Annotated in this window: 48 protein-coding genes and 7 pseudogenes; 25 read left to right on the forward strand and 30 right to left on the reverse strand. The window is 72.2% G+C overall.

Annotated features, from left to right (window positions below; translation table 11 throughout):
- Window positions 1-140 precede the first annotated feature (140 nt).
- The gene (locus ACY1JF_RS17175) at window positions 141-1154 is read left to right on the forward strand and encodes an aldo/keto reductase (protein ID WP_462706000.1); all 1014 of its coding nucleotides are present in this window, start codon (window positions 141-143) and stop codon (window positions 1152-1154) included.
- 23 nt (window positions 1155-1177) lie between these two features.
- On the opposite strand, the gene ACY1JF_RS17180 is transcribed toward ACY1JF_RS17175, so the two are convergent.
- The 6 genes from ACY1JF_RS17180 to ACY1JF_RS17205 are packed head-to-tail and all read right to left on the reverse strand — an operon-like array spanning window position 1178 to window position 4869.
- Window positions 1178-2266 (reverse strand): HoxN/HupN/NixA family nickel/cobalt transporter, encoded by a 1089-nt coding sequence (locus ACY1JF_RS17180; RefSeq protein WP_462706001.1) that lies wholly within the window; start codon window positions 2264-2266, stop codon window positions 1178-1180.
- On the reverse strand, window positions 2253-2678 hold the full coding sequence (locus tag ACY1JF_RS17185; RefSeq protein WP_462706003.1) for a hypothetical protein: 426 nt from the start codon (window positions 2676-2678) through the stop codon (window positions 2253-2255). Before ACY1JF_RS17185 ends, ACY1JF_RS17180 begins: the two co-directional genes overlap by 14 nt.
- Window positions 2679-2682: 4 nt before the next feature.
- Entirely contained in the window at window positions 2683-3549 is an 867-nt protein-coding gene (locus tag ACY1JF_RS17190) for an aquaporin (protein WP_462706004.1), read from the reverse strand.
- Entirely contained in the window at window positions 3546-4220 is a 675-nt protein-coding gene (gene nthA / locus ACY1JF_RS17195; RefSeq protein ID WP_462706005.1) for a nitrile hydratase subunit alpha, read from the reverse strand. The genes ACY1JF_RS17190 and nthA overlap by 4 nt, the downstream gene beginning before the upstream one ends.
- A gap of 5 nt (window positions 4221-4225) precedes the next feature.
- Window positions 4226-4537, reverse strand: a complete 312-nt coding sequence (locus ACY1JF_RS17200; protein WP_462706006.1) for an SH3-like domain-containing protein — start codon at window positions 4535-4537, stop codon at window positions 4226-4228.
- Window positions 4534-4869, reverse strand: coding sequence for a nitrile hydratase (locus ACY1JF_RS17205; RefSeq protein WP_361750269.1), 336 nt, complete (start codon window positions 4867-4869; stop codon window positions 4534-4536). The genes ACY1JF_RS17200 and ACY1JF_RS17205 overlap by 4 nt, the downstream gene beginning before the upstream one ends.
- Before the next feature lie 291 nt (window positions 4870-5160).
- Here ACY1JF_RS17205 and ACY1JF_RS17210 point away from each other — a divergent pair, with 291 nt between their 5' ends.
- Entirely contained in the window at window positions 5161-5481 is a 321-nt protein-coding gene (locus ACY1JF_RS17210) for a MoaF-related domain-containing protein (RefSeq protein ID WP_462706007.1), read from the forward strand.
- 49 nt (window positions 5482-5530) lie between these two features.
- Window positions 5531-6548 (forward strand): annotated as a pseudogene (locus tag ACY1JF_RS17215) (alcohol dehydrogenase catalytic domain-containing protein).
- Window positions 6549-6655: 107 nt separating this feature from the next.
- Here ACY1JF_RS17215 and ACY1JF_RS17220 read toward each other — a convergent pair.
- The 4 genes from ACY1JF_RS17220 to ACY1JF_RS17235 form a co-directional block, all read right to left on the reverse strand.
- Window positions 6656-7849: an L-dopachrome tautomerase-related protein gene (locus tag ACY1JF_RS17220; protein WP_462706008.1), complete on the reverse strand. Its 1194-nt coding sequence runs from the start codon at window positions 7847-7849 to the stop codon at window positions 6656-6658.
- Window positions 7850-8013: 164 nt separating this feature from the next.
- Window positions 8014-8325: a putative quinol monooxygenase gene (locus tag ACY1JF_RS17225; protein WP_462706009.1), complete on the reverse strand. Its 312-nt coding sequence runs from the start codon at window positions 8323-8325 to the stop codon at window positions 8014-8016.
- A 47-nt stretch (window positions 8326-8372) separates the two neighbouring features.
- On the reverse strand, window positions 8373-9122 hold the full coding sequence (locus ACY1JF_RS17230) for an SDR family oxidoreductase (protein WP_462706010.1): 750 nt from the start codon (window positions 9120-9122) through the stop codon (window positions 8373-8375).
- Between the two features lie 172 nt (window positions 9123-9294).
- Window positions 9295-10230: an NAD(P)-dependent oxidoreductase gene (locus ACY1JF_RS17235; protein ID WP_462706011.1), complete on the reverse strand. Its 936-nt coding sequence runs from the start codon at window positions 10228-10230 to the stop codon at window positions 9295-9297.
- A 283-nt stretch (window positions 10231-10513) separates the two neighbouring features.
- Here ACY1JF_RS17235 and ACY1JF_RS17240 point away from each other — a divergent pair, with 283 nt between their 5' ends.
- Window positions 10514-11350 carry an alpha/beta fold hydrolase gene (locus ACY1JF_RS17240; protein ID WP_462706012.1) on the forward strand — a complete coding sequence of 279 codons (837 nt, stop codon included), beginning with the start codon at window positions 10514-10516 and terminating at the stop codon, window positions 11348-11350.
- Between the two features lie 109 nt (window positions 11351-11459).
- Here the strand turns inward: ACY1JF_RS17240 and ACY1JF_RS17245 are convergent.
- Window positions 11460-12383 (reverse strand): annotated as a pseudogene (locus ACY1JF_RS17245) (DsbA family protein); the annotation flags it as partial.
- 653 nt (window positions 12384-13036) lie between these two features.
- Between ACY1JF_RS17245 and ACY1JF_RS17250 the strand changes: the two are divergent.
- The gene (locus tag ACY1JF_RS17250) at window positions 13037-13516 is read left to right on the forward strand and encodes an SsgA family sporulation/cell division regulator (RefSeq protein ID WP_462706013.1); all 480 of its coding nucleotides are present in this window, start codon (window positions 13037-13039) and stop codon (window positions 13514-13516) included.
- Here ACY1JF_RS17250 and ACY1JF_RS17255 read toward each other — a convergent pair whose 3' ends face one another.
- Window positions 13517-13888 carry a hypothetical protein gene (locus tag ACY1JF_RS17255; RefSeq protein WP_462706014.1) on the reverse strand — a complete coding sequence of 124 codons (372 nt, stop codon included), beginning with the start codon at window positions 13886-13888 and terminating at the stop codon, window positions 13517-13519.
- Window positions 13889-14505: 617 nt separating this feature from the next.
- On the opposite strand from ACY1JF_RS17255, the gene ACY1JF_RS17260 reads away from it, so the two are divergent.
- Together ACY1JF_RS17260 and ACY1JF_RS17265 are read left to right on the forward strand one after the other, a co-directional pair.
- A complete protein-coding gene (locus ACY1JF_RS17260; RefSeq protein WP_462706015.1) occupies window positions 14506-15117 on the forward strand; it encodes a cysteine hydrolase family protein in 612 nt (203 codons plus the stop codon).
- Between the two features lie 87 nt (window positions 15118-15204).
- Complete coding sequence (locus tag ACY1JF_RS17265) at window positions 15205-16890, forward strand: FAD-dependent oxidoreductase (protein ID WP_462706016.1); 1686 nt, start codon at window positions 15205-15207, stop codon at window positions 16888-16890.
- A gap of 4 nt (window positions 16891-16894) precedes the next feature.
- Here ACY1JF_RS17265 and ACY1JF_RS17270 read toward each other — a convergent pair whose 3' ends face one another.
- Window positions 16895-17071 (reverse strand): hypothetical protein, encoded by a 177-nt coding sequence (locus tag ACY1JF_RS17270; RefSeq protein WP_462706017.1) that lies wholly within the window; start codon window positions 17069-17071, stop codon window positions 16895-16897.
- 211 nt (window positions 17072-17282) lie between these two features.
- Between ACY1JF_RS17270 and ACY1JF_RS17275 the strand changes: the two genes are divergently transcribed.
- Together ACY1JF_RS17275 and ACY1JF_RS17280 are read left to right on the forward strand one after the other, a co-directional pair.
- A complete protein-coding gene (locus ACY1JF_RS17275; RefSeq protein WP_462706018.1) occupies window positions 17283-18047 on the forward strand; it encodes an MBL fold metallo-hydrolase in 765 nt (254 codons plus the stop codon).
- Between the two features lie 165 nt (window positions 18048-18212).
- Window positions 18213-19049 (forward strand): alpha/beta fold hydrolase, encoded by an 837-nt coding sequence (locus ACY1JF_RS17280; protein ID WP_462706019.1) that lies wholly within the window; start codon window positions 18213-18215, stop codon window positions 19047-19049.
- Window positions 19050-19082: 33 nt separating this feature from the next.
- On the opposite strand, the gene ACY1JF_RS17285 is transcribed toward ACY1JF_RS17280, so the two are convergent.
- The gene (locus tag ACY1JF_RS17285) at window positions 19083-19439 is read right to left on the reverse strand and encodes a winged helix-turn-helix transcriptional regulator (protein WP_462706020.1); all 357 of its coding nucleotides are present in this window, start codon (window positions 19437-19439) and stop codon (window positions 19083-19085) included.
- A 141-nt stretch (window positions 19440-19580) separates the two neighbouring features.
- On the opposite strand from ACY1JF_RS17285, the gene ACY1JF_RS17290 reads away from it, so the two are divergent.
- Window positions 19581-20612: a zinc-binding alcohol dehydrogenase family protein gene (locus ACY1JF_RS17290; protein ID WP_437004280.1), complete on the forward strand. Its 1032-nt coding sequence runs from the start codon at window positions 19581-19583 to the stop codon at window positions 20610-20612.
- 226 nt (window positions 20613-20838) lie between these two features.
- The gene (locus ACY1JF_RS17295; RefSeq protein ID WP_462706021.1) at window positions 20839-21690 is read left to right on the forward strand and encodes an MBL fold metallo-hydrolase; all 852 of its coding nucleotides are present in this window, start codon (window positions 20839-20841) and stop codon (window positions 21688-21690) included.
- Between the two features lie 15 nt (window positions 21691-21705).
- On the opposite strand, the gene ACY1JF_RS17300 is transcribed toward ACY1JF_RS17295, so the two are convergent.
- Window positions 21706-24495: an ATP-binding protein gene (locus ACY1JF_RS17300; RefSeq protein ID WP_462706022.1), complete on the reverse strand. Its 2790-nt coding sequence runs from the start codon at window positions 24493-24495 to the stop codon at window positions 21706-21708.
- 441 nt (window positions 24496-24936) lie between these two features.
- Between ACY1JF_RS17300 and ACY1JF_RS17305 the strand changes: the two genes are divergently transcribed.
- Entirely contained in the window at window positions 24937-27807 is a 2871-nt protein-coding gene (locus ACY1JF_RS17305) for an AfsR/SARP family transcriptional regulator (protein WP_462706023.1), read from the forward strand.
- A 71-nt stretch (window positions 27808-27878) separates the two neighbouring features.
- Here ACY1JF_RS17305 and ACY1JF_RS17310 read toward each other — a convergent pair whose 3' ends face one another.
- Window positions 27879-29294, reverse strand: a complete 1416-nt coding sequence (locus tag ACY1JF_RS17310) for a sugar porter family MFS transporter (RefSeq protein ID WP_462706024.1) — start codon at window positions 29292-29294, stop codon at window positions 27879-27881.
- Between the two features lie 287 nt (window positions 29295-29581).
- Between ACY1JF_RS17310 and ACY1JF_RS17315 the strand changes: the two genes are divergently transcribed.
- From ACY1JF_RS17315 to ACY1JF_RS17325, 3 genes are all read left to right on the forward strand, one after another.
- Window positions 29582-30046: an SsgA family sporulation/cell division regulator gene (locus ACY1JF_RS17315; protein WP_462706025.1), complete on the forward strand. Its 465-nt coding sequence runs from the start codon at window positions 29582-29584 to the stop codon at window positions 30044-30046.
- Between the two features lie 304 nt (window positions 30047-30350).
- The gene (locus ACY1JF_RS17320) at window positions 30351-30833 is read left to right on the forward strand and encodes a hypothetical protein (RefSeq protein WP_462706026.1); all 483 of its coding nucleotides are present in this window, start codon (window positions 30351-30353) and stop codon (window positions 30831-30833) included.
- A 106-nt stretch (window positions 30834-30939) separates the two neighbouring features.
- Window positions 30940-31503 carry an N-acetyltransferase family protein gene (locus ACY1JF_RS17325; RefSeq protein ID WP_462706027.1) on the forward strand — a complete coding sequence of 188 codons (564 nt, stop codon included), beginning with the start codon at window positions 30940-30942 and terminating at the stop codon, window positions 31501-31503.
- Between the two features lie 19 nt (window positions 31504-31522).
- Here ACY1JF_RS17325 and ACY1JF_RS17330 read toward each other — a convergent pair whose 3' ends face one another.
- Together ACY1JF_RS17330 and ACY1JF_RS17335 are read right to left on the reverse strand one after the other, a co-directional pair.
- Entirely contained in the window at window positions 31523-34282 is a 2760-nt protein-coding gene (locus ACY1JF_RS17330) for a helix-turn-helix transcriptional regulator (protein WP_462706028.1), read from the reverse strand.
- 210 nt (window positions 34283-34492) lie between these two features.
- Window positions 34493-35068, reverse strand: coding sequence for a TetR/AcrR family transcriptional regulator (locus tag ACY1JF_RS17335; RefSeq protein WP_462706029.1), 576 nt, complete (start codon window positions 35066-35068; stop codon window positions 34493-34495).
- 144 nt (window positions 35069-35212) lie between these two features.
- Here ACY1JF_RS17335 and ACY1JF_RS17340 point away from each other — a divergent pair, with 144 nt between their 5' ends.
- From ACY1JF_RS17340 to ACY1JF_RS17355, 4 genes are all read left to right on the forward strand, one after another.
- Window positions 35213-36187, forward strand: a complete 975-nt coding sequence (locus ACY1JF_RS17340; RefSeq protein ID WP_462706030.1) for an SLAC1 family transporter — start codon at window positions 35213-35215, stop codon at window positions 36185-36187.
- A 302-nt stretch (window positions 36188-36489) separates the two neighbouring features.
- Entirely contained in the window at window positions 36490-37041 is a 552-nt protein-coding gene (locus ACY1JF_RS17345) for a hypothetical protein (protein ID WP_462706031.1), read from the forward strand.
- Between the two features lie 297 nt (window positions 37042-37338).
- Entirely contained in the window at window positions 37339-37602 is a 264-nt protein-coding gene (locus ACY1JF_RS17350) for a transposase (protein ID WP_462706032.1), read from the forward strand.
- 177 nt (window positions 37603-37779) lie between these two features.
- The gene (locus ACY1JF_RS17355) at window positions 37780-37977 is read left to right on the forward strand and encodes a hypothetical protein (RefSeq protein ID WP_462706033.1); all 198 of its coding nucleotides are present in this window, start codon (window positions 37780-37782) and stop codon (window positions 37975-37977) included.
- 323 nt (window positions 37978-38300) lie between these two features.
- Here ACY1JF_RS17355 and ppk2 read toward each other — a convergent pair whose 3' ends face one another.
- On the reverse strand, window positions 38301-39284 hold the full coding sequence (ppk2, locus tag ACY1JF_RS17360) for a polyphosphate kinase 2 (protein ID WP_462706034.1): 984 nt from the start codon (window positions 39282-39284) through the stop codon (window positions 38301-38303).
- Between the two features lie 27 nt (window positions 39285-39311).
- Window positions 39312-39557: a DUF6411 family protein gene (locus ACY1JF_RS17365; protein ID WP_462706035.1), complete on the reverse strand. Its 246-nt coding sequence runs from the start codon at window positions 39555-39557 to the stop codon at window positions 39312-39314.
- Between the two features lie 213 nt (window positions 39558-39770).
- Between ACY1JF_RS17365 and ACY1JF_RS17370 the strand changes: the two genes are divergently transcribed.
- The 3 genes and pseudogenes from ACY1JF_RS17370 to ACY1JF_RS17380 all read left to right on the forward strand — a co-directional run.
- A complete protein-coding gene (locus ACY1JF_RS17370; protein ID WP_462706036.1) occupies window positions 39771-40088 on the forward strand; it encodes a transposase in 318 nt (105 codons plus the stop codon).
- Between the two features lie 479 nt (window positions 40089-40567).
- Window positions 40568-41488, forward strand: coding sequence for an MFS transporter (locus tag ACY1JF_RS17375; RefSeq protein WP_462706037.1), 921 nt, complete (start codon window positions 40568-40570; stop codon window positions 41486-41488).
- Window positions 41437-41883: pseudogene (locus ACY1JF_RS17380) on the forward strand (alpha/beta hydrolase fold domain-containing protein); the annotation flags it as partial. The gene ACY1JF_RS17375 and the pseudogene ACY1JF_RS17380, both read left to right, overlap by 52 nt.
- A 280-nt stretch (window positions 41884-42163) precedes the next feature.
- On the opposite strand, the pseudogene ACY1JF_RS17385 reads toward ACY1JF_RS17380, so the two are convergent.
- Window positions 42164-42317 (reverse strand): annotated as a pseudogene (locus ACY1JF_RS17385) (IS256 family transposase); the annotation flags it as partial.
- Window positions 42318-42379: 62 nt separating this feature from the next.
- Between ACY1JF_RS17385 and ACY1JF_RS17390 the strand changes: the two are divergent.
- Complete coding sequence (locus ACY1JF_RS17390; RefSeq protein WP_462706038.1) at window positions 42380-42532, forward strand: hypothetical protein; 153 nt, start codon at window positions 42380-42382, stop codon at window positions 42530-42532.
- A gap of 204 nt (window positions 42533-42736) precedes the next feature.
- Here the strand turns inward: ACY1JF_RS17390 and ACY1JF_RS17395 are convergent, their stop codons facing one another.
- Window positions 42737-43639, reverse strand: a complete 903-nt coding sequence (locus tag ACY1JF_RS17395; RefSeq protein WP_462706039.1) for a DMT family transporter — start codon at window positions 43637-43639, stop codon at window positions 42737-42739.
- Window positions 43640-43896: 257 nt separating this feature from the next.
- Window positions 43897-45143 (reverse strand): annotated as a pseudogene (locus ACY1JF_RS17400) (IS110 family RNA-guided transposase).
- A gap of 854 nt (window positions 45144-45997) precedes the next feature.
- Here ACY1JF_RS17400 and ACY1JF_RS17405 point away from each other — a divergent pair.
- Window positions 45998-46651: pseudogene (locus ACY1JF_RS17405) on the forward strand (IS5 family transposase); the annotation flags it as partial.
- A 107-nt stretch (window positions 46652-46758) separates the two neighbouring features.
- On the opposite strand, the gene ACY1JF_RS17410 reads toward ACY1JF_RS17405, so the two are convergent.
- The 4 genes and pseudogenes from ACY1JF_RS17410 to ACY1JF_RS17425 form a co-directional block, all read right to left on the reverse strand.
- Entirely contained in the window at window positions 46759-48051 is a 1293-nt protein-coding gene (locus ACY1JF_RS17410) for a M20 metallopeptidase family protein (RefSeq protein ID WP_462706040.1), read from the reverse strand.
- Between the two features lie 836 nt (window positions 48052-48887).
- A pseudogene (locus ACY1JF_RS17415) lies at window positions 48888-49025 on the reverse strand (RHS repeat-associated core domain-containing protein); the annotation flags it as partial.
- A 636-nt stretch (window positions 49026-49661) separates the two neighbouring features.
- Window positions 49662-50498, reverse strand: a complete 837-nt coding sequence (locus ACY1JF_RS17420) for a prephenate dehydratase (protein ID WP_462706041.1) — start codon at window positions 50496-50498, stop codon at window positions 49662-49664.
- A 627-nt stretch (window positions 50499-51125) separates the two neighbouring features.
- On the reverse strand, window positions 51126-52094 hold the full coding sequence (locus tag ACY1JF_RS17425; protein WP_462706042.1) for an alpha/beta hydrolase: 969 nt from the start codon (window positions 52092-52094) through the stop codon (window positions 51126-51128).
- A 176-nt stretch (window positions 52095-52270) separates the two neighbouring features.
- Here ACY1JF_RS17425 and ACY1JF_RS17430 point away from each other — a divergent pair, with 176 nt between their 5' ends.
- Complete coding sequence (locus ACY1JF_RS17430) at window positions 52271-52750, forward strand: MarR family winged helix-turn-helix transcriptional regulator (RefSeq protein ID WP_462706043.1); 480 nt, start codon at window positions 52271-52273, stop codon at window positions 52748-52750.
- A gap of 254 nt (window positions 52751-53004) precedes the next feature.
- Here ACY1JF_RS17430 and rhaS read toward each other — a convergent pair whose 3' ends face one another.
- The 3 genes from rhaS to ACY1JF_RS17445 all read right to left on the reverse strand — a co-directional run bounded on the left by rhaS (window position 53005) and on the right by ACY1JF_RS17445 (window position 55851).
- The gene (rhaS, locus tag ACY1JF_RS17435) at window positions 53005-54081 is read right to left on the reverse strand and encodes a rhamnose ABC transporter substrate-binding protein (protein WP_462706044.1); all 1077 of its coding nucleotides are present in this window, start codon (window positions 54079-54081) and stop codon (window positions 53005-53007) included.
- A 287-nt stretch (window positions 54082-54368) separates the two neighbouring features.
- Window positions 54369-55415 carry an SPFH domain-containing protein gene (locus ACY1JF_RS17440; protein ID WP_462706045.1) on the reverse strand — a complete coding sequence of 349 codons (1047 nt, stop codon included), beginning with the start codon at window positions 55413-55415 and terminating at the stop codon, window positions 54369-54371.
- A 4-nt stretch (window positions 55416-55419) separates the two neighbouring features.
- Window positions 55420-55851 (reverse strand): NfeD family protein, encoded by a 432-nt coding sequence (locus ACY1JF_RS17445; RefSeq protein WP_462706046.1) that lies wholly within the window; start codon window positions 55849-55851, stop codon window positions 55420-55422.
- Between the last annotated feature and the right edge of the window lie 415 nt (window positions 55852-56266).

A 56266-nucleotide genomic window follows, 5' to 3' on the forward strand; every position in this document is an offset into this window, starting at 1 on the left:
GGATCTGCCCGCCAGGACCGTACGGCTGACCTGCTCCTTCATGCACCGCGCCTCATGCGGCTGCCCCGACCCCTCCCGGGGGCCCGGCGCCCCCCCGGGCCCCCCCCCCCCCCCCCCCCGCGGCAGACGGGAGCAACACCGTGCACACCTCACACGTCACCCTCGGCGCCGGCGGCCTGCCCGTCGGCCCCATCGGCCTCGGCTGCATGGGCATGTCCCAGTTCTACGGCCCCGCCGACCGCGCGGAGTCGATCGCCACCGTGCGACTCGCCCTCGACCTGGGCGTGAACCTCCTCGACACCGCCGACGTCTACGGTGCCGTCGGGGCGGCGGCGGACACCAACGGGTTCGGTCACAACGAGACACTGCTCGGCGAGGCGGTCCGGGGCCGCCGGGACCGGGCCGTGATCGCCACCAAGTTCGGCGCCCGGCCCTCGGACGACGGCCGGGTGGTCCACGACGGCACCCCCGCGTACGTCCGGTCGGCCTGCGAGGCCAGCCTGCGCCGGCTCGGCACCGACCACATCGACCTGTACTACTGTCACCGGCTCGACCCGGCCGTCCCGGTCGAGGAGACCGTCGGCGCCATGGCCGAACTGCTCGCGGAGGGAAAGGTCACCGCGCTCGGGCTGAGCAACGCAGGCGCCGACGAGCTGCGCCGGGCGGCCCGTACCGCACCCGTCTCCGCCCTGCAGAGCGAGTACTCCCTGTGGGAGAGGGGCGTGGAGGACGAGATCCTGCCGCTCTGCCGGGAACTGGGCATCGCGCTGGTGCCGTACAGCCCGCTCGGCCGGGCCGCGCTGACCGGCCGGGTCGGTCCCGGCACCCGCCTGGGCGGTGACGACTTCCGCAGCACCCTGCCGAAGTTCTCGCCCGGCAACCTGCCGCACAACCTGCGGCTGGTGGACGGACTGAAGCGGTTCGCCCGGGAGCGGGGGGCCACCCCGGGCCAGGTCGCCCTGGCCTGGCTGCTGGCCCAGCCGCACACCGTCGTGCCGGTCCCGGGCACGAAACGGCCGGAGTTCCTGCGGGAGAACGCCGCGGCGGCGGACCTCAGCCTGGACGCCGGCGAGGTCGCCGCGCTCGGCGCGCTGTTCGCGCCGGAGCGCGTGCGCGGCGGCCAGTACGGCGAACTGCCCGTGTCCGGGCGGTAGGTCCGCCGGGAGGGGAACGCGGCTCACGCCTCCGGGTCCGGCGACGGGGCCAGGGCCCGCCCCCCGACGGTCTTCCAGTGCAGGAAGGAACTGAGCCAGGCGGTGAGGAAGAGGGCGCCGATCAGGTAGCCGACGGTGTTGAGGTCGATGCCGGCCAGCCAGGGCAGGGCCCGGCCGAGGGCGGGGACGCCGTCGGCCAGCAGCGTCACCAGGTTCACGGCGGCGACCAGGAGGGCCGCGGCGGCCGAGAGGCCGGTGGTGGTGAGGTTGTAGTGGATGCGGCGCAGCGGGTGGACGAACGCCCACCGGTACGCGGCCGACATGAAGGCCCCGTCGAGGGTGTCGAAGAGTGTCATCCCGCAGGTGAACAGGAGCGGGAGGAGCATCAGCGCCCACCAGGGGACGCCGGAGGCGGCACCCGCGCCGGACAGGACCAGCAGGGACACCTCGGTGGCCGTGTCGAAGCCCAGGCCGAAGAGCAGGCCGAGCGGGAAGAGGTGCCAAGGACGCGTGGTCGACGCGGTCAGCCGGCGCAGCAGGCGCGAGAGCAGTCCCCGGCCGTCCAGTATCTCGTCCAGGCGGGCCTCGTCGTGCTCGCCCCGGCGCGCGGACCGGTACAGGGCCGCCATGCGGCGCAGGGCCAGCAGGTTGAGGACACCCAGCAGCAGCAGGAAGGCCGTGGAGACGGACGTACCGAGCACGCCCAGGACCTGGTGGGCGGCGGAGGAGTCGTCGGTCAGCCGGGAGGCCAGGCGGGCCCCCAGGGCGGTCAGCAGGCTGAGCAGCACGACCACCGAGGAGTGGCCCAGGGCGAACCAGAAGCCGAGGTGGGCCGAGGGCCGCCCAGCGGCCAGGAACCGGCGGGTGGTGTTGTCGATGGCCGCGATGTGGTCGGCGTCGAAGGCGTGCCGCACGCCGAGCATGTACGCCGTCAGGCCGAGGCCGGTGCCGAAGACCTGGGTGCCGACGGAGAAGCGGTGCCCGGACACGGCGCCGGCCAGCGCGACGAAGGCGGCGACGGTCACGGCGGCGATCGCGGAGAGCAGCAGGATCGTGCTCCGGTGGGCCGCGGGCGTCCGGGCGGGCCGGGTGGCCGTCTCAGTCCGTGGCACCGGACCCCCAGGGCTGGACCTGGACCGAGTAGGAGGCGCCGAGCCGCTTGGCCCGGAAGCCCAGGGCCCGCACGGTGTCCAGCAGCGCACACGTCATGAGGCCCTCGACATGGGTGACGCGCGGGTCCAGCGGGGTGTACGCCGCCTCGTGCGGGGCCCAGCTCACGAGCAGGGACCCCGGCCCGTAGTGCTCGGGGCAGGAACGGATCTCCACTCCTCCGGTCAGGGCGCCTCCGGTCGGGTTGTCGGCCTGGATGCCGAAGCCCGCGCGCAGCAGGGCGTGGACGAGGTCGGGTGCCAGGTCCACGTCGTGGAGGTCGAGGGTGGTGACGATGTGGCGCGCCTGCCGGCGCAGGATTTCGTCGGTGTGGTCGGGGACGGCCGTCGCGGGGCCGTGGTGGGTGTGGGGCATGGGATCACCGGGAGGAAGTGGGTACGCGGTGCCGCGAGCGCGGCGGGCGCAGGTGGTAGCGGTGGATGTCGGGGGCGCAGCAGACCCGGTGGGTCCAGGCCCGGCGGGCGCCGAGGAGGGCCGGTACGGAGGCGGCCACCGCGGCTCCGGCCAGGGGCGCCAGCATGTAGGCCCAGAACAGGTGGTAGTCGCCCGAGACGACGTGCGGGCCGAAGTTGCGCGCCGGGTTGAAGCTGGCCCCGGTCCGGGAGCCGGTGGACGTGATCAGCGCCGCGACGACGGCGCCGAGCACCCAGGGGGTGGAGCGCGGCCGGGGCCGGCTGGTCATGGCGGCCAGGGCCCACAGCAGGACAGCGGTGCTGAGAAGTTCACCGAGGGCCACCACGACGGGGCCGCCCCAGCCGGCGCCGGGCTGGATCAGCCCGTAGCGCACCTCGGTGACCCGCTCCCCCCAGAGCGTCCGGGCCAGCAGCACCCCGAGGACGGAACCGGTGAGCTGGAAGACGCCGTAGGCGATCAGGTCGGCGACGCCGAGGACGCCGCGCAGGGCCATGAAGAGGCTGATCGCCGGGTTGAGGTGGGCGCCGGACTCCTTGCCGGGCGGGGTGAGGGCGAACACCGCGACCGCGCCGCCCACCGAGACGCCGACGACGGCCAGGCGCGGCAGGAGCGGCCACGAGGAGAGGTGGGCGCCGTCGGCCCGCATGATGAGGGAGACCGCGGTGAGCGCGGCCAGCACGAGCCAGGCCGAGCCCAGCGCCTCCGCGAGGTACGAGGACAGCGGCCGGCCCCGGACCACCCACCGCGCGGCGGGCGGGCCGTGGGTGTCCGCCGCCGTGGGGCCGTCCGGCCGCCGGCGGAACCCGGTCACGGCAGCCTGGGCGTGGTGACGCCGATCATCGTGTCCCGGGTGACGAGGGCGGCGAGTTCCTCCTCGCTCAGCTCCTCGGTCCCGGCGGGGCGCATCGGCAGGACCAGGTAGCGCATGTTGGCGTTGCTGTCGTGGACGCGGATGGTCACGTCCTGGGGCACGTCCGTGCCGAACTCCCGCAGCAGGGCGCGCGGTTCGCGGACGGCACGGGCCCGGTAGGGGCGGCTCTTGTACCAGTCCGGGGGCAGGCCGAGCACGGGACGCGGGTAGCACGAGCAGAGGGTGCACACCACGAGGTTGTGCACCTCGGGTGTCTGCTCCAGCACGATCAGCCTGGTGCCGTCGTAGTTGTCGATGCCGAACTCCTCGATGGCGGCGGTGCCGTCGGCGAGCAGGCGTTCCTTGAAGTCGGGGTCGGTCCAGGCGCGGGCGACCAGGGCGGAGCCGAGGGCGGGCCGGTGCGCGTCGAGCGTCTCGACCATGGCGCGTACCTCGTCCGCGGTGATCAGGCCCTTGTCGACGAGGAGTTCGCGGACGGCCTGGTGCAGGACGTCGAAGTAGTCGGGTTCCTCGGCGGCCGTCTCGATGGGGGCGTGCGGGTCCGGGGCGTCCGGGGCGCCGTGCGTGTGGTCACCGTGATCGACGATGCCGGTCTCGTGGGCGTTCGTCATCGACGTCATCGTCCTTCCGTGCCGGAGCGGTCGTCGACCTGTTCCAGCCAGTGCTCGTAGATCTCCAGTTCCAGGACGTCGTCCGCCGGCCCGTCGTAGTCGGGCCAGAGCGCCGACTGCTCGATGCGGACCCGGTACAGGCGGACCTCGCCGCCCTCGTTGACGCCGTACGCCTCCCGCTCGGGGTTGAGGAAGCGGGGCAGGACGCGCTCGATCCGGCCCTCCTTGCCGCGGACGTAGACCGGGGTGCGGACATGGCCCGGAGCGTCGCGGTCGGCGATGCGGACCCTCTGGTCCGGTACGAAGCGGGTGCTCATGCGGCGGCCTCCGTGAGCCGGTCCCGGATCTCGTTCATCTTGGCGCCCAGTTCCTCCGAGGTGATGACGCCCTTCTCGATCAGCACCTTGGACGCGGAGACGGCCCACCGCTCGTAGTAGGTGAGTTCGCCGATGATCTCGGCCCCGAGGTCCTCCACTCCCCGGCGCTTCTCCTCGGTGTTGACGAGCTTGTGCGCGGCGAGGACGTTGAGCAGCGCGTGGCAGCTCTTCTCGAAGGGCGTCATCTCGTGGTCGGACGGGACGACCGGTCCGGCCGGCAGCCCGCCCAGATCGTGTGCGGGGCGCACGATCATGTCGCGTTTGGTGGCCACTGCTCCTCCTTGGCGAGGTCGCTTCTGTCGTGTTTGCCGGGAATAGCTTGCGGGCGGCGGGTGTTGCCGGGCATCCGTCAAACGACTACCGGTCCCGGGCGAGACATGTGTGAGTGGGAGAGGTGTGCCCCTGTGCCGTCTTCGGGCCGCCCGCCGTCACCTGCCCGGCGGTGTCCGGCCGGTGACGCGCACACCGGCCTGCGGGACCGTACGTCGGATGACGGATGGTCCCGCCGCCATACCGCGTGATCCTGGCGGGAACCCACTCGGGTCCTTACGGAAAGGCATGTCATGGCACAGGATCAGGTGGCCGGCCGGCACATCTTCGTCGATCTGGGACGGCTCACCCTGGAGATGCGGTTCCAGGCCGGCGGGCGGATGACCTTCACCGTCGTCGAGGGCGGGGACCTGGTACCGAACGGCCACACGGAGACCGTGGACATCACCTCCGCGGAGATCCGTCCCGAGGTGTTCCTGACCTCGTGGAAGGAGGAGTCCGGTGCCACCATCACGCACCTGGAGGACTTCGAACGCGGCCGGGTCCACTCACGCATCACCCTGCCGGACGGCACCCCGCTCGCCCTGACCGGAACCATCGCGGTCCTGGGCTGAGGGCCGTACCGCAGTCTCCCCCGTCGTCAACCAGCAGGAGGTTCCTGTCATGTCGTCTGTCCGCGCGGTCCTGGTGGACCAGCCGGCCGGTGCCCTGCGCATCGGCCGGCGCGACCTCCCCGACCCCGGTCCCTTCGACGTACGGGTCACCGTCGAGGCGTGCGGGGTGTGCCACACCGATTCACTGATGGTCGAGGGGCTGGTGCCCGGCCTGGCCCACCCGGTGACCCCGGGCCACGAGATAGCCGGCCGGATCGACGCCGTCGGCACGTACGCGACCGGCTGGCAGGTCGGTGACCGGGTCGCCGTCGGCTGGTTCGGCGGGCACTGCGGTCACTGCGTGCCCTGCCGCCGGGGCGACTTCATCCACTGCACCGAGCTCAAGGTCCCCGGCTGGGCCTACCCGGGTGGCTACGGCGACGCCCTGAACGTCCCCGCCAACGCCCTGGCCCGGATTCCGGACGGGATGAGCGCGGTGGACGCGGCTCCGCCGGCCTGCGCGGGGGTGACCACCTTCAACGCCCTGCGCCGCTCGGGCGCGGGACCGGGCGACCTGGTGGCGATCCCCGGGCTGGGCGGACTGGGGCATCTGGGCGTGCAGTTCGCGGTCCGGATGGGCTTCGAGACGGTGGTCATCGCGCGCGGCGCGGAGAAGCGGGCGCTCGCCGAGGAACTGGGCGCGCACCACTACATCGACTCCACGGCCCAGGAGATGAGCCCCGCCCTGCAGGCGCTCGGCGGCGCGCGCGGTGCTCGCCACGGCGGGCAACTCGGAGACGATGTCGGCGGCCGTCGACGGTCTGGGGCCGGACGGTGAACTGGTCGTCCTGGGCGTCGGCCCGGAGCCGATGCGGATCGGCCCGTTGCAGCTGATCGACCTGTCGAAGCGGATCTCCGGCCTGCCCAGCGGCACCGCGGCCGACATCGAGGACACCCTGCGGTTCGCCGCGCTGACCGGGGTCAGGCCGCATGTCGAGGAGATGCCGCTGGAACGGGCGGCCGAGGCGTACGCGCGCATGATGGACAACCGGGCCCGTTTCCGCATGGTGCTCACCACCGGCGCCTGAGCACGGGACACACACGACCGGCGGTCGTACCGGGCACCTGGGGTGCCGGTACGGCCGCCGGTCGTCGTGCTGCCGGGTCTCCGTGCCGTCGGGGCAGCGGCGGGCGGTCAGCGGCGGGCGGGTCCGCTGCCGATGGGGAAGCGGTACAGCGCGTACGGCTTGACCCGCAGGTCCACGCCGCCGTTGTAGGCGGCCTGGCGGTTGAGCTGGTTGGCGACGACGTAGAGGTGCCGGTCGTAGCCGACGGACAGGGTGTCGGGCCACACCAGGCGATCGTCACGGATCAGGGTGCGGTAGGTGCCGTCGAGTTCCCGGCGGACGATGGCGTTGTTCTCCAGGTCCCCGCCGTAGACGCGGCCGGCCCGGTCGGTCTCCAGACCGTCGGACATGCCCTTGGCTCCCAGATCGCGGACGGGGACGGCAAACGCGCCGTGGTCCGGCCGCGCGCGGATCAGGTCCCTGGTCCGCACCGCGTACAGGCGGCGGCTGGAGAGCGGGCAGTAGTACAGCCACTCGCCGTCGGGGCTGAGCGCGATGCCGTCCGCGCCGATGTTGACGGGCGTGGCCGGTGTGGTGGCGTCCGGGCTGTTCGTCAGCGGGCGGCCCTCGACCACGGGGACGAACCCGGGCACCGGCCGGGTGGACGGCGCGTCGTCCAGGCACCGCCAGGAGGTGCCGCTCGCCAGGTGGACGACGATCAGGCCGTTGGGGCCGTCCGGGGTGGCGTCGGTGAGGTAGGCGTAGCCACGGCTCAGGTCGAAGCGGACGTCGTTGATGAAGCTGCGCGGACCGGCGACGGAGCGGGGCAGCAGGATGGTGCGGACCACCCGGTCGGTGGCGAGGTCGATGGCGACCAGCTTCGGTCCGCCGTAGGGTGCGTCGGCCCACTCGATGCGGCCGGTGTCCACGACCCACAGCCGTTCGGCGGCGTCGACGACCACGCTCTGCACGCCGAGGAAGTGCCGCGCGGGGCGCGAGCTGTCCGGCCGGTTGACGGCCCGGTCGGGATAGGCGACGGCTTTGCCGTCCCGGATCTCGGCCACGGAGAACGGGACGTCGTCGCCCCAGCGCGGGAAGTTGACGAAGATCCGTCCCGAGCGGGACACCGTGACACCGGTGGGCATCGCGCCGTCGAAGGTCGCGACCGTCTCCAGCCGGGGCTGGTGGTGGCCGCCGCCCGTGCCGGGGCGGGCCGCGGCCGGCGCGGCGCCGGCCGCCAGGGCCCCTCCGACCACGAGGGACAGGCCGAGGACCGCTCTGCGGCCCATGCCGGAGTGTGGGGTGGGGGAGGGTATGGACATGGGTGACTCCAGTGTTTCTCGTCGCCCTCGTGACCGCGGAGGTCGTGAGGTGCCGGTCGGTACCGGTCCAGTGGACCGCGGGCGGCCCCGGCACGCTTCCGTCGAATGACTGAGGGCCAGGGCCCGTTGACCGCCGGGAGCCCGCGGTCCCCGGACGGAGTGGTCTACAGCTCGATCTCGGCCAGCCGCTCGATCTCGATGCCGTTCACCGTGAGGGTCGCCGCCCGTTCGGCGAAGCCCCGCAGGTGGGAGCTGGCCGAGTGGGCCCGCAGGTGTTCCTCGCTCTGCCACACCTCGTGCATGACGAGCAGGCCGGGGTCGTCCAGCCCCTCGTGCGGCACGTAGGTGAGGCAGCCGTCCTCCTGGCGGGTGGCGGACACCAGGGCGGGCAGCGCGTCCCACAACTCCTGTTCCTTGCCGGGGCGCGCCTTCATGCGGGCGACGAGGACGATGGGCCCGGTGTGACGGTCGGTCATGTGCTTCTCCTCGGATGGACAGTTCGTCGGAAGGGGCGGCCGGTGGGTCAGGCCAGGCGTCCGCCGCCGTCCACGTGCAGGACAGTGCCGGTGACGTACGGATTGTCGATGGCGAACAACACCGCGGCGACGAGGTCGTCGGGGGTGCCGACGCGGCGGGCCGGGTTGCTCGCGGCCACCGACTGGAGGAACGCCCGCTTGTCCGCGCCGAGCTTGTCCCAGGCGCCGCTGTCGACGATACCCGGGGACACGGCGTTGACCCGGAGCGGCGCGATCTCCACGGCGAGGGCCTGGACCAGGAAGGCGAGGGCGCCGTTGGTGGTGGCCATCACGGTCCGCTCGGGGGCGGGGCGCCAGGCCGCCACGCCGGAGAAGAAGGTGAGGGAGCCGCCTTCCCGGGCCTGCCCGGCCAGGTGCTTGGCGAGGAACAGGGGGCCGATCACCTTGGCCGCGAAGGCCCGCTGGACGTCCTCGGGGACGAGTTCGGACAGCGGCCCGTTGGCCGGCACGGCCGCCGTTGAGACGAAGTGGTCGAAGGCGCCCGCCTCCTCGGCCAGGTGCGCTATCGATGCCTCGTCGGTGATGTCGAAGCGGACGGTACGGGCCGTGCCCGGCAGTTCGGCGGCCGTCTTCTCCAGCTTGGCGAGGTCCGGGCCGGCGAGGACCAGGTCGGCTCCCTCGGCGGAGGCGGTCCGGGCGAGGTGGCGTCCGATCGCCGAGCCGGCCCCGACGACGACGAGACGCTGGCCGGCGCGCTTGAGGGGGGCGCCGGCGGGGGTGGTGGACGTGCTGCTCACGGGTTTCTCCTTCGACGGGACCGGCACCGGGCCGGTGTGCGGGGCGGGATCAACTCTCGCCGTGGTGGGGCGATGAGGCCAATGCTTGTTCTTGCACATATCCATAAGCTGCGCGCATGACGGAAGGTACGGGTGAGCCGTCCGGCAGGCGGGGCGCGTCGCGGTGCGGTGGTCAGCCGACGGCGACGGTGTTCAGCAGGGGTGCTCCGTCCGCGTAGCGCCGCAACTGCCTCACCAGGAAGGCCGCGGAGTCCTCCGCGAAGGCGTCGGTGAACGCGCCGACGTGCGGGGTGATCAGTGCTTCCGGCTGCCGCCACAGCGGGTGCGCGCCGGGCAGTGGCTCGGGCGCCACCACGTCCAGCGCCGCCCGCAGCCGCCCGGAGACCACCTCACGGGTCAGGGCGTCGGTGTCGACCAGTTCGCCCCTGCCGACGTTCACCAGGATCGCGCCGTCCTTGAGCGAGGCAAGCCGGTGGGCGTCGAACATGCCGCGGGTCTCCTCGGTCAGCGGCGCGCACAGCAGCACGGCGTCCGCGGCGGGCAGCAGGGACGGCAGGTCCCGCGCGGCGTGCACGGGTGCGTCACCGCCGGGCCGGGCGGAGCGGGCGACCGGGACGAGGTCGCAGCCGAAGGGTTCCAGCAGCCGCGCGACGGCGGTCCCGACGGCTCCGGCCCCCACGACGACCACGCGCTTGCCGCGCAGCGTCAGGCGGCCGGCCGGAGCCCAGGCACCTGTCCGCTGCCCGCGTACGAAGCGGGGAATCCGGCCCGCCGAGGCCAGCAGCAGGGTCACCGCCAGCTCCGCGGTCGCCTCGGCGTGCACACCGCGCCCGGTGCACAGCAGGGCTCCCGGCGGCAGCAGGTCCAGGTGCGGGGTCAGGTGGTCGTGGCCGGAGCTGAGGACCTGCAGCACCTCGAGGCGCCTGGCGCGGGAGACCATGGCGATCAGCGCCTCATGGCCGCCCGCCCCGGGGAACCCGGTGAGGAAGCGGACCTCCTCGGGCGGCGTGGGACAGGTGTCCGTGCCGTCCCAGTAGTGGCAGTCGAGCCCGTCGGGCAGCGCCGGCAGGTCCTTCGGCTCGTACGGGATCCACACCACCGGTCTCATGGGGAGACTCCTCGACAGGTCGTCGCACCCGGCTCCTGGGCATCGGCTGCGTCGGGCTCCGTCTCCCGGAGCCCGGGATACATGTTCTACGGGGACCGCCAAAGTGAAACACATGTGTCCCACCGGGTGTGCTCCTGGCCGCACCGGCCCCGACCGTCCCCGGTGAGTCACGCCGACCCGGCCCGTAAGTCGTTAGACGGATTCCCGCGCCGCCGAGCGCCGTGAAGCTGGACCCGTACTCGGCGCCGCACCCGCGGCCCGCCCACCGTGGAGGGAAAGAACCATGCCGTTCATCACCGTCGGCCGGGAGAACACCACCGACATCGAGCTGTACTACGAGGACCACGGCACCGGCCGTCCGGTCGTCCTGATCCACGGCTACCCGCTGGACGGACACTCCTGGGAGAAGCAGACCGCTGCGCTGCTGGACGCCGGTTACCGGGTCATCACGTACGACCGCCGCGGTTTCGGCCGCTCCTCGCAGCCCACCACCGGCTACGACTACGACACCTTCGCCGCCGACCTCAACACCGTCCTGGAGACCCTCGACCTCCAGGGCGTCACCCTCGTCGGCTTCTCGATGGGCACCGGCGAGGTCGGCCGCTACCTCGGCACCTACGGCTCCGCCCGCGTCGCCAAGGCCGCCTTCCTCGCCTCCCTGGAGCCCTTCCTGCTGAAGACCGACGACAACCCCGACGGCGCCGCCGGCCAGGCGTTCTTCCAGGACATCTCCGACACGGTCAAGGAAGACCGCTATGCCTACTACATCGCCTTCTACCGGGACTTCTACAACCTGGACGACAACCTCGGCACCCGGATCGGCGAGGAGGCCGTCCGCAACAGCTGGAACACGGCCGCCGCCGGTGGCTCCTACGCCGCCTCCGCCGCGCCCCTGACCTGGCCGACCGACTTCCGGGCCGACATCCCCAAGATCGACGTGCCGGCCCTGATCCTGCACGGCACCGCCGACAACATCCTGCCCATCGACTCGACCGCCCGCCCCTTCCACAAGGCCCTCCCGCACGCCGACTACGTCGAGATCGACGGCGCCCCGCACGGCCTGCTGTGGACCCACGCCGCCGAGGTCAACGAGGCGCTCCTCGCGTTCCTCGCCAAGTGATCCGGCGCCGGCGGCCTTTCCCGGGAGGATGACGCCGCCGGACGCGTACCGCGAGAGCCCCCCGGGACACCTGCCCGGGGGGCTCTCGCGGCGTGCGTCCGCTCCCGTGTCACACGGCGTCCAGGGCGGCGCGGACACGGGCGGCGCGCACGGCGGCCGACAGCGCGGCGATGTCGTAGGCACCGTCGTGCCTGCGTCCGTCGACGAAGAAGGTGGGGGTGCCGGCCACGCCGCTCAGATCGGCGGAGTCCACGTCCTCGGCGCCCCGCGCCGCACCCGTTCCCGCCCGGGCGTCGGCCATGAACCGCTCCACGTCGAGCCCCGCCTCGACGGCGTAACCCCGCAGGTCCCGCCCGCTCAACGCGCCCTGGTGTGCCATCAGCAGGTCGTGCATCTCCCAGTACCGGCCCTGCGTCGCCGCGGCCTCGGCCGCCTCCGCCGCCGCCTGCGCGTGGGGGTGGACGTCCGTGAGCGGCAGGTGCCGCCACACGTAGCGCACGTCGCCGGAGTCCCGCAGCAGCTCGCGCACGACGGGCTCGGCCAGCCCGCGGTAGGGGCACTCGTAGTCGCCGTACTCCACCACCGTCACGGGCGCGTCCCGCGGACCCCGTACGTGGTCGCGGGTGTCGTCGACCGGTACCGCGAGGTCGACGATGGCCTCGGCGCGGCCGATGACGCTGCGCAGTTCCAGGCCGTGCGGGAGTTTCGCCAGGGCCGCGTTGACCGCCCAGCTCAGGGCGACGGAGCACAGGACGGCGGTCAGGGTGCCGATCTTGGCCTGCTGGAGTGCCGCGCCGTCGAAGGCGAGGGTCGCGATCAGCAGCGAGACGGTGAAACCGACTCCGGCGACGGTCCCGTCGGCGGCGAGTGCGCCGACGCCGACGGGCAGCGTCACGCGGTCCCGCCCGATGGTGGTGACCAGCAGTGACGTCCCCATGATGCCGACGGGTTCGCCCACCACGTGGGCCAGCACGATGCCCAGGGTGACCGGTGAGGTGAAGGCGTCGGCGAGCTGGCCGGCGGTGATCGGGATGGGCCGCCGGCCGTCACGGACAGGTCCGTCCGCCAGAACGACTCGTACCCGCCCGGCGCCGCGTTCGCCCAGGCGAGGGCGGTGACCACCGCGACGGTCAGGACGGCGGCGCTGCCGGTCTCGGTGCGCAGGAAGTCGCGGAGCGGGAACCGGGAGGAGTCGCCGCACTGCGTCCGTCCGGTGAGGGAGGACGGATCGACGGGTGTGCTCATACGGTTCTCCGGCGGCCGGACGCCTGCCTGCGGAGGCTGTTCACATGTTCCCCTGGCGTCGGGTCGCGCGCGGGGGCACGGCTCGGGCCGGGCCTCCGTCGCGCCGGTGCGGATCGGGTCTGGCCGTCCGGGTGCCGGCCCGCGGGCCGCCGCGGTGGGCGGGCCGGGGCCCGGGAGCCGGACCGGCGGTCGCCTCCGTCGCCGCCACGGCGGGCGGGGCGGGACGACGGGCCGGGGCGTCACGGACGCCGCCGATGGCCAAGATCAGCCCCTTGCCCGCCGGCCCGGCCCGGCCCCCGTGTGCGTCACGGGACCGGTGTTCGCACCGATTCGTCCGCAGTCGTTCTACCGATGCGCGGTCGGGTGAGGTCGCCCAGGATGAAGGACGTGAGCACGCGCACCTGACCGAAAGCGCGCACCCGACGGGAGAGAGAGCACCCGATGAGCGACAGAAGTGCCTTCGCCGGCCCCGGGACCCGGGACGGCCGTGTTCCCCCGGTCCTCGTCACGACGGTCCGGCGGCTGTTCGCCCCCACGGGTCCCGACACGTTGCACTGCCGCTTGCGCTACACCCTGGACGATCCCTACGCCGTCGCCCTGGACCTCTTCGTGGACCCGGCGACCGACCTGCGCGTGACCTGGGTCGTCTCCCGTGAACTGCTGGACCGGGGAACGCGGGGCGCCAGCGGGGTCGGCGACTTCCGGGTCCGGCCGGTCGGCGACCGGTACGGAACGGCCGGTGCCCTCCGTCTCACCCTTCTGCGTCCCGAGGGCCGGGTGTGCCTGGAGACGGGGCTGAGCGGTGTACGGCGGTGGCTGGACGCCACGTACGCCCTGGTACCGGCCGGCCACGAGAGCCGGCTGCTCGACTGGGACGCCCTGGAAGCCGCTCTTCTGGGACGCGGCGGACGCCCCGCCTAGCTAATTGTTGTGGACCACTCGGTAACTGACCACGGGCAGCGGGAACTCCGCGCTGTGCAGGCTGCCGACGATGAAGTACGAGTCGCCGCTCTGTCCCGGCAGGCCGGTGCGGCAGTCCGGGTTGTAGTAGGCGTACAGGTCGGAGTCCGACACGTCCACGGCGGACAGCGCGGGTGCGGAGAGGTTGTGGCACGAGGTGTCGTCGAGGTCCACGACGGTCCGCGTGCCCGTCAGGCCGGAGCCCGTGTAGAGGGAGATACCCCAGGGGAAGGCGGCCGCCGAGGCCGGCACCCCGGTCGCGGTGAGACCGGCCAGGGTGGCCGCGCCGAGGACGGCCGTCGTGAGGACATGGCGGGCACGGCGTCGCGTCATGGGGCCACCTCGCTGTCGGGCTGCCGGGAAGAAGGCGGCCTGGGCGTTCCGTGGACGTGTGCCCAGGCCGTGTCCATCGTCACCGACTCACACGTGTGTGTATAGAGGGGATTGAGACATGTGCCCGTGCCCAGGGGCACGGGTCGCGTCCGGTACGTCGGTCGATCGACCGAAGCGCGGTGATCCGCCCCCGGGTTCACTCGGTCCCTGACCACCGACGCGTCCGCCCCTGGTACCGGGCGGCCGACAGCCAGACGGGAGCCTTCCGTGCCCGCCCCCTCCGTCTTCTCCGCGCCGCCGCCCGACGGCTGCGGCCACCGTGCCGTCCCGCGCCGCTTCTCCACCGCCCGGCGGCAGCTCGCCGCCATGGGCGGCATCACCCTGGTCACGGTCCTCGCGGCCACGGCCAACGCCACGGCTCCGGCGGCCTCGACGGCTCCCCCGGCACCACAACGGGCCCGCTTCCAGGTGTCCCGCGGTACGGAGATCCACGGCGTGGGACCGGTCGGCAGTCAAACAACCGATGCCGCTCCCGTAGCCCGCTGACACGCTGGCGGCGGCAGGCCCCCGGGTCCGTCCGCACCGCCGCGGTGCGGCACTACAAAAGGAGCATCCACATGACCAGTGCGTCCGCCCCGACCGGTCTCGTCCTGATCGACACCGTCAACGAGGTCTTCACCGAAGGAGGCAAGGGCTACCCGGGCTTCCAGGCGGAGTTCGAGCGCATCGGCACCCTGGACAACCTCAGGCGGCTGCTGGCCGGTTTCCGGGACAAGGGCCACCCGGCCTTCTTCTCTCCGATGTCCTACACCGACGAGGAGTACGACAACTGGAAGCACCGCTCCGGCATCCACCGCATGATGTTCGACAACCGCATGTTCGAGGCGGGCAGCTGGGGCGCCGAGTTCCACCCCGATCTCCGGCCCGGTCCCGGTGACGTGACGATCGCCCCGCACAAGAACCTCGATGTCTTCGCCACCACCGACCTCGACATCCAGCTCAAGCGCCGCGGCATCGAGCACATCGCCGTGGCGGGCATGATCGGGACCATGTGTGTGGAGTCCACCGCCCGCAGCGCCATGGAGCGGGGCTACCGGGTGACCCTCGTCAAGGACGCCACCGCGCCCGACGGCGACGCCGGCTCCTACGAGCAGATGGTGAACCGTTACGCGCTCATCGCCCATGACGTGCTCACCACCGAGGAACTGCTGTCCCACGCCGACTTCTGAGGCACGGACGCGTCCGTCCCCCGGCCTGCCCCACCTCCCCCGACAGCATGAGCAAGGCGCGCGACGCGCGTCGAAGGGATCACCTCCATGGCGACCTCCTTTCCCGAGATCGGCGACCGACCCGAGGACCTCGTCGGCCTGGCCTCGGTCCGGCTGACCGAGGAGCAGCTCGCCCGTGCGGGCCGGTACGCGGAGCCGGAGGAGGTCACCGACGGACAGGTGCTGTTCGACGTCGGGGACGACTGCGGTGACCTCCTGCTGTGCGGCAGCGCCCGGCTGGAGGCGGTGCGGCCGTCCCGGGCGCCGGGCCGGGACGAGGTTCTGCTGCGGTACGGGCCCGGCCAGTTCGTAGGTGAGCTCGGGCTGCTCACCGGTCAGCGCCGGCACCTGCGGGTGAGGGTGCGCAGGCCGGGCACCGTGCACCGGGTGGCCGCCGGGTCGTTCCGGCTGCTGATGGCGCGGGAGACCGAGCTGTCGGACCTGTTCCTGCGCTCTTTCCTGGCCCGGCGCCGGCTGCTGCGGCAGGAGACCGCCCAGACGCTGCGGATGGTGGGCGACCCGGACTCGGCCGAGGGCCTGCGGCTGCGCACCTTCCTGGCCCGCCAAGGGGTGGCCCACTCCTGGGTGCCGGACGGCTCGGCGGAGGGGACCGCCCTGCTCGGGGCCGCCGGACTGACCGTCACCGACCTGCCGGTCGCCTCGATCGGGGCCGAGGTGCTGACGGCTGTCACCCCTGGCGCGCTCAGCGAGCGGCTGAACCTCTCCTTCCGCGACACCGGCGGCGGTACGGCCGACCTGACCGTGGTGGGCGCGGGGCCCGCCGGGCTGGCGGCCGCCGTGCACGGGGCCTCCGAGGGGCTGGAGACGGTGCTGCTCGACGCGGTCGCCACCGGCGGCCAGGCCGCCACCAGCGCGCGCATCGAGAACTACCTCGGCTTCCCGTTCGGGCTGAGCGGCGCGGACCTCACCGCACGCGCCGCCGTGCAGGCCCTGAAGTTCGGCGCCAGGATCGCCAGTCCGTGCACGGTCGTCGCACTGGAGCCGGGCACCCGGGAGCACGTGGTCACCCTCTCCGACGGGGCACGGATCCGGACCCGGGCCGTGGTCCTCGCCACCGGCGCCGCCTACCGCGCCCTGCCCGTCGACCGGTGGGACGAGCTGACCGGGCGCGGCATCCACTACTCGGCCACGGACATGGAGGCGCAGACGGTGGCCGGAGCCCCGGTGGCCGTCGTCGGCGGGGCGAACTCGGCGGGCCAGGCGGCGCTGCACCTCGCGCGTCACGCGCGGACGGTCACTCTGGTGGTGCGCGGTGCCGACCTGGGGACCCGTATGTCCGCCTATCTGGTGGAGCGTGTCCTCGCGGACCCGCGCATCACGGTCCTGACGGGCACCCGGGTCGCGGCGCTGCACGGTGCCGAGCGGCTGGAGGGGGTGACGCTGGCCCGGCACGGCAGCCCGGTGCGCCGGATCTCCTGCGCCGGCCTGTTCTGCTTCATTGGCGCGGAGCCGGCCACGGATTGGCTGACGGGGGTGGCGCTGGACGACAACGGGTTCGTCCGCACCGACCTCGCACTGCCGGACACGGACCTGGGTCCCCGCTGGCGGGACGCGGGGCGCGCGCCGCTGCCCTACGAGACGAGCGTGCCGGGCGTGTTCGCCGCGGGTGACGTGCGGACCGCGTCACTGAAGCGGGTGGCCGCCGCCGCGGGCGACGGTGCGAGCGCCGTCCGGTCGGTGCACCAGTACCTGGCCCTGTCCGCCCGGCTCTGACCGGTCACCGGCGTGCCGCCCCGGAGCGCCCGCGTGCCTCGCGCAGCAGGTTGTTGTGGGCGCGGCGCAGGAACTTCGCGGCCGGGCACTCCCGCGCGTCGGCCCGGCACTGGCGGCAGTCGCGCAGGTGCGACGCGTACGCGTCGGCCGCCTGGTCGAGGCGGTCCTGGGAGGAAGACATGGTGCTCCCGGTGAGAGTCGTGCTGCCATGGGTGGGCAGTGAGATACGTGTTTCACTTTGGTCGTGACACCGGAAGTATGACAAGCTCCCGACCTTTGATACATATGCTGATACATGAGCGCCGTACGCACACGTACCGACGGTCCGGACGGCGTGCCCGCCGGCCGTGGTCGTGCGGTGTGCGCGCGGTGCGCCGACAGGAGGAGGGCTCATGCCCGACGTCCCGCTCAGTGAGAGCATCGTCCGCGTCGACGACCGGGTGTTCCTGGTCCCGGGGAGCGACACCAACTGGGTGATCCTCAAGGAGGGCGACGCGGCCCTTCTCGTCGACACCGGTTATCCCGGTGACCACGACCGGGTCGTCGCCTCGCTCGGTGCCGTGGGGGTCCGGCCGGGCGGTCTCACGGCGATCCTCGTCACCCACGCGCACAACGACCACATCGGCGCGGCCGAGCGGCTGCGCACCGCGCACGGCGTTCCCGTCCTCATGCACGAACGGGAAGTGCCGCACGCGCGGCGCGAGTTCCTGCACCAGGTGTCGGTCGGCGCGGTGCTCGCGAACGCCTGGCGCCCCGGCGTGGTGCCGTGGGCGGTGCATGCCATCCGCTCGGGGGGTACGGCGCACGTGCCCGTGACCGAGCCCCAGGCTTTCGGCACGACGAACGCCCTCGACCTGCCCGGCGCGCCGGTGCCCGTGCACACGCCGGGGCACACCGGCGGCCACTGCGCGTACCACTTCCCCTCGCTGGGCATCGTGGTCAGCGGAGACGCGCTGGTCACGGCCCACCCGACGTCCCGGAAGACCGGTCCGCAGCTGCTGCCCGGCATGTTCCACGCCGATGTGCCCACCGCTCTCGACGCCCTGTCGGCGCTGGAGTCACTGGACGCCGACACCGTCCTGCCCGGCCACGGGCCCGTGCACCGCGGTTCCGTCCGCGACGCGGTCGCACGGGCCCGTGAGCGGGCCGGGCGGTAGGGACGCCCCCGCCTCAAGGCGCCGCCCACTAAGTGTCCACAAGGCGGCTCCATGCTGGTGGTACGGCCGGTGGGAGGGCGTTCTCCGCCCCGCCCGGCCGTCCCCCGGCGCACCGTGGCCGCCCGGCCCCGCGACCGGGCACCTTCCGAACCGACAGGAGATTCCATGTCCGCCCATCTGGCCGATCAGGCCGAGACCCAGTACGTGACGGGGCCGCGCGGTGAGCGCTTCGCCTACCGCCGCTTCGGACGGGCCGGTACCCGTCCGCTGGTCCTGCACATGCGTCTGCGCGGGACGATCGACCACTGGGACCCGGCGCTGCTGGATCTGCTCGCGGCCGAGCGGGAGGTCGTCGTCTTCGACAACCGCGGCACCAACTTCTCCACCGGTGAGCCGCCGTCCACCATGGAGGGCCTGGTCGACGGCTCCCTGGCCTTCATCGACGCCCTGGGACTGGAGGACATCGACGTCCTGGGCTGGTCGATGGGCGGCATCGTCGCCCAGGGCGTGGCCCTGACCGCGCCCGGTCTGGTGAACCGGCTCGTGGTGGCCGGCAGTTCGCCCGGCGGCGTGCCCGACCTGCCGGCGCCGCCGGCGCGCGTCGCGCAGATCACCGGCAAGGGGGCCAACGACGACGAGGACTTCCTCTACCTGTTCTACCCGGAGACGGAGAAGGCGCGGGCGGCCGGGCTGGCCTCGCTGCGCCGCCTGGACCGGCGGCTGAGCGAGTCGAAGGCCGTGGTGGGTCCCGAGGCGTTCCGCGGCCAGATCGCGGCCATCGGCGGTTTCCGCGGGTACTGGGACCGGCAGGCCGAGCTGACCCTTCCGGTGCTGGTCGCCAACGGCGCCCATGACGTGATGATCCACGCCTACGCCACGTACGCGATGTCCCAGCGGCTGCCGGACGCCAAGGTCGTCCTCTACAGCGACGCCGGGCACGGATTCCTCTTCCAGCACCCGGAGGACTTCGCCCGCGAGGTCAACGAGTTCCTGGACCGCTGACCGGCGGTCGGGTACCCCGGCCGCAGGCCGCCGTCAGGCGATCTCGTCCATGTGGTCCTCCACCCAGCCGCGCAGCTGCCCCAGGGGCCGCGCCACGCTGTGTCCGAGCGCGGTCAGTTCGTACTCGACGTGCAGCGGCACCGCGGGGTAGACGGTCCGATCCACGAAGCCCCGGTCCTCCAGGCGGCGCAGCGTGGCGGTGAGCACCTTGGGGCTCACCCCTTCGAGCCGCTTCTGCAGGGCACCGAAGCGCTGCGGCCCCTCCTCCATGGCGCCGATGGCCAGCGCCGACCACTTGTTGGCCAGGAGGTCGAGCACCTCTCGGCACGGGCACTGGGCGGCGTACACGTCGTGATGGTCGTGCCGCTGGGACTCGCAGAGCGTCACCATGGGGTCTCCCTTTCTCACATTACCTCTCCCACCAGCTTACTTCCTTTGGGGAAGTAAACTCCCTTGCAGGTTACTACCTCCCCAGAGCTACGTTACGGGCACAGCGGAAGTCCGCTGTGACATCACCAGGAGGAAACAGTCATGAGCCAGCTCCCCCAGACCATGCCGGCCGTCGCCTACCGCAAGAGCCTGCCGGTGGACGACGCGGAGAGTCTCCTCGACACGACCCTGCCGGTGCCGCAGCCAGGGCCGCGCGACCTGCTCGTGCGGGTCGAGGCCGTCGCGGTCAACCCGGTCGACTACAAGATCCGGCAGAGCAACGACCCGGGCGGCGAGCCCAAGGTCCTCGGCTGGGACGCGGCGGGCACGGTCGTCGCGGTCGGCGCCGAGGTGGAGTCCTTCCAGGTCGGCGACGAGGTGTTCTACGCCGGCGCCCTCGACCGGCCCGGCGCCAACTCCCGGTTCCACGCGGTGGACGAGCGCATCGTGGGTCACAAGCCCGCCTCGCTCTCCTTCGCGGAGGCCGCCGCCCTGCCGCTGACCTCGCTCACCGCCTGGGAGGGCCTGTTCGAACACCTCGGGCTGCACACCGACGCCCTGAAGCAGTCGGGCACCCTGCTGGTCACCGCCGCCGCGGGTGGTGTCGGCGCCATGGTCTCCCAGCTGGCCCGCGCCCTGACCAGCCTGACGGTGATCGGCACGGCGTCCCGCCCCGAGACGGTCGAGTTCGCCCGGCGGATGGGCGCGGCGCACATCGTCGACCACCGCCGGCCCCTCGCCCCGCAGGTGCGCGAAGTGGCTCCGGACGGCGTGGACTTCGTCTTCGGCACCACCGGTACGGAGCAGAACCTGGCCGCCTACGCCGACATCGTCAGGCCCTTCGGCCGGATCGTGGCCATCGACGACTTCGGCCCGGTGGAGATCGGCCTGCTGAAGTCGAAGAGCATCTCCTTCCACTGGGAGTTCATGTTCACCCGCTCGTTGCACCGGACCGCCGACCAGGCCGAGCAGGGCCGCATCCTGGACCAGATCGCCCGGCTGGTGGACGCCGGCATCCTCACCACCACGGCCACCACCGACCTCGGGGCGATCACGGCGGAGAACCTGCGGGAGGCGCACCGCGTCCTGGAGTCGGGCAAGGCCATCGGCAAGATCACGATGACCGGCTTCTGACCGTCCCGAGGCCGCCCTGGGCCCCACGGGGAGGGCGAGGAGTCAGGACTCCACAGTCCTTCCACTTCCGGTGCCTAGGGTGGCCGAGGCGGCGCACCCGCGCCGCCTCTCCCCCGGCCGCCGCCCTGTGCGCGGCCGTCGGGGACGACCCGGGCACCGCACCGTCCGCCGTCGGCGGACCGGCACCCGCGGCCACGCCGGTCCGCCGACGAACGGAGCCAACGCCATGCTGTCGATCGATGTCTTCACCAGCGACTACAAGCCCATCGCCGCCACGGCACCGGGCTGGGACAGCGGCGTGGGCGCGACCTGGCCGGCCAGTACGGCGACACTCGTCCACGGCCGGCGGGAGGCCGTGCTCGTCGACGCGCTCATCACCGCCGCCGAGGCACACCGCCTCACCGACTTCGTCCGCGCCACCGGCAAGGTCCTCACGACCGTCTACGTCACCCACGGCCACGCCGACCACTTCCTCGGCCTGCCGGTCGTGCTGGACGCCTTTCCCGAGGCCGTCGCGGTGGCGTTGCCCGAGGTCGTGCCGCACGCCGAGGAACAGCTCACCGGGCCGGTCCTGGCGTACTGGGAGTCACTGTTCCCGGGGGCTCTGCCGGCCGCGCCCGTGGCACCCCGGGCACTTACCGGGGACGTCATCGAGCTGGAAGGGCACGAGCTGAGGCCGGTACGGGTCGGGCAGAGCGACACCGATCCGTCGACCGTCCTGCACGTCCCGGACCTCGACGCCGTGGTGGGCGGCGACGTCGCCTACAACGGCATCCACATGTGGCTGGCGCAGACCGACAGCCGGGCGCGCGAACGCTGGCTCGGGGCCCTGGACACGCTGGAGGCGCTCCGGCCGGCCCGGTTGGTCGCCGGCCACCAGCCCCCCGGCGCCGACGACCGGGACGCCGCCGCCGTCATCGCCGCTTCCCGCCGCTACCTGACCGACTTCGACGCGGCGGTGGAGGCCGGCACCGGTGCCGACGACGTGGTCCGGGCGATGGACCGGGCGCACGGAGACCGCGGCAACCCCTACACCCTGTACGTCTCCGCGGCCGCCCAGTTCCCGTCGCGGGACTGACCTCCCACGGCGTCCTCAGGGCGTCCCCGTGTCACCGAGCGCGTCGCGCAGCTGCGCCCGGTTGGTGATGCCCAGTTTCGGATACGTCTGGTACAGGTGGAAGCCGATGGTGCGGGCGGAGAGCAGCAGCCGCTCCCCTATCTGCCGGTTGGTCAGGCCGGTCGCCGCCAGCCTGGCGATCTGCAACTGCTGGGGCGTGAGCCGCTCGATCCCCCGCGAGGCACTCTCGCCCCCGCGCACGGTGACACCGCAGGCCCGCAGTTCGGCAAAGGCCCGCTCCTCCCACGGCCGCGCGTTCAGCTGTTGGAAGACGGTGAGTGCCCGGGACAGCTCCGTGCGGGCCTCTCCCGTACGCCGTCTGCGCCGCAGCCACTGCCCGTACTCCAGCTGGACGACCGCCCTCTCGAAGGGCCACTGCTCCGCGGCCGGGTCGCCGAGCGCGGCCTCGAACAGCGCCGCCGCCCGGTCGTCGTCGGCGAGGACGGCCTCGGCACGGCGGGTGAGCAGCAGCAGTCGCGGGGACATCCGGCCGTCCAGTCGCCGCCGGGCCGCGGCCAGCACCTCCGCCGCGTCCCGCCGCTTGCCGACCCGCACGGCCGCCGCGGCGAGATCCCCGAGCGCGTAGTAGGAAGCGTGGTAGTGCACGGGGCTCGGTTCGGGTCCCACCGTGAACAGTCCGCGCAGCAGTTCGTACTCCAGTGGGTGGTTGCCCTCCACGCCGGCCACGAGCGCGCGGACCCAGCGGGCGCGGACCCAGAGGGCGCGGCCCTGGGCCGGGTCCACCCCGGCCACGGCCCGGTCGATCATCTCCCTGGCCTCGCCGGCCCGGCCGCGCAGCGCCAGCAGGGCCGAGGTGATGTACGTCGCGGCGCGGCCCGCCATGTCGAGGCCGTTCTCGGCGGCGACCCGCCGGGCGTCCTCGGCGCAGGACCAGGCGGCCTCCCAGGCACCGGCCTCGAACTGGGCCAGTGCCAGCGCCTGCCCGAGGGTGGCGTTGGACCCGGCCGTGGTCACGGCGTTGAGCCGTTCCATCGCCTCGCCGAGCAGCCGGACCGCGACGGTGGTGTCGTCCAGGACCCAGGCGCCGGCGCCCAGCACGGTCAGTTGCTCGGCGTCCCGCTCGGACCGCGCCAGACAGTCCCGGAGGAACCCGAGCAGCCCCTCGCGGTCCCCGTGGGGGTCGCAGCAGGCCCGGGTCCAGAGCTGGTCGTGGTCGTTGCCCACGTCGACGGGGATGCGCGCCAGCAGCCCGAGCATGCGCTGCCGGTAGATCTCGTCACCGGTGTTGTAGGCGATGATGGCGGCGTGTCCGAGGGCGGCCAGTGCCGCGTCCGGCGCCCGGTCCACCGTCTCGTCCGCCAATGGCAGCAGGTGGGCCAGCGCGGCCTTCTGCCGGGTGGTGGCGGCGAGCGCCCAGCCCGTCCACAGGGTGGCCGCCCGGAGCATCGCCCGGTCGTCGGTGGCCGCCGCGACCCCGCCCGCCAGCTTCTCCACCCACAGCGGCTCACCCGCGTTCATCGCCAGGTCGCAGGCGTCCAGCAGCCGCCGGGCCCGCGCCTGTCCGTCCGGGCTCAGTTCCGCGGCCCGCTCCAGGGCCGCGGCGGCCACCCGGTAACCGCCGCGTCTCCGTGCGCGTCCCGCCGTCCGCACCAGCGCCGCCGCGATGTCCTCGTCGGGGACCAGGGTGGCGGCGGCCCGGTGCCAGGCCTGCCGGTCGGGATCGTCGCTCAGCAGGTCGGCGAGTGCGAGGTGTGCCCGCCGGCGCTCCCCGAAGGAGGCCGAGCCGTAGACGGCCGACCGCACCAGCGGGTGCCGGAAGACGACCCGGCCGCTCTCCACCCGCACCAGACCGGCCCGCTCCGCCACCGACCACGCGTCCGGCCCTCCGGAGGCGGAGGCGGCCAGGAGGGCGGCCGGCATGTCCGGGGCGTCCGCGGCCGCCGCGTACAGCAGGATTCGGCGGGTCCGCGGCGGCAGCCCTGCCAGCCGCTCGGCGAACACGCTCTCCAGGCGTTCGGTGAGCGGGAGAGCGCCGGCCGGTCCGCCGGGCCGGGGTGACGGGGACCCCGCGCCGGCGCGGGCCAGTTCCACCAGCGCCAGCGGATTGCCGTCGGCCTGCCGCAGGACGCGTTCGCGCAGCGGACCGCGCGGGACGTAGGGCTGGGCGTCCAGCACCCGCTCGGCCGCCCGGTCGTCCAGTGGCCGCAGCGGCAGGCGCACGAGGTCCGTCCCGAACTGCCGGGGCACGGTGTCGCCCCGTACGCCCATCAGCAGACTCACCGGCTCACCGGTCACCCGGCGCGCGACGAAGGCCAGCGCGTCCAGGGAACAGGCATCGGTCCACTGCGCGTCGTCGGCGACGAGGAGCACCGGCCGCCGGGCGGCGGCATCGGACAGCAGGGTGAGCGCGGCGAGGTTGATCAGGAGCCGTTCGGGACGGTCGTCGGCCGCCGGCGGCGCGTTCTCGGCGCGTCCGAAGGCGCCCAGCAGCGCACGGCGCTGGGCGTCGGGCAGGCCGGCCGCCTCCGGTAGCAGGGGGGCCAGCATCTGGTGCAGCGCGGCGAAGGCGAGTCCCCGCTCGCCTTGGTGCCCGGTGCACCGCAGTACGCGTCTGCCGTGCGCCGCGGCCTCCTGGGCCGCCACGTCGAGGAGGGTGCTCTTGCCGGTCCCGGCCTCCCCGAGGAGGACCAGGGACGGGGACCCTTCCCGCCGGGGCGTGAGGACGAAGTCGCGCAGACGGGACAGTTCGGCGTCGCGGCCGAAGATCTCCGTCGTCGGCGGGGCCTGCTCGCCGCCGGTCACCATGGCTCCTCCCAGCCGCGTCCCGGAGGACTCGAAGATCGTTGAGGGCGCGACACTATCAAGTGATTTCCTGCGGTTCGGCATCACTCGGCACCCTTCGGCGCACTCGCGAGGAACGTCCCCGCGCACCTCGGGCGGCCGGGAGCGCGGGGCCGGGACACGGCCGGCGAACCGGTGGGCCTCCCGGGCGGGCGGCAGACCAGTCAGGTTACTTATACGGCCACTGTCCGACCGACCTATATTCGCACTCGAGGCCGGGGAAGCGGGGCGCCCGCGAGGCGCGGACGACGGGGTCCGCAGCAGTGGCGGACCATTTGACACGAATCAAACTGACCGGCCATATTCGCACTACCACGCTCGCGCTCACAGCACTGCCCGGCACGGCCGTCTCCGCCCGGTCGGACAGCGACTGTGCGCCGGCAGACGTCCGAGGGGAGACCACCGTTGCCCAGGCCCCATCCCGTGACGGGCGATCCGCGTGTCCGCTTCTCGGTCCTCGGCCCGGTCCGGGTCTGGCGCGGCGACGACGAACTGCCGGTCCGGCCGAAGCAGCAACGGCTCGTCCTGGCGGCGCTGCTCGCGCGCGGGGGCCGGCCGGTCCCCCTGGCCGAGTTCATCGAGCTGCTGTGGGAGGGCCGGCCGCCGGCCAGTGCCGCGAACGCGGTGCACCGGTACATCGGCGCCCTGCGCCGGCTGCTGGAACCGGAACTCCCCGCCAGGTCGGCGGGGCGGTGGCTCACCCGGCAGGCCGGCGGCTACCGCCTCCGGGTCGACGCGGACAGCCTCGACCTGCTGCGGTTCAGGGACCTGGCCGACCGGGCCCGCCGCGCGGGCAGGGCCGGCGAACCGGCCGCGGCCGTGGACCTCTACGTCACCGCCCTCGGGCTGTGGCAGGACCGCTGCGCCGCGGGTCTCGAACCCGTCGGCCGGAGCCATCCCACGTTCGTGATGCTGGAGCACGAGTACGTGTCCGTGGTCTGCGAGGCGGCCGAGACGGCCGTCCGCTGCGGGCGCGCGTCGGCCGTCCTCACCCCCCTGCGCCGAGCCGTGGAGCGCCATCCGCTGGACGAGGCCCTGGTCGCGCACCTGCTGCTCGCCCTCGCCGACGACGGGAAACAGGCCGAGGCCGTCTCCCTCTACCAGGAGGTCCGCCACCGCCTGGCGGAGGAGCTGGGCGTCGACCCCGGCCGCGAACTCTCCGCGGCGTACGAACACCTCCTGCGGGGACGGGGGGCCACGCAGGCCGGGGCGGGCGGCCACGACGACGGCACGGGCCGTGACGACCGGCCGGCACCACGCCCCGCCGCCGCTCCCCTGACGCCCTCGCAGCTCCCGGCCGACCTGGCCTGCTTCACCGGCCGCCAAGAGGTGGTGCGGCAGGCGGTCGCGATGGCGGGGGAACGCGGCGGTGCTCTGCGCGTCATCGCCATCGACGGCATCCCCGGCGTCGGCAAGACCGCCCTCGCCGTACACGTGGCGCACCGCGCCGCGCCCGACTTCCCCGACGGGCAGCTCTACGTCGACCTGCGCGGCTTCACCCCCAACGGCGATCCGGCCGACCCCCATGAGGTCCTCGCCGGATTCCTGGGCGCCTTCGACGTCCCCCGGCAGCGGATGCCGGACACCCTGGACGCACGCGCCGCGCTGTACCGCAGCGTCCTGGCCGGCCGCCGGGTGCTGGTGGTCCTGGACAACGCCTGGAGCGCCGAGCAGATCGCACCGCTGTTGCCCGGCACGCCGGAGTGCATGGTCATCGTGACCAGCCGGGCCCGGCTGACCGGACTGGCCGCCTCGCACGGCGCCCGGCTGACGACGCTGGAGGCGCTCTCCGCCGACGAGGCCGCGGCGGCCTTCGTCGAGCGGGTCGAGGGAATCAGGACGGACGTGGACGACGCCTCGGTGCGGCGGATCGTCGACCGCTGCGGCAGGCTTCCCCTGGCCGTGGCCATCGTCGCCGCCCGCGCCGCGTCGTATCCGGAGCACCCGCTGCCGCAGATCGCGGCCGAACTGGACCGCGCGGGCCGGAGCCTGGCGGGCTTCAGCGACGACCACCTCGACAACGACGTGCGCGCCGTCTTCTCGTGGTCCTACCGCACGCTCTCCGAACCGGCCGCCCGCCTCTTCCGGCTCCTGCCGCTGCACCCGGGCGACGACGCGAGCGCGAGCGCCCTGGCGAGCCTCGCGGGCACCACCCTGCCGGACACCGCGGCGGCCGTCGGCGAGCTGGTACGCGCTCGGCTGCTGACGGTGCTACGACGCGACCGGTACCGGTTCCACGACCTGATCCTCGCCTACGCGAGCGAGCTGGGCGGCTCTGACGGCGCGGCGCGCACGGCCGCGCTGTCCCGGCTGCACGACCACTACCGGCAGACGGTGAGCACGGCCAACCGGTTGCTGCGGTCCAGGGTGTACGAGCCCGAGCCGCCCCCGCCGCTGGACGGCGTCCAGGTCGAGCCCCTGTCCGACGAGCCCGCCGCCATGGCCTGGTTCGGCGCCGAGCGGCCCGTCCTCACCACCCTCGTGCAGGAGATGGCGGCACGCGGTGACGCCCGTGCCGCGTGGGAGACGGCCGTGTCGATGCAGCTCTTCCAGCAGCGGCTCGGCCTGTGGCAGGAATGGGCGGCGGGCATGGGTGGCGCACTGGTGGCGTCCCGGCGGGCCGGGGACACCGAGGGAATCGCGCGGACGTGCCGGGGGCTGGCGGGCGCCCTGCTCTTCCGGGGCGACAGCGATGCCGCGCTGCCCCTCCTGCACGAGGCGGAACGCGAGTTCGCGGGCCTCGGCATGACCCTCGAACTCGTGCACACCCTCCGCAACATCGGCTCTGTGTACATAGCCCGGGGCAGCTCCGCGCAGGCCCTCGCGCACCTGGACCGGGCCCTGCGCCTGCTGCGCGTCCATCGCCATCCGTACCTGGAGGCGACCACCCTGGTGTGGGCGGGTGAGGCACACCTGGACCTGGGGAACACGGGCCGGGCTCTGGAGCTGGCCGAGAAATCGCTCGACATCTCCCGGCGCTTACGCCTGGTCGACGGAGAGGGACCCGCCCTGGGTGTGGTGAGCAAGGTGCACCGGCGGCGCGGGGACCTCGGGGCGGCGATCTCGGCCCGGCTGCGCGCCATCGAGCTCGCCCGTCGCCAGGGCCATGTGAGCGGAGCGGCGGAGGACCTGCTGCTCCTCGGGGACCTGCACCTGGAGGCCGGCGCCCCGGAGGCGGCACGCCGCGCGTGGCACGAGGTGCTGGAGCTGACGGACGATCCGGACTCGCCGGTCGCCGCCACGGCCCGGGAACGGCTGGCCCGGACGCCGCGCTGACCGGGACCGCGACCCCGTCCCCGGGCCCGGTCCGCGCGAGTGGGCGGAGCACGGACCGTCCGGGGCCCGCCTCAGCCGCCGCCCAGCCTGGTGCCCTTGGTCTCGGTGACCGCGAAGGCCACGAAGAAGACCGAGAGCAGGGCGAAGGCAGCGTAGATCACGTATCCGGCCGACAGGTTCCACTCGGAGAGCGCCGGGAACGACTCGCTCACCGCCCAGTTGGCGATCCAGTTGAAGGCCGTGGCCACCGAGATCGCCGCCGCGCGGATGCGCAGCGGGAACATCTCGCCCACCATGACCCACAGCACCACACCCCAGGACGCCGCGAAGAAGAACACGAAGGTGTGCGCGGCGACGAGCGCGACGCCCGCCTGGAGGTCCGGAAGACCGATGTCGTCACCGCTGCCGGTGGTACCGGAGAAGGCCCACGCCGCGAACGCCAGGGAGACGGCCATGCCCAGGGAGCCGGCCAGGGCCAGTGGCCGGCGGCCCACCCGGTCGATGAGCAGCATGGCGACGACCGTGCCCACGATGTTGATGACGGACGTGGACAGGCTGATCAGCAGCGACCCGGACTGGCCGATGCCGACGGACTGCCACAGCACGGACGAGTAGTAGAAGATCACGTTGATACCGACCAGCTGTTGGAAGACCGCGAGGCCGATACCGGCCCACACCACCGGCAGCAGCCCGGCGCGTCCGCCGAACAGGTCACGGACACGGGGCTTGTGGGTGTCGCGGAGCGAGCGGGCGATCTCGGCCAGCCGGGCGTCCGCGTCGGTGTCCGGGCCCTCGATGTCCCGCACCGCCCGTCCGGCCTCCGCGAGCCGGCCCCGGGCCACGAGGTGGTGCGGGGACTCGGGAATGCGGGTGGACAGTACGAAGTACAGGACCGCGGGGACGAAGGCCGCGAGCAGCATCCACTGCCAGGCGTCGAGGGGGCCGAGTGCGCCCTCGCTGCGTCCGTCGGCGCCCTGGGCGATGGCCCAGTTGACGAGCTGGGAGGCGGTGATGCCGAGGACGATGGCGGCCTGCTGGAAGGAGGCGAGCCGGCCCCGGTACTCCGGTGGCGCGACCTCCGCGATGTAGGTGGGCCCGATCAGGGAGGCCAGGCCGATGGCGATGCCGCCGACGAAACGCCAGGCGCCCAGGTTATAGGCGGAGAAGGGCAGGGCGGAGCCGACCGCGGACACGGCGAAGAGGACGGCGGCCACCCGCATGACGCGGAGCCGTCCGACGCGCTCGGCGAGCCGGCCCGCGACGGCCGCGCCCAGTGCCGAGCCGAGTAGGGCCACGGCGACGATGGTGCCGGTCCGTCCCGCGCCCACACCGAAGTGGTGCTGGATGCCGGTGACCGCGCCGTTGATGACGGCACTGTCGTAACCGAACAGGAAGCCGCCGAGGGCGGCCACGGCGGCGATGAACGTGACGCAGCCCAGTCGCGCGGTCGGCGGTGCCGCGACAGGCGGTGGAGGCGAGGAGACCATGGGTGGCGTGCCTTTCGCTCAGGAGGTGGGGAGCCGGCGTCGGCGGTGGGACGCGGACGGCGTCCGGGCTCCCAGCCTGGGCGACCCGCGGTCCGCCGTGATCCGTCACATGACTGCGGAGCGGCCACCGCACCCCGCCGGGGCGGACGCCCCGGCCCGCACCTCGAGAGGCGACGCTTCACACGTGTGCCGTCGGCCCGGACGGGCAGTCGTTCAACCGATGCGCCCCCGGTCCTCCGCACCGGAGGATGACGTCCGTCATCAGCACACCGAAGGGCGGAGACCGCATGGGCACACAGGAGTCGGGGAACGAGCGCGGAAGGACCGCCGACGGCTTCCGCCCCGTGCACCGCATGCGGGTGCGCCGCCTGTTCGCAGAGAGCGGGCCGGCCTGGCAGACCTGTTCCCTGCGCTACGACCCGGACGCCCCGTACTCCGTGCTGGTCACCCTGCATCAGCTGTGGCGGGCCCCGGTCCGGTGGGAGCTCTGCCGGGACCTGCTGGCGCAGGCCGCCCACGGTCCCAGAGGGGCGGGGACCTACCGGATCTGGCCGTCGCGGCGCTCCTTCGTGTCCTCGCGGCCCAGGCTGTACTTCAGTTTCCAGACGCCCGCGGAGCGCGTCACCTTCGAGGCGGACCGGGCCGAGGTCCTGGACTGGTTGGACGGAACGTTCGCACGGGTGCCCATGGGCACCGAGCCGGACCGGCTGGACTGGGACACGCTGGAGGGGAAGCTGCTGGGCCGGCCGTGACCGGGGTGGCCCGCCGGAGCCACACGTGCGAGTTCCCGGGACATGTCACGTATCATCGGGATGCCAGTCGTACGACAGATGGCAGGTGCGCATCGATCACCCAAGGTGCGATCGTCCGGAGACAGCACCGGCACCGGTGCCACCCGGCCACGCGATCACTCGGCCATGTCAACAACGCGGTGATGGGCAGATGAACACGAACTCGGCGCACCCCTGGGGGCCGGCGCACTCTCGACCTGGCGACTCGTCGCCGCTGACACTCGCCCCGACGGCCGATGACACCCACGCCGCGGAGGATGCCGCGGTGTTCCTCTCCACGGTGCGGGGTGTGCGGCTGGTGGCTTGGGCGGACCGGGACGACGCGCGCGTCGCCGTCGTGTTCGCCCACGCGGCCGGAGACCGGACCCTGCGCCTGGTCGGCGAGGCCACCGGCGATCCGGGCCGGCCGGTCCTGCCCGTGGTGGGCACCATCGACGAGGACACGCTCTGGCGAGCGGTCTGCCTGGGCGTCACCGGAGTGCCGCTGCGGGACGGGCTCCGCCCCGCCCAACTGGTGCAGGCCGGGTGGAGCGCGCTGCGCGGCGAGCCGCCGATGTCGCCCTCCCTCGTGTCCACGCTGCTGGAGCGCATGCGGACGGTCCAGGCACAGTACGCGCGGGCCGCCGGGCTGACGGTCAACTACTCGGAACGGACCATCAAGAGCGTCCTGCACGACGTCATCACGCGACTCGGTCTGCGCAACCGCACGCAGGCCGTGGCGTACGCGATCCGCAGCGGTGTCGTCTGACCCGGGGGGCCGCTCACCGACGCGCACCGGCTTACACGGCGGCGGGAGGTCGGTCGCCGCCCCCTCCTCGAGCGACTGGAGCACCGACGTGTCCCCCTCCGCACCCGTGACCTGTCAGGTACCGTCCGGCCGGTCCTTCACCTTCTCGACCTACCGCGGCTCCGTCACCACCCGCCCGGCCGCGGTCACCGACCACGAGGCCGTCGGTGCCATGCACACGCGCTCCAGCCTGGAGTCCCGCTACAACCGTTACCAGAGCGCCCGCGGTGGCCCCAGCCGACGTGAGTGGTCCGCCCTCGTGCGCCCCGGCACCGGGGAGAGTTACGTCTCCCGGCCGGACACCGAGCCGCTGCGCGTCATCTCCGTCTGCCACCTGCTGCACACGCCCACCGAGGGCGTCGGCGAACTCGGCATCCTCGTGGAGGACGCCTGGCAGGACCTCGGCCTGGGGACGGCCCTGGTACGGCACGTGCTGAACCGGTCCCGGTGCCTGGGCCTGCACACGGTGCTGGTGATGACCGACTGGTCCAACCACCGCATGCGGGCCATCTGCCGCACGCTCGGATCCCGCACCCTGCGCGTCGACGGGAACATCCTCGAACTGGCCCTGTCGGCGGCCCCGTCGATGACGGGGCCGTGTACGCGCGGACCAGGTCGCCGGGCTCGGTGAGCCGCCCCGCCCCCCTGTGTCACCGGCTGCGCTGCGGTGTCCCCCACGGCGTGCCGCTGGACTCGTCGTAGGCGTCCAGAGCGTCCCGGAGCGCGGCGCGCGAGGTGACGCCGAGCTTGGGGAAGACCCGGTAGAGATGCGCGCCGGCGGTGCGGGGCGAGATGTTGAGCTGGCGGCCGATCTCCTTGTTCGACAGCCCGCTGGCGGCGAGTTCGGCGATACGCCGTTCCTGCGCGCTCATCGCGACGCCGTTCCCCGAGTCGGGCATCCCGACGCCCACACCGGCGGCGCGCAGTTCGTTGCGGGCCCGCTGGGCCCACAGCGGTGCCTTCAACCGCTGCTCGAACAGTTCCATGGCGGTGCTCAGGTGGACCCGGGCAGCCGTGTACTCCCGGCGGCGGCGCAGCCATTCGCCGTACAGCAGGCGCAGACGGGCGTAGTCGTACGTCCACAGGTCGGCGTCCGGCAGGGCCAGCGCGGCCCCGTAGAGGGCGCCCGCCTCGTCGTCGGGGGCGGCGATGGCGGTGGCCAGGGCGAGGATGACCGCGAGGTGGGGGGAGACGGTGTCCAGCCCGGCCCGCTGTCCCGCCGCCACGTGTGCGCGGGCCTCGGCGGTGCGGCCGGTCCGCATCGCCGACTCCACGAGGTCCACGAACACCCGCTGGTAGTGGGGGAAGTGGGAGGGCAGTTCGCCCGGCGGGGTGACGGCGATGGCCTGCTGGTACGCCTCCTCGAAGTCGCCCCGGCCGATCGCGGCGCGGGCCCGGGTCTCCGGTACCGCTGCCAGCAGGAGCTGCATGCGCCGGGGCTGCGCCCAGGCGGTGATGGTGTCGCAGTGCCTGCGCAGCGCCTCCTCGTCGCCACGCCCGGAGGCGACCATGGCCAGGGCGTAGGTGAGGATGACGTGGATGAGCTGGTAGTCGTGTTCCGTGGCGTCCGCGATGCCCCGGGAGGCGATGGCCTCGGTCTTGTCCCATTCGCCTCGCATGAACGCTTCGTGGGTCCGTGCCACCGGCCCGAAGCGCAGGCTGTCGTACCGGGCGTGCCCGATGCTCTCCCGCCACTGGGCGTCGTAGAAGGTGAAGCAGTCGATGTACATCGCCGTGTAGATGAGCCAGTTGACACGCCACAGGGAGGTGGCGGGCGACAGGGTGTCGGCCACTCGTTCCAGTCGTTCGCGGACGCCGTGCGCGGTGCGCGCGGGGTCGGCCACGGCGTCGAAGCACATGCGGGCGGCCTCCGACATCCTGTCGCGCACCTCGTACACCCCGGGCCACAGCTCCGCGCGCCCGCCCCAGACGGCGGCGTTGAGCAGGACGTAGAAGGCGTCGTCCGACGCCTCCGGATCCTCGGCGGACTCGCTCGTGGAGGCCGCCCGCATGAAGGGCAGCAGGATGCGGAAGACCGCGTCCACGTCGCCCTCGCGGTGGAACTGCACGTACGCCGCGGTCGTGGCGGCCCGGAACGACTCCGTGCTGTGCGCGGTGGCCAGCTCGTGCGCCGTCTCCAGCAGACCGCCGATGCCGGCCGCGAACGCGGCCTCGTCCACGCGGCGGGACCGTTGCGCGGGGTCCTGGCTCAGTTCGGCCGCCCGGCGGAAGGCCGCGGCGGCCTCCGCCGCACCGCCGCGGGCCAGGGCCCGCTGGGCGGCCCGGGTCAGCTCCACGGCGACGGCCTCGTCCGGTGCGTCGGCGGCGTGCGCCAGGTGCCACGCCCGGCGCTCCGGGTCGCTCTTGTGCGCCTCGGCCAGGGCCCGGTGCGCCGCCCGACGCCGCCCGCCCGGCGACATGTGGACGACGCAGGAACGCGCCAGGGGGTGCCGGAAGGTGATCTGCTCGGCGAGGTGGTCGAGGCGGACCAGCCCGGCACGCACACAGGTCTCCAGCATGCCGTCGTCCCACTTCTCACCGGCCTGGGTCGACGCGGCGAAGATGTCCCGCAGGTTGCCCCGGCGCTCTCCCGCGAGCGCGGTCAGGAGCAGTGCGAAGCGTGCCTGAGGGGTGAGCGCGCGGATACGGTCGGCGAAGACGCTCTCCAGCCTGCTGCCGAGCGGCAGGGTCACCGGGAGGGACTCCTCGCCGTCCCGCTGCGCCTCGGTGAGCTGGGTCGGCAGTTCCACCAGGGCCAGCGGGTTGCCTTGCGCCTCGTCCAGCAGGCGGCGGCGGGTCGACTCCGCGAGGCCGGGGTGGTTGCTGTCCAGCAGTGTCAGGGCGTCCGCCGTCGGCAGCGGGCCGACGGGCAGGACACGCAGGCCCGTCGCGTCGAAGGCTCCGCCGGATCCGCTGCGGCCGGCCATGACGAAGGCCGCCCGGCAGCCGGTGAGCCTGCGGGTGATGAACGTCAGCACCTCGGCGCTGGAGCGGTCGATCCAGTGCACGTCGTCGACCACCACCGACAGGGGCCGGCGCCGGGCGGCGGCCTGGATCAGCGCGAGGGCGGCCGCCGAGATGGCGAAACGTCCCGGCGCCGCCCCTTGCCGGACGGAGAGCACCTGTTCCAGCACGCCGCTCTGGAAGTCCGACAGTTCCGTCACGTGCTCGAACAGGGGGTAGAGCAGTTGGTGCAGGGACGAGAACGCCAGTTCCTGCTCGCTCTCGACGCCGACCACGTGCAGCAGGCGCAGCCCGCGCTCCCTCGCCCTGTCCGCCACGGCTTCCAGCAAGGCGCTCTTGCCGACTCCGGGGTCACCCTGGAGCAGTAGGGCCGCTCCCTCGTTCTCCGTGTCCGCCAGCACCGCTTCCAGCGCGCTGAGTTCGGACGCACGGCCTACCAAAGACACCGTTCCTCCCGCGCCGGCGGGCGTCTTCCCCACCGACACGCCATTGTGGGAGGGCTCGGGATCACGGCGCATCTGTCAGTCGACTGGCGACTCCCGCCGGGACGGGCGGAGGGGGCACCTCGCGGTCACACCTACCCGCACGTTCCCAGGTTCAGCCGGGGCAGGGCCGGAAGACGCCGAACGGTACCCGATGGGGCAGCCGGCGGCCACTCAGCGTGTGAGGACGCCGAGAGCCAGGTCCAGTGACCGCATGGAGGCGTCGGCGTCCCCGGTGGCCTTGCCCCGCAGGGCGCCGCCCTCGAAGGCGTCGATGAGGAAGGCCGCCAGGTCGCGGGCGGGCTCCGGGGAGGTGATCTCCCCTGCCGCACGCCCTTGCTCGATGATGTCGGCCAAGGCGTCGGTCCATTCGCCGAGACTGCCGCGAACGGCCGAGCCGACCTCGTCGCCCGCCGTGGGCGTCTCACTGGCCATGGTGACCAGCAGGCAGCCGAACTCGACGCCGGTGTCCTTGGTCCGAGCCGCCTGCCCGGCGAAGTGGGCCCGCAGCCGCTGCACCGCCGGGCGGTCGTCGGCCGCCTCCAGCATGGTGAAATCCGTACCGTCGCTGTAGCGGCGGACGATCTCCGCGGCCAGTTCCTGCTTGCTCTTGAAGTGGTTGTAGAACGACCCCTTCGGCACCCCTGCCGCACTGGTGATGTCCTGCACGCTCGCGCCGTTGAAACCTTGGCGACGGAACACGGTCTCCGCGTGTTCGATCAGCTTTCCTTTGACGCTCACCTGGGGCATCTATCCAATATGGCCGGTCTGCTTGGCTTCGTCAAGACTTCCGCCGCCGAGCTGCGGGCGACGCCCGCTTGACCTCTAAGGTGACCGGTCGTATTGCATAGCGGTCGGCCGAACGCCCTCGCTGCCACCCGAAAGGAGGCGATAATGGCCAGTGACACTTCCGCCCGCCCCAGACTCGCGCTGAACACCCTCAGTGTCGCGCTCGGTCCGGCCGGGCTGGCGGGGACGTGGAGCGCGGCAGGCGACCTCCTCGGAGCGCCCGGCGCGGTCGGTGACGTGCTGTGGGCGACGGCGGCCGGGGCGTGGCTCCTGATCCTCACGCGTTACCTCGGGGCCGCCGGTCCCCACTGCGTCGCCGAGGACCTGCGCCACCCGGTCACCGGCCCGTTCGCCGCCCTGGCACCCGTCGTCGGTTCGCTCCTCGGCGCCCGGCTGGCGCAGCAGCATCCCGCGCTGGGCCACATCCTGGTCTGGTCCATGCTGGTGCTCAGCGCGGCGTTCGGCGCCTGGTTCGTGGCCGCGCTGCTCACCGTGCCGCGCGAGGCGGGGTCCTTGCACGGCGCCTATCTGCTGCCGACCGTGGCGGCCTCGCTGATCTCGGCGCAGTCGGTCGCCGCCACCGGCCACCGGGGAGCCACCACCGCGCTGTTCGCCGCGGGTGTCATCTTCTGGCTGCTGATCGGCGGACTGCTGCTGGTGCGGTTCGCCACCGGTCCCACCGTTCCGGAGCAGTTGCTGCCGACGCTCGCGGTGTTCTCCGCGCCACCCACCGTCGCCGGCAACGCCTGGTGGGCGATCGCCGGTCCCGGCCGGGACGAGGTCCAGCTCGCCCTGCTCGGCACCCTGGCGGCCCTCCTGCTGCCGCACCTCTTCCTGCTCCCCAAGTACCTAAGGATGAAGTTCACCCTCGGCTTCCGGGCGTTCACCTTCACCCTCGCAGCCAGCGCGACCTACGGGGTGCGCATGCTGTCCCTGTCCCCATCGGCCTGGCACACCGCCTTGAGCTGGACGGTCGTCGGGACCGCCACCGCACTGATCGGCGCCGTGGCCGCCCGCTCCCTCGCGTTCCTCCCCCGGCCGCACCGTCTCGCCCACCCCGGACACGTCCAGCACACCTGACCGGCCCGTGTCACCTACATGTGGGTGCGTCCTGCACGGACCACTCCCCCGCAACACCCTGAGGCCGCGATGTCCAGCCAGGACCACGCGGCCTCCGCGCTGCGGCGGCCCGGTCCGCACGGCCAGAGCCCACCCTGTACCCCTGACATGTGACATGCGCGCCCGCAGGAGGGCCCCGGCGGGCCATGACGGTCGTGACAGGTGAGCATGCCTGAAGGGTCACCCGCGCGAGCACTGGCCCACGTGTGCTCCCGAGGTGGGTAGCATGCGCACCACCGTCCTTACCGAGGGAGTGAAACGTCGTGACCAGCCAGTCGACAGCCACCGTCCGATCGCGGCTGGTGGAGCAAGCCGCGTCGGACCTGGAAGAGAACCGCCGTCAGCAGCGCGAACTGACCGAGCGGATGGCGGTGTTGCAGCAGGAGGAAGCCCTCCTGACGGACATCTTGAACCTCGCCCAGCGTTACGAGGGCATCGCGGACCGGTCCCCGCTCCCTGAGCAACTGCGGGACGAGTCGGTCACCACGAAGACCAAGCGGACGACCGGGGGCACGGCTTCGCGACGCTCCGGCAGGACCGCCGCTTCGGTGACTGGGAGGACAAAGACCGGTGCGAAGGGGAAAACGCAGCGGCCCCTCCTCAGTGACCTGCTGCTGGAGCTGCTCGGCCGGCACGACGCCCCCTGCGCGGCCGCGGACCTGCGCAACGAGCTGCTGGAGGCGCACCCGAATCGCAACCCGACGCCGCAGGTGGTGCGGAACACCCTGGAGTCGCTGGTCGCCAAGGGCCGCATCCGCCGCCACAAGGAGCAGCGTTCCGTCATGTACACCGCCGTGCCGGAGGCGAAGAGCTGAGGAGTGAACTCAGACCGCGTCCTACGTGGTAAGGCGGCCGAGTCGCTTCTAGCCGCCGCACAATCTCCTGCTCACCGTCTGGCCGCGCTCCATGGAGAACATCGCCGCCTTCGAGACGCGACTGGGCGTTCACTTCCCCCGAACTGACCGCCGCGGACCGGGCGGTGACCCTGTGGCGAAACCGGGTCTGTACGGTGAGCGGCCCTGTCTCGCATTCGGTGGTGACGGAGCGGGGCCCTCCACCTTGATCGTGGACACCTCGACACTGGATTTTGAGTCCAGGGAGAGGAGTCCCAGGTGGGGACCTGTAAATACTCGGCGGAGTTCCGGGCGGACGCGGTGGCGCCGGCCCGTTCGTCGGGCCGGCCCGTCTCGCGCATCGCCGCCGAGCTCGGCGTGAACCACGAGACGCTGCGGCAGTGGATCAGGACCGCGGAGCATGCCGAGCGGCCCGAGGCGGTCGCAGAGTCCGCGAAGGACGCGGAGATCGCGGCCTTGCGCGAGCAGGTCCGCGAGCTGGAGATGGAACGCGACGGTAGCGCCACCCGTTCCCCGGGCTGACCTTCGATTTGCTGATCACCGGCCCATGGAGCCCCGGCGCTGACCTCGTAGAAGCGTGATCCGGGGTCGGTCCCGCCGGGCGGGAGGGCATCACCAGATCTTTACCGCCCCGCCCGCCAGGCGGGCCGCCGGGCCAGCCCGAGACGGTATGCCGCCGGTGTGTGCACAGTCCGCCGCATGAATACGAACCTGCTCCACGGAAACCTTTGCCCGCTGTGTGGCCGGCCCCTCACGCTGCGCCCGACCGTCACCGTCCACTCGAACGTGCCGTACCCCACCCGGACCGACTACCTGCCCCACTGCACCGTCTGCGCCAACCACCTGCCCGACGTGCACAGGTGGAACGACCTGATGAACGACCGCTACGGCCTCTGACCCGGACCGTGCGAATACCGCGCCACGACCTCGACGGCACCACCCAGCACGACTGAGCACCACATCACCGACGCCCTTCAACACGAACAGCCATCACCGCCCCCGGCCACCGGACACTGTTGGTGAATGGGGCCGAGCTGTTTGCGTCCCGCTGCCGTCAGGCGGCGGGACGCAGTGCTTCGAAGCGCGAAATGCGGGTTCCGCTCCGCGGGGTGCCGTTGGTCCAGGCGTCGAGTCGGGTGAGGTTCATCGCTGCTGCGGATCCCGGCCGCGGTCGCCGGGCTCGACCGGGGCCGCCGAGGGACGCGGTCGGGTCCGCCGCGTCACCGGGAGTCGTCGGTCTCCGGATGCCGGCCGGGCCCCTGGTCCCGTCCGGCCAGCGGGGTCGGCGACAGGTCGGACGGGTCCTCGCCCGGCTCCAGGAGGGTGTCCGCGGCACCGACGATCAGCGGGTCGGGCTTGCCGACCGCGGCGGCGTCCTTCGCGGGGTAGTCGCACCGGTCCAGCAGACTGCGCATGGCCTCCAGCCGGCCGCGCCGCTTGTCGTTGTTCTTCACGACCGTCCAGTGCGCGTACGGGGTGTCGGTAGCCCGGAACATCCGGACCTTGGCGGTGGTGTAGTCGTCCCAGCGGTCCAGGGAGGCGAGGTCCGTCGGGGAGAGCTTCCAGCGCCGTACGGGGTCGACCTGGCGGATGGCGAACCGGGTGCGCTGCTCGGAGCGGGACACCGAGAACCAGAACTTCACCAGCATGATGCCGTCCCGGGTGAGCATCTCCTCGAACAGCGGAGCCTGCTCCAGGAACGTCTCGTACTCGTCGTCCGTGCAGAAGCCCATGACGCGTTCGACACCGGCCCGGTTGTACCAGGAGCGGTCGAAGAAGACCATCTCGCCGCGGGCCGGCAGGTGTGCCACGTACCGCTGGAAGTACCACTGGCCGGACTCGCGCTCGGTCGGTTTCTCCAGGGCCACCACGCGGGCGCCGCGCGGGTTGAGCCGCTCGGTGAACCGCTGGATCGTGCCGCCCTTGCCGGCCGCGTCCCGGCCCTCGAAGAGGATGACGACGCGCTGGCCGGTCTCCTTCACCCAGCGTTGCATCTTGAGGAGTTCGATCTGCAGGACGCGTTTGGTCCGCTCGTACTCCGCGCGCCGTATGCGCCGGTCGTAGGGGTGGTTCTCCCGCCAGGTCTGGACGGGCCGGCCCTCGGCGTCGAGGAGGACCGGCCGTTCGGGCCGGGTGTGGTCCACGCTGAGTCCGTCGAGCAGGGCCGCCTTGTCGGGGCCCGCCGTGTCGTCGTGCTTCACCATCGCCTTTCTCCGGGTCGGGTCCGCGGCCTAGAACGGCAGGCGGCCGCGGGCGCGGCGACCGGCGGAGCCGCTGCGGCCGACGGCGCGGGAGCTGGAGCTGAACGGTTTGCTGAACAGTCGGCCGAGGGGGCCGGGCGCCTTGGACCCGGCGCGGGACCCGAGACCGAGGCCGCGCTGGGCGCCGTTCTGCGGGTGCCGGGACAGGCGTGGCAGCAGGAAGGCCAGCAGCGCCAGGACGACGCAGCCGGCAAGGACTATGCCGATGACCATCACAGTCTCCAGGGCTCGGGGCTCGGGATCTTTGTCGGTTCTGCGGACCGAATGCCCAGATCGTCCGGGGCCACTCCGCCGGACGGGGGACGGACAGGGACGCGTCCCGGCCGGTCCGGCCGGCGCACCTGGTGCCACGGCGCAACGTTTGCCCGTCAAGAAGCGGCGCCCCGGTTCGGCCGGGGCACCCGGCTGGCTGCCATCCTCGGCGTGTCCGTGAGCCGGAGCACCGTCCTGCGCCTGATCGATGCCCTTCCCGAGCCCGAAGCGCCGGCGCCGCGGGTGGTCGGCGTGGACGAGTACGCCACCCGCGAAGGCCGCCGCTACGGCATCGTCCTGGTCGACATCAGAACCCGCCGCCCGATCGATCTCCTCCCGGAGCGGCAGGCATCGAGCAGGGCCGCCCGGCTCCCCCAGCGGCCCGGCGTCGAGGTCGTGTGCCGGGAACGGGCGCCGTTCTTCGCCGAGGGCGCCACTATCGGTGCACCGCAGGCGGTCCAGGTCGCGGACCAGCGGCACTGGCTTTGTTCATGAGAACGGACAGCAGATGTTCACTACTTCGGGAGGCACCGCTGTCCGGCGCTGTTCGATTGCGGAACAAGTCGGAGACCGGCTGCCGGCACCTTGGGCAGTCCGCTAGAAGAAGCCAGCGGGCATGGGCTGCGTGAGGTTCTCGAGGATCTCGCGCAACCACGGACTGCGGACGGCTGGCAGCCGGACCAGGGTGTGCTGAAACGCGCCCGGATCGGCCCGGAACAAGTACCCGGGACGCGGTGCGGGTGGGTCGTCGCGGAGGACGCCACCGGGCATGCCGCCCGACGCGGGAACTGGCAGGTGCGGCTCGGGGAAGGCCAGCCACAGCCACACCCCGAACGGCACAGGCACCGGGGAGGCCGTAGTGGCAGGGCCGGCCGGTTCTCAAGTCTCTCCGGTCTGCGGATAGGTCGGCACGAGGACGATGTCAGCGTCCGCGTTGGGGGTGGGCTGTCCTGGTCCGGCTAGGACAGCGCGCCGTGTCGGCGGACCCGCGGGCAACGGAGCGTCGGGGGCGCGCTGCGGCACTGCTGGCGGTCGAGCACGCGCCGCCCGGCCACCGGGGGCGGTACGCGGGCTTCCCGCAACTGGGGCCCTCCGTGGGGTTCTTCGGCGCCACGGGGGTCTTCCTGCTGCTGTCCACCTGGGTGAGCGACGAGACCTTCCGGTCATGGGCGTGGCGCGTGCCGTTCCTGCTGTCCCTGGTGCTGGTGGGGGTGGGGCTGCTCGTCCGGCTCCGGATCACCGAGACCCCCTCGTTCCGGAAGGCGGCGGACCACCGGACCGTGGCGGTCCCGATCGCCGAGATCGTCCGGCGCCATCCCCGGGAACTGCTCCTCGGCTCCGGGGCGATGGTCGTCACGTACCGCCTGTTCTGCACAGCGACCACGTACTGCCTGTCCTACGGAACCAAGACGCTCGGTGTCGGCCGCACTCCCATGCTGCTGGCCTCCATGTCCGCCGTCGTCTTCCTCGCCGTCGGCACCTGGATGGCCGCGACCGGCTCCGACCGCGTCGGACGCAAGCCGGTGGCCCTGTGGGGCACGGTCGCGGCGGCCGGGTGGGGACCGCTGATCTTTCCGCTGCTGGACACCGGCCGCCTGCCACTGATCATCCTCGCGCTCGGCGGCGCGCTGTTCCTCATGGGCGTGATCTACGGACCCATGGGGGCGTTCCTGCCCGAGTTGTTCCCTGTCCGGCTGCGCTATTCCGGGGCCGGTCTCGCCTACAGCCTCGGCGGGGTGGCGGGAGGCGCGGTGGCGCCCTTGGTGGCCACCCGTCTCCAGTCCGCGTCCGGCTCGGCGTCGGTCGGCTGGTACGTGAGCGCCACGGCCGTGGTGTCCCTGATATGCCTGCTGCTTCTGCCGGAGAGCCGGGAGCGAGGGAGCATGGACGCCTGACGGCGGCGGGCGGGAGAGGGCCGGGCTCCGGAACACCTCGTGCGGTCCTCGCACAGATCTCCCAGCGCCGCGGGGGACCTCGCATCACGCTTCAGGTACTCGCCTATCCGGCGGTTGACCGGTTCGACGACAGTCCCTCGATGTACGAGAACATGGCGGGGCCGGTCCTCTCCCGTTCCTACCTCGAGTGGTTCTGGGGCGCCTACCTCAATACCCCGGACCAGGGCGCCGACCCGCGGGTCTCGCCGGCACGCTCCGACGAACTGGCCGGACTCGCCCCCGCCGTCATCGCCACCGCCGAGAACGACCCCCTGCGCGACCAGGGCGACCGCTACGCCCGCAAGCTGGCCGACGCCGGCGTGCCGGTCCAGCACCTTCCGGTCGCGGGAGCCGTTCACGGTTTCCTCTCGTTCACCGGTTCAGTGCAGCTCTCGCGTGACGTACTGGACCAGCTCGCGGACGCCGTGGCCACAGCATTCGACCGATCTGGCCCGCACGGCCCCGCCGGCCGCCGGTCTTCTGTCGTACGCAAGCAGGACAACGATCACCACTGTGCCGACTCCCGCTGTGAAACGGCCGGTCCGGGGCTGCCCGGACCGGCCGCCTCGGCTGCGGCAACTCGTAGCCGTCCTGGTGGATGCGTCAATTTAACGGCTGGTACCGGTTGTCGAGTGGTCAGTTGTTGCTCGGGGTCAGGCGGCCCTCGAAGGGGATCTGGAAGGCGTTCAGGGGTGCCTTCCCGCGCATGGTCCACCGCTTGCGGCCCTTCCCCCGTCGGGTCCAGGCTCATCAACGCCACGGAGACACACATGAGGGCCGCAGCCTCGTTCCTGACCTCGGCGCTCGGACGGCTTCCGCGGGAGCTCCTCTGCGACGGCGTGTACCTGGCCGGTGGGCCAGGTACACGCCGACACCATCACCCGCTTCACCGAGAACATCCTCACCGAGGACCACGGTGACGTCACCGACGTCCTCCGCCAGTTGGAGGCAGCGGGGATGAAGCAGGCGATGGAGGCACGCCCGGCGCACCGCACCACCGCGTAGCCGCACCTCCGGGACGGCGGGGATACGGTGCGGCGCGCATCCCCGGGCGCACATCCGCTCCACCGTGGTGCGGTCCCCCGGCATCACCGCACGGCATCGGGGTGCGCCAAGGCCGGGCGAGCTCCTCCATCACACATCCCCTTGACCGTGGCCTGATCGTGAGCCGAAACCGGCGATATCACGACATCACAGGGGATGAAGAAGTCAGGCTGCGGAGTCCTGACGGATCGTGGTGGAGAACAGGATGAGGAGCACTCCGAGGATCTGTGCGCCGGTCAAATGCTCGTGATTGACGAGTGCGGCGAGGAGGGTGGCAGTGAGCGGTTCGAGGAAAAGAGCGATGATTGCCCCCCTGGGGCCCGCGTAGCGCAGGCCAGTGAAGTAGCTGCTGTAGGCGACAGCCGTGGGGACCAGGCCGAGGAAGAGCACGGCACCGATTACTGCGGGACGGGCCGGGATGCCCATTCCGACCGTCAGTGTGACGGGCAGCAGCAGGAGACCTCCAGTCAGGAAGCCCAGTCCGGTGGTGGTGATGTGGTCCAGGCCGGGAAGTGCTTCACGGCGGTCCATCGACAGCGCGGCGAAGCCTGCTGCAGCCAGTAGCGCCAGGCCGGTGCCGGCCATCCGATGAGCGCCTGCGGTCGGCGAGCCGATCAGCGATACCAGGCCCGCGAGCGCGATGACCAAGGAGACGATGGCGCGGCGGGTTGGTGGGCGCCGGTCGAGGAATGCCGTCCCAGCAGTGATCAGGATGGAGACTGCGACCATCGTGGTCAGGGTGGCCAGGCCGACCGAGGTAGCAGCTACCGCTGCGAAGTAGGCGGCCTGGTAGCAGGCCAGCAGGAGACCGGCAGCGGCGATGCGGAACAGACTCCGTGAGTCCCGCGGTACCCCGACGAGTCGTCCACTCACCAGGGCGTATCCGGTGATGAGGGTGCCTCCGATCAGCAGGCGGTATGCGGCCACAGCGACCGGGGCCAAGCCGGTGTACGAGGCGAGGATCGAACCGGCGAGACCGCCGGTTCCCCACAGCACTCCAGCCAGGACGAGGAGGGTGGTGCCGTTCCGCGACACCGGTGCAGCGGAAAGAGACGAGCGTGCAGGCATGAAAGAGGACTCCAGCTTCGACGCGGAGAAAGGGAAATGGCGTCAAAGCAGGGCATCAGCGGATCGACGGCTGATCAGGCAGCACCGAAGGGGGCCACGGCCGCTCGTCCGGCCGGGCCCAGCAGACACCCCGCTCAGAAGCGGGGCGGTGAGCAGATGATCCGATACTGATGCACGGCGCTCACCCTAGCGTTGGGCAGGCATCGGTTGCAGTAGGAATCCAAGCCATGGCCATTTCTGACGCAATGTGCGGAGCCTCAGGTGGAAACGTCTGTGGTCACAGGGGTGAAGGCACGTTGCTCATCGAAGGGCACGTTGTTGTGCAGGCAGTGGTGGAGCCGTCCGAGGAAACGGTTGAGCAGGTGACGCTGGGCGGCGTTGTGCCAGTCTCCGTGCTCACGTCGGCGCCGGTAGTAGGCGTTGGCCCCGGAGGATGCCTGGAGGGCCGAGGAGGCCCAGAGGAAGCCGGCGTGCATGAGCCGGTTGTTCTTGACGAAGCGGCGTCCGAGAAAGTGCTTCTTGCCGCAGGCCCGGGCGATCGGGCCGAGCCGGCGTACGACTTCAGGGCTCTGGCGTCGGCGAACCGTGTCCTGTCGTCGCCGGTCTCGGCGAGCACCCGGGCTCCGGGCAGGGGGCCGAGGCCGGGGAAGCTGAGCAGGATCTCGCTGTCGGCGTGCTACTTGAACGCGGCTTCGGCTGCCGTGGTGAGGTCGTCCGCGGCCTGGCAGGCGGCATCCAGCTGCTCGAGCAGCGCCAGCGGCTGTTGGCCGAACGCGTCCTCGACGGCCGGGTGATGCCGGGCGTACTCGGAGCGGAAGATTTACCGCAGGCGCGTGGTCTCGGTGTCGAAGCCGCGGGTGCGGCCGCTGCGCTTGAGGGCAGCGCGCAGCTGGGCGAGGGTGAGTTTCACGGCCTTCGCCGGGGTCGGGGCGAGGGTGAGGACCGTTCGGGCGTCTGCTCGGGTCAGGCCGCCTTCCTTGCCCTGGAAGGCGTGCAGGGCGGCGGGGTAGTACTCGCGCAGCAGCGAGCGGACCTGGTTGGCGACCTGCCGGCGGCTCCAGACGGTGTCCTGCTGGGCTCGGGCCAGTACGGTGATGACCTGGGCGAGTTCACTGTCGGCGGGCAGCGGCCGGTGAGCGTGCGTGTCGGTGCGCAGGGTGTTCGCCAGGACCAGGGCGTCGCCGGGGTCGGGCTTCTTGCGGCTGACGCCGTGCCGGTCGCGGTAGCGGGAGGCGGCAAGCGGGTTGATCGCGAAGACCTTGCGATCACCGGCGCGCAGGGCGGCCACGAGCAGGCCACGGCTGGTTTCGACGGCCACAGGTATGGGGGTCTCCGGGCTGTCGCCGTGTTCGGCCAACAGGTCCAGAAGCTTGCTGTAGCCGGCCGCGTCATCGCTGATGCGAGCCTTGGCGAGCAGGGTGCCGGTGTCGTCGACGACGGCGACGTGGTGGTGGTGCTCCGCCCAGTCGATGCCGCAGAACCCGGTCGAGCCATCCTCCCAGATCCGTTCATTTACGCAGGTCACGAGCACATGCGGGTCGCGCAGCGTCCTAATCCCAGGACTCGCAGGTCCGCCATCTCAGTAGCCGTTCGTGACACCAGCGCGCCCCAGGGGCTCGGTCTGGCTGCAGAGCTCGTGACCTCGCGGATGAAACAAGAGGTCGGCCCTGGGGCGGGCTCGTGCCGTGACGATCAACGTTCGGCCAGCCGCCGGGAGTATCACGGTGATCGCGAAGGCGCCGGGCTGTACCGCTCTTGACGGAGGTCTCGAAGGACCAGGGAAACGAAGGCATCAGCCCGGCGCCCGCGTCATCACCGCGGGTACGGACGGCGGACAGCGGTGCCAGTCTCAGAGCGGGTCTTCTGGACCATGAGGGCCGCAGGCGTTCCGCTGCCCGTTGTCGACCGCTCACCCAGCCCCTTGCGGAGACCGGACCGAGCCGCCTACACCCCGCGGATTAGGGAAAACGTCGCGGTAGCGGAGCTGGGCAAGGGGGTCGCGCGCGTCCGGTCGCACCTGGACAAGGGGGGCGTCGGCGGCGGGCGAACCGGCGCGGTGCGGAGCATCGGGTTCGGCACACCGGCGCGCGCGAGAGTGTCAGAGCCTGTTCCTGAGCTCCAGTTCCGAGTAGCCCGGCGTTCTACGCCGGCCCGGTGTCCGAGGGCACCGGACGGTCCGGGGAGAGGACCCGCCGGGGCTGCGGGGAACGGCTGAGGCCGGATGCCCGGCCCGGGGCGATGTTCTGCTCGTCGGCGTGTCGTGCCAGGCTGTGGCGGCGGGAACGCCGGTTGCGCAAGCGCCTGGTGGCCGTCCAGGCCGGTGTTGGCGAGGCTGAGTGCCCCGAGTGCGGGGCCCGGGTGGACACGGGCTGCAAATGGCGGACCTTACCGGGGATCTCCCGCCCTGGCGCACCGTTTGGGGGTTCATGACCCCGCTGGGCGGCCTGCGGGGTCATCGGGCAGATCCGTGACCATCTTCCCGGGCGGATCCGCCGTGACATGGGCAAAGGACCCCGCGCGGTGGCCGCCGTGATCGACTCCCAGAGCGTGAAGGCCGCCGAGACCGTCTCCAAAGCCACCCGCGGCTACGAGGCGGGCAAGGAAATCAACGGCCGCAAGCGCCACCTGGTCTTCGCCACCCGAGGATTTCCGCTGCTGGTCATGGTCACACCCGCCGACCCGCACGACTCCGCCGCGGCGAAGGAAGTCCTGTTCCGCCTCCGCCTCATGCACCTCGAAATCACGATCGTGTGGGCCGACTCCGCCTACGCCGGAAAGCTCGCCGGCTGGGCAGAACAACACCTCGACCTCACCATCAAGCCCGTCAGCCGCCCCAAGGACGCCTCCGGCTTCGTCGTGCTGCCCCGCCGATGGGTCGTCGAACGCAGTCTCGCGTGGATGATGCACGCACGCCGCCATGCGCGGGACTACGGGCGTCTCGTCCAGCACTGCGAAACCCTGATCACCTGGGCCGCCATCACCCTCATGACCAGGCGCCTCGCCCGGAAAGGCGGCCGACACCCCCAGCTGGACAAGGAAGCCGACGCCTGCAGACGGCTGAGATCCCAGCCTTCGCGGGATGGGGCGTGACGCAACGGCGGCAGGTCAGGCAGTCTGCGCTAGCTGGGTCCGCCTGACAGGCCCTGGGCTCTGTGGGTGCGCTCCGCAATCCAGCCGGCCATCGCCCGCACGCCGACGCCGATGGCGCGCTCATCCGGGGAGAAGTCGGGGTAGTGCGGGTAACTCGTTGTGATAGATGCGCCAGGTGCACGGACACCGAGAAAGGTGTACGTACCGGGGATCCGGTTCAAGAAGAGGGCGAAGTCCTCGCCACTGAAGGGCGGGAAAGCGGCGTGGAGCTCGGTGACCATGTCCTGGCCGACGGTGTGGCGCAGGTGGTGGGCGAGCAGGCGGGCGTCGCGTTCTGGACAAACCATGGCCGGGAACGGCTCAGCGGGGAAGCTCACCCCGGCCCCCGCATACGGCATGGCCACTCGACGAATGCTTTCGCGCACCTGCACGTACCGCTCCTGCGGCCAGCAGCGATAGGACACACTCACCTTGGCTTCCTGCGCTGCTGCCCGGACGGCTACGAACCGGGCCAGCGGCCCGTTGGGTGTCTGGGCGTCAGCGACGATCCGCTCCAGGTCGGCTGGTGTCTGCGGTAGATCCACGGTTGCGAGCGCGCTGATATCGACAGCCAAGCGCCGCGCGGCATCGAGTGCGTCCGGCCCGGAGAGGGTCACCTCCGCCTTGTCCTGGCCCGGCATCCCGTAGCCCGGAGTCACGGCGAACTGGCCGACTGGGAACGGCCCGCAGTGCAGCGCATGGATTTCCTCGACGTACTCGTGCTCCAGCACACCTGAGTCGATCAGTGCGCGGGCGCCGGACAGCGTCTCCTCGGCAGGCTGGAAAAGGAAGACCACCGTTCCGCTCAATTGCTGCCGCAGCCGCGCCAGGACCCGCGCGACACCGATACTCACCGTGGTGTGGATGTCGTGTCCGCAGAGATGGGCCGGCGCGGGACCTCCTCCGACGATGTCTTTGGGCGGAACCGCGTCCATGTCCGCCCGGTAGGCAACGGTCCGGCCTGGCCGCGAGCCTTGCAGGACCCCGACAACCCCGTGGCCGCCCACTCCGGTGGTGACAGCCAGCCCCGCCGCCCGCAGCTCCCGGGCCACCACAATGGCCGTGCGCTGTTCCTGCCCCGGGGCCTCAGGGTGCCGATGGATGTCCCGCCGCAGCTGAATCAGCACGCGGTCCAGACGCGCCGCCTCGGCGGCCACCGCCGCCTGCTTCACCGGCCCTCTCCACCCACCTGCGACGGCCCTCCCCACGCCTCCCCACACCATTCCCGCGCCAGCCGCCGCTGTGCTGGCCAGTAACGTGCGGCGCGCGAGCGCGTGCTTCATTGGACGATTCACTGTTACCCCTTTGACCCAAGTCGTCTTCTAGGACACACGATCGCCGCGCACCGATGTCATTGCCCATCCGGTGAGCCACCCCTTGGCGGTGGGGATAGCCACACCAAGAGACATCACCGCATTGAGGCTGATGCTCCTCCGGCCTCGGTCCCTGACCGTTCGGACAGAGCCAGGGTCCAGAAACACGTACTCGGCTTGTTCTTTTCCCTCCGACCTCGAACAGTGTCTCGAACTGGGTCGCTCAGCTGGGGATTCGCCGGACGCGGGAGTGTTCAATGATCGGCGGATCCGGTGGTCATTGAACACTCCCACCGGGTCTTCCTCGACTTCTCGTGGGGGCGAGGAGACAACCGTCGGGCCGGGGAGGAACTCCCGGCCCGACACGATCCACGGGGGCCGCGGTCCCGTAGCCGGCTGCTCTTTGCCGCGCCCTGGCGAAAGGTGCCCCTCCCCTCGTACGGAGCAGAGGGAACGGCTGGTTTTTTGTGTCGCTGGAAGTCAATCGATGATGGCCAGGACGATTCCGATCAATCCCAACACGATGCCGGTCCAGATGAGAGTGACGAGAAGTGATTTCTTGGTCGTTGACATGCATCCACGGTGCTGAGTCCGTTACCGATGAGGTCCGTACCGCCTCCGGTCGCTGCCACGGACGCAGGCGTGGACAAGTCTCCTGAACCGATGGCAGACGCGATTCCCGCGCCAAGCGCCACCGCACCGCCGAGGAGTTGCAGGCCTGAGCCCGTACACCCCGGCGGGATCGTGCCGGTGGGGTCGGAGCGGTCGATGCAATCTCCGGCGGCGTACAGACAGGCATCGGCCTCCTGGTCGGCGGGGTCGGGCCGGGTGAAGCGGCCGAGGGTGGAGCCGTAGTGGCGGTGACCCATCTTGTACAGGCCCGCCGGGTCCCGGTAGGCGCCGGTGTGGCTGGGGGTGGCCTCGGTGGTGGTACCGCGGGGCAGGCCGGTGGGGCCGTAGGCGTAGGTGTGGGTGCGCTTGCCCGTGTCGTCGGCGAGGCCGAGGACGTTGCCGGTGGCGTCGGTGAGGTAGGAGCAGGAAGTAGGACTTGCCCCCGGTCGTCATGGAGTTCAGCGGGCCCGCCGGTTCGCGGATGTATCCGGTGTCGACGCCGTTGGTCGTCGTAGACGCCGGACCGAGTGCGGTGTGGTGGAACCACGTCGGGCCCCTCTTGGTCCGCTCGGGATTGTCCGCCTCTGCCACCGGCGGTGGCAGGCGGAGACCCGCCGCTCCTCGCTGAAGTCCACCGTCCTCGGCGGGCGCACCCTGCGCTCCCGGACGGTCCCCGGTCCCGAGCAGGAGGCCCACTCCCTGCTGACCGTCTGCCAGGCACTGATCCGGGTGGCCGGCGACCTCCCCACCGCGCACCCCGGGCTGTCTCCCCGGCCGACGGATGGGTCCCTTGACAGCAGCGTCTCCCGCCGGAGGCAACCGGTGTTGCGCGACATGGGACATGGCCTTTCCGGCCCGTCCGCCGCTGCCCACGTGGTGCGGGTGCCACGCGTCCTCGGTGCCGGTGACTCCGCCAGCCGCTCGGCCGAGGTGACGGAACCCTCCGGCGGGCCGAGTACGCCGGTGGGTCAGCCCGCCAGCCGGTGCGGATGCGCGGGGTAGACCCCGAGGACACGCACCTCGGAGGAGAAGAACCGCAGCTCGTCCAGGGCCAGGGCGAGGCGCTCGTCGTCGGGGTGGCCCTCGATCTCCACGTAGAAGCGGCTGGCGCCGAGCCCCGCGCCGATCTGGTAGCTCTCGATCTTGGTGAGGTTCACTCCGCTGCTGGCGAACCCGCCCAGCGCCTTGTACAGCGCGCTGGGGATGTTGCGCACGCTGAAGAACACGCTCGTCATGGCCGGCTGTCCGGGGTCCGGGGCGAAGACGGCGTCCCGGGACAGGACGACGAAGCGCGTGGTGTTGTCCGGGTCGTCCTCGACCTCGGCGCGCAGCACGTCGAGTCCGTACAGCCCGGCGGCGGCGGGCGGGGCCAGGGCCGCGTGCCGCGGATCGCCCAGTTCGGCCACCTCGCGCGCCGCGCCGGCGGTGTCGTCGCTGACCTGGGTGCGCCAGCCGCCCTCCCGCAGCAGCTTGCGGCACTGGCCCAGGGCGTGCACGTGGCTGCGGACGCACTCCACCTGGTCCAGGGTGGCGCCGGGCACGCCCATCAGGTCGAAGCGGATGGCGAGGAAGTACTCCGCGATGATGTACAGGCCCGACTCCGGCAGGAGATGGTGCACGTCTGCGACGCGTCCGGCCGCCGAGTTGTCCACCGGGATCACGGCGACGTCGGCGTCGCCGAGGGTCACGGCGTCCAGGGCCTGTTCGAAGCCGGTGCAGGGCAGTTCGGCGCACTCCGGGTAGAGGGCGCGCGCCGCGGTCGCCGAGTTGGATCCGGGTTCACCCTGGTATGCGACGGTCGTCACCGTGTTCAGCCTTCCTGCGGGGTTCTGTCGTCGGGCGGCAGAAGCTCCGTTGCGTACCGCGCCTGCTGAAGTATCGCCTGTCCGGCGCGGCGGGCGTCTCGGCCCGGTCCCGTCGCGCGGAGGCGGCCTTGTCCGTAGGGATCCTTCGCGGGTGGATCGTCCGGGGTGTGCCGGGCGGGCCGGAGCCCGCTTCGGGCGAGTGGCCTCCTGGTGGCCGGCGACCGCGCCTTCCGGACAACCCGTTGGCCGGTCACGGCGCCCGCTCCTGCGTTTCCGAAGGCCGTGCGGAGGACGAGGAGGTGGTGTCCGTGAACGTGTCGGCACGGGTGCTTCCCCCCTTCCGGGGACGCGGTCGGGCGGCAGGTCTTCCGGGAGCGCCGCTGTGAGCGCTCCCGGAAGGCATGGCGCACGCCGCCCGGGCGCCCTCCTCGTACGGCCCGGGGGCAAGGGCCCGGTCGGGTGCTCGGGCTGGGGCGCCCTCGGCGCCCGGCCGGCGGTGGCCGGCAGACGCACGGCCGCTGCGCTCACGGCGGCACCGGCCGCCGGTCACCGGCCGTACCGCCGTGAGCGACCGGGAAGGTTCCGGCAAGCGGGAGGGGACGCCGCCCGCCGGTGCGGTGGCTGGGCTCAGCCGGTGGCGAGCGCGGTGCGCAGGACGGTGACGGCCTGGTTGATGGCGGCTTCGGCGCCGTGGGTCTCGCGCAGGGCGTCGAGCATCACGAAGTCGTGGATGACACCCTGGACGCGGAGGGCGGTGACGGGCACGCCGGCCTGGCGGAGCTTGTTCGCGTAGGCCTCGCCCTCGTCGCGCAGGACGTCGGCCTCGGCGGTGATGACCAGGGCCGGGGGCAGGCCGGTGAGCTGCTCGGTGGTGGCGCGCAGCGGGGACGCGGTGATCTGGGCGCGCTCGGTCTCGTCGGTCGTGTACTGGTCCCAGAACCACCGCATGCCGTCGCGGCGCAGGAAGTAGCCGGTGGCGAACTGGTGGTAGGAGCCGGTGTCGAAGCTCGCGTCGGTGACCGGGTAGAAGAGCACCTGCTGGACGAGCGGGACGTCGCCGCGTTCCTTGGCCATCAGGGTCAGGGCGGCGGTCATGTTGCCGCCCACCGAGTCGCCGGCGACCGCCAGGCGGGTGGCGTCCAGGTCCTTGGCGGCGCCCTCGGTGACGATCCAGCGGGCGACGGCGTAGTTCTGCTCGATCGCGACCGGGTAGCGGGCCTCGGGCGAGAGGTCGTACTCGGGGAAGACGACGGCCGCGCCGGCGCCGACGGCGAGTTCGCGGACCAGGCGGTCGTGGGTGCGGGCGTTGCCGAAGACCCAGCCGGCGCCGTGGATGTAGAGGATCACCGGCAGGGTGCCCGCGGTACCGGCGGGACGGACGATCCGGGTCCGTACGGAACCGGTCGGGCCGCCCTCGACGGTGACCCACTCCTCGTCCACCGCCGGCTTGGCGATGTCACCGGACTGCACCTCGTCCACCGCCTTGCGGCCCTCCGCCGGCGGGAGGTCGAACAGGTACGGCGGATTGGCCGTGGCCTCGGCGAAGGCCTGGGCGGCGGGCTCCAGGACGGGGCGTGCGGGGGTCGCGTCGCTCATGACGTACTCCTCGGTTCGGGCGTGCTGCCGGAAGACCTCGCCGGCGGGTTCACCGGGAGGCGGCGGCACGACAGGAAGGTAGCGTGCGATTAAGTCGTGCGCAACTCATTAGGGTGCGACAACGGCCCGGATAGGATGCATATGCCGTGAACCGTGCCCGACCCGGGAGCCGCACCGTGCGCACGACCCCGAACGAACCGTCCTCGTCCCCGCAGGCTTCCCTCCTCCTGGACGACCAGCTCTGCTTCGCCCTGTACGCCGCCTCCCGCGCGGTCACGGCGCGCTACCGGCCGCTGCTCGACGCGCTCGGGCTGACCTACCCGCAGTACCTCGTCCTGCTGGTGCTGTGGGAGCGGGACTCGATCTCCGTCCGGGACCTGGGCACGGCGCTCCAACTGGAGTCGAGCACCCTGTCCCCGCTGCTGAAGCGCCTGGAGGCGGGCGGTCTGCTGCGCCGCGAGCGCCGCGCCGACGACGAGCGCTCCGTCGCCATCCGCCTCACCGACGCCGGTGCCGCCCTCCGGGACCGGGCAGCCGGCGTCCCGCCCGCCATCGGCGACGCCATGGGACTGACGCCCGAACAGGACGCCACGGCCAAGCAACTGCTGCGCCTGCTCACGGCCAACGTCTCCGGCCGGGGGCGCGACCAAGGGTAGGGAGGGCGGGCGGGACGGCGTCCGTCCCGCCCGCGGGCCGCGCCGGACCGGGTCGGGCGGGGCCGGCCGGGTCCGGCTTCGGTGTGCGCGCGGGGCGCCTAGGAGCGGAACGCCTGGAGGACGGTGCCCGGAAAGGAAGCCCGGCCATCTGGTGTACGCCGGTTCGTCATGAGGGCGTCCCGTGGCCGCACCGCGGTCCCGGCCTCGTCCAGCGGGCGGCGAAGGACCGGCCGGGTGTGCGGTGCCGGGGAGGGTCAGAAGTCGTAGTCGTCGATGTTCTCGGCGTTGAACACCGTCGGGTCTCCGAGGGTGATGACCCCGTCCTCGCCCAGCGCGAACCACCCCAGGTCACCGGCCAGGAACATCTGGCCCTCCCGGCCGGTGATCTGGCCCGAGGCGAGGGCGACCGCCGCGCGGGCGGCCAGCTCACCCAGTCGGGCCGGGTCCCAGAGCGCGAACGCCTCGACCGTGCCGTCCTCGACGTACGGCCGCATGTCGTTGGGGGCGCCGAGGCCGGTCAGCTTCACCGTGCCCTTGTACGAGGAGGCCGACAGGAAGTCGGCCGCGGCCTTGATGCCGTTGGTGGTCGGCGAGATGATGCCCTTCAGCTTCGGGTGTGCCGCGAGCAGGTCGCGCGTCTCGTCGTAGGACTTCTCGGCGTCGTCGTCGCCGTAGGCGATCTCGACGAGTGTCATGTCGTTGTACCGCGGGTCCTTCAGCTCGTTCTTCATGTGGCCGATCCAGGTGTTCTGGTTCGTCGCCGTCTTCGCCGCGGACAGGATGGCGATCTCGCCCTGGTAGTCGATCTGTTCGCCGAGCAGTTCGAGCTGCTTCACCGCGAGGTCCTCGGCGCTCGCCGGAGAGACGAAGGCGTTGCGGCACTCGGGCCGGGTGTCGGAGTCGAAGGTGACCACCTTGACACCTCGGTCGAGGGCTTTCTCCAGGGCGGGGCACAGCGCGTCGGGGTCCTGGGCGGAGACCGCCATGGCGTCCACGTCCTGCTGGGTGAGGCTCTCGATCTCGGAGACCTGGCCCGCGGTGTCGGCTCCGTCCCGCGTGCCGCCCTGCTTGAAGGTCGAGCCCAGTTCCCGCACGGCCCGTTCGCCGCCCTCGTCGGCCACTTCGAAGTACGGCGTGTTGACCTGCTTCGGCAGGAAGCCGATGGTGAGGCCCTTCTTCAGCGGCGCGTTGGGCGATGCCTCCGCGGCCGCCGCGTCCGCGGCGCCGGCCGTGGAGCTGCCGTTCAGGCTTCCGCACGCGCAGGACAGCAGGCCGAGCGAGGCGACCGTGGCGAACAGTACGGTCCTGCGGCGTGAAGTGATTCCGTGCATGCGCTTCTTTCCGAGGTGGGGGCACCCAAAGGAGTCGCGGGGGCCGTCAACGCGCCATGAAGGTTTCCACTACGTTGCCGGGACGTTAAGTAAGGCCACGGAGCGGCGTCAATAGGTGTGCGGCATGTTGTGTGTGGGGAAGTCGTGGTCTCTCCCCGGTTCTTCACCTGGGCCTTTCGATCACTCCGCGGAACGCTCCGGGAGTTTTCACTTCTCTTCACCATCGGACGGGCCGGCTCCGGGCGGTGCGCAATCCCCGTACGGTGGTCGCGTCGGCCCCGACCGGCTCACCGCCGCGGGCGACCGGACGAGAGGGTCTTTGCCGGTGTGGTGCCGTCGGCCTCGGCCGCGTCGGCGAGAGCCTCTGCGGCGGCTTTTGCGGCCCGTGCCGTGTCGTCCGCGGCCTGAGCGGACATGTCACCGCCGGAGGGCCTGTCGCGGGTGGCCGGGGACGGCGGCAGCACCTCGCTGAAGGCCCGGGACACCCCTTGGAGCGCGGAGGTGATTTCGCTGGGGATCATCCAGAAGTTGTTGCCCTGCCCCTGGGCGAGCTGCGGCAGCGCCTGGAGGTACTGGTAGGCGAGGAGTTTCGGGTCGGGGTCGTTGCGGTGCACGGCCTGGAACACCTCGTCGACGGCGCGGGACTGGCCCTCGGCCTGGAGGATCGCGGCCGTCCGGTTGCCCTCCGCGCGCAGGACGGCGGCCTGCTTGTCCCCCTCCGCCGTGAGGATCTGCGACTGGCGCTGCCCCTCGGCCCCGAGAATCGCGGCCCGTTTGTCCCGCTCGGCGCGCATCTGCTTCTGCATGGCGTCCTTGATCGACTGCGGGGGGTCGATGGCCTTGATCTCCACTCGGTTGACCCTCAGTCCCCACTTGCCCGTGGCCTCGTCCAGGACACCCCGGAGCTGGCTGTTGATCGTGTCGCGGGAGGTGAGGGTCTTCTCCAGGTCCATGGATCCCACGACGTTGCGCAAGGTGGTGACCGTGAGCTGTTCGACACCCTGCAGGAAGTTGGCGATCTCGTAGAACGCCGCGCGTGGGTCGGTGACCTGGAAGTACAGGACGGTGTCGATCTCGACGACCAGGTTGTCCTCGGTGATGACGGGTTGCGGTCTGAACGAGACGACCTGTTCCCGCAGGTCGATCAACGGGTGCACACGGTCGATGTAGGGGATGACGACGCTCAGGCCGGGGGTCAGGGTCCGGTGGTACCGGCCGAGCCGCTCGACGTTGCAGGCCCGCGCCTGCGGCACGATGCGTACCGCCCGGACCAAGGTGAAGATCACGACGATGGCGACGATCAGGCCGACGACGAGGGCAGCGGAGACATCCATCACTTCAGTCCCGGGGGTAGACGAGCGCCGTGGCGCCTCTGATCTCGATGACGTCGACGGTCGCGCCGGCCGAGATCACCAGCGTCTCGTCGTAGGAACGGGCCGTCCATTCCTCGCCGTCTATGCGCACCCGGCCGTCGGCCCCCGTCACCTCCGAGAGGACTCGGGCGGGCTTGCCGACCAGGGCCTCGGTGCCGAACCGGGCCGGTTGCGGGAGGAGGGCCCGGCGTAGCGCGACGGGGCGGACGAGCAGCAAGGTGGCCGCGGCGAGAACGCCGAACGCCAGGAACTGGAAGGGCAGCGGCACCCCGCTCGCCGCGAGTCCCGCGGTGACGAGCGCGGCCACGCCCAGCATTCCGAGCGCGGCGGTGAGAGTGAAGATCTCCACGACGACCAGACCAGCCGCGATGATCAACCAGATCAGCCATGGATCCATGACGCGCCCCCTCACCGGTCGGGGTGTGCGTGGAACTCGGTCGTCGCCGGCACCGGCCCATGGGACCGAAAGGCCGGTGAAGACACCTTTTGCTTCACTTTATGCTTCCTTCTCGCGCGGTGAAAGTGAGGCGGCGGCGCCCCGGGCGGCGAAGGGGCGGCGTCCCGGGTGATGTGCCGTCGGGGTGTTTACGGCGTAGTGTCCGCATATGGGCGATGTTCGGTACGGCTGGCGCGAGACGGCCCTGCCGGAGCCGGCCGGGCTCGACGGCCGCAGCCGCAGCCCGGTGTGCCGGTCCGGACGGTGGCGGGCACGGTATCGCCAGGCACGGCCGGAGCGCGGTGGCGACGACGCGGCGGCCGGGGCCGGCAGGACCGGCCGCGGGTGCGCGCGCTGCTCCGGGCGGCTGCCGCCC

This window comes from Streptomyces sp. SYSU D01066-1 (assembly GCF_054956795.1).

What these genes read in the sequence shown, in the direction of transcription:
- ACY1JF_RS17185 (WP_462706003.1), bottom strand. Translation starts at nt 2,678, where the DNA reads ATGCCCCACACCCACCACGGCCCCGCGACGGCCGTCCCCGACCACACC.
- nthA (WP_462706005.1), bottom strand. Translation starts at nt 4,220, where the DNA reads ATGACGAACGCCCACGAGACCGGCATCGTCGATCACGGTGACCACACG.
- ACY1JF_RS17200 (WP_462706006.1), bottom strand. Translation starts at nt 4,537, where the DNA reads ATGAGCACCCGCTTCGTACCGGACCAGAGGGTCCGCATCGCCGACCGC.
- ACY1JF_RS17210 (WP_462706007.1), top strand. Translation starts at nt 5,161, where the DNA reads ATGGCACAGGATCAGGTGGCCGGCCGGCACATCTTCGTCGATCTGGGA.
- ACY1JF_RS17220 (WP_462706008.1), bottom strand. Translation starts at nt 7,849, where the DNA reads ATGTCCATACCCTCCCCCACCCCACACTCCGGCATGGGCCGCAGAGCG.
- ACY1JF_RS17225 (WP_462706009.1), bottom strand. Translation starts at nt 8,325, where the DNA reads ATGACCGACCGTCACACCGGGCCCATCGTCCTCGTCGCCCGCATGAAG.
- ACY1JF_RS17235 (WP_462706011.1), bottom strand. Translation starts at nt 10,230, where the DNA reads ATGAGACCGGTGGTGTGGATCCCGTACGAGCCGAAGGACCTGCCGGCG.
- ACY1JF_RS17240 (WP_462706012.1), top strand. Translation starts at nt 10,514, where the DNA reads ATGCCGTTCATCACCGTCGGCCGGGAGAACACCACCGACATCGAGCTG.
- ACY1JF_RS17250 (WP_462706013.1), top strand. Translation starts at nt 13,037, where the DNA reads ATGAGCGACAGAAGTGCCTTCGCCGGCCCCGGGACCCGGGACGGCCGT.
- ACY1JF_RS17255 (WP_462706014.1), bottom strand. Translation starts at nt 13,888, where the DNA reads ATGACGCGACGCCGTGCCCGCCATGTCCTCACGACGGCCGTCCTCGGC.
- ACY1JF_RS17260 (WP_462706015.1), top strand. Translation starts at nt 14,506, where the DNA reads ATGACCAGTGCGTCCGCCCCGACCGGTCTCGTCCTGATCGACACCGTC.
- ACY1JF_RS17265 (WP_462706016.1), top strand. Translation starts at nt 15,205, where the DNA reads ATGGCGACCTCCTTTCCCGAGATCGGCGACCGACCCGAGGACCTCGTC.
- ACY1JF_RS17270 (WP_462706017.1), bottom strand. Translation starts at nt 17,071, where the DNA reads ATGTCTTCCTCCCAGGACCGCCTCGACCAGGCGGCCGACGCGTACGCG.
- ACY1JF_RS17275 (WP_462706018.1), top strand. Translation starts at nt 17,283, where the DNA reads ATGCCCGACGTCCCGCTCAGTGAGAGCATCGTCCGCGTCGACGACCGG.
- ACY1JF_RS17280 (WP_462706019.1), top strand. Translation starts at nt 18,213, where the DNA reads ATGTCCGCCCATCTGGCCGATCAGGCCGAGACCCAGTACGTGACGGGG.
- ACY1JF_RS17285 (WP_462706020.1), bottom strand. Translation starts at nt 19,439, where the DNA reads ATGGTGACGCTCTGCGAGTCCCAGCGGCACGACCATCACGACGTGTAC.
- ACY1JF_RS17290 (WP_437004280.1), top strand. Translation starts at nt 19,581, where the DNA reads ATGAGCCAGCTCCCCCAGACCATGCCGGCCGTCGCCTACCGCAAGAGC.
- ACY1JF_RS17295 (WP_462706021.1), top strand. Translation starts at nt 20,839, where the DNA reads ATGCTGTCGATCGATGTCTTCACCAGCGACTACAAGCCCATCGCCGCC.
- ACY1JF_RS17300 (WP_462706022.1), bottom strand. Translation starts at nt 24,495, where the DNA reads ATGGTGACCGGCGGCGAGCAGGCCCCGCCGACGACGGAGATCTTCGGC.
- ACY1JF_RS17310 (WP_462706024.1), bottom strand. Translation starts at nt 29,294, where the DNA reads ATGGTCTCCTCGCCTCCACCGCCTGTCGCGGCACCGCCGACCGCGCGA.
- ACY1JF_RS17315 (WP_462706025.1), top strand. Translation starts at nt 29,582, where the DNA reads ATGGGCACACAGGAGTCGGGGAACGAGCGCGGAAGGACCGCCGACGGC.
- ACY1JF_RS17335 (WP_462706029.1), bottom strand. Translation starts at nt 35,068, where the DNA reads ATGCCCCAGGTGAGCGTCAAAGGAAAGCTGATCGAACACGCGGAGACC.
- ACY1JF_RS17340 (WP_462706030.1), top strand. Translation starts at nt 35,213, where the DNA reads ATGGCCAGTGACACTTCCGCCCGCCCCAGACTCGCGCTGAACACCCTC.
- ACY1JF_RS17355 (WP_462706033.1), top strand. Translation starts at nt 37,780, where the DNA reads ATGAATACGAACCTGCTCCACGGAAACCTTTGCCCGCTGTGTGGCCGG.
- ppk2 (WP_462706034.1), bottom strand. Translation starts at nt 39,284, where the DNA reads ATGGTGAAGCACGACGACACGGCGGGCCCCGACAAGGCGGCCCTGCTC.
- ACY1JF_RS17395 (WP_462706039.1), bottom strand. Translation starts at nt 43,639, where the DNA reads ATGCCTGCACGCTCGTCTCTTTCCGCTGCACCGGTGTCGCGGAACGGC.
- ACY1JF_RS17410 (WP_462706040.1), bottom strand. Translation starts at nt 48,051, where the DNA reads ATGAAGCACGCGCTCGCGCGCCGCACGTTACTGGCCAGCACAGCGGCG.
- ACY1JF_RS17425 (WP_462706042.1), bottom strand. Translation starts at nt 52,094, where the DNA reads ATGAGCGACGCGACCCCCGCACGCCCCGTCCTGGAGCCCGCCGCCCAG.
- rhaS (WP_462706044.1), bottom strand. Translation starts at nt 54,081, where the DNA reads ATGCACGGAATCACTTCACGCCGCAGGACCGTACTGTTCGCCACGGTC.
- ACY1JF_RS17440 (WP_462706045.1), bottom strand. Translation starts at nt 55,415, where the DNA reads ATGGATGTCTCCGCTGCCCTCGTCGTCGGCCTGATCGTCGCCATCGTC.
- ACY1JF_RS17445 (WP_462706046.1), bottom strand. Translation starts at nt 55,851, where the DNA reads ATGGATCCATGGCTGATCTGGTTGATCATCGCGGCTGGTCTGGTCGTC.